54 protein-coding genes and 1 pseudogene (2 of these 55 cut by a window edge) are annotated in these 55688 nt (G+C 63.2%); 25 read left to right on the forward strand and 30 right to left on the reverse strand.

The features are described from left to right. From FA04_RS25245 to FA04_RS25255, 3 genes are all read right to left on the reverse strand, one after another. Positions 1-452: the beginning of an enoyl-CoA hydratase/isomerase family protein gene (locus FA04_RS25245; protein WP_034800107.1), read on the reverse strand. Its footprint begins 607 nt before the window's first position; only the first 452 of its 1059 coding nucleotides appear in the window; it begins with the start codon at positions 450-452; its stop codon lies beyond the left edge, outside the window. A 23-nt stretch (positions 453-475) separates the two neighbouring features. Beyond that, entirely contained in the window at positions 476-1618 is a 1143-nt protein-coding gene (locus FA04_RS25250; RefSeq protein ID WP_029742745.1) for an isobutyryl-CoA dehydrogenase, read from the reverse strand. 117 nt (positions 1619-1735) lie between these two features. Continuing rightward, positions 1736-3154 carry a helix-turn-helix domain-containing protein gene (locus FA04_RS25255; protein WP_034800105.1) on the reverse strand — a complete coding sequence of 473 codons (1419 nt, stop codon included), beginning with the start codon at positions 3152-3154 and terminating at the stop codon, positions 1736-1738. 156 nt (positions 3155-3310) lie between these two features. Between FA04_RS25255 and FA04_RS25260 the strand changes: the two genes are divergently transcribed. From FA04_RS25260 to FA04_RS25280, 5 genes are all read left to right on the forward strand, one after another. Beyond that, positions 3311-4843, forward strand: a complete 1533-nt coding sequence (locus FA04_RS25260; RefSeq protein WP_034800104.1) for an acyl-CoA carboxylase subunit beta — start codon at positions 3311-3313, stop codon at positions 4841-4843. 35 nt (positions 4844-4878) lie between these two features. After that, on the forward strand, positions 4879-5145 hold the full coding sequence (locus FA04_RS25265) for a hypothetical protein (protein ID WP_034800118.1): 267 nt from the start codon (positions 4879-4881) through the stop codon (positions 5143-5145). A gap of 30 nt (positions 5146-5175) precedes the next feature. Continuing rightward, the gene (locus FA04_RS25270; protein ID WP_034800103.1) at positions 5176-7179 is read left to right on the forward strand and encodes an acetyl-CoA carboxylase biotin carboxylase subunit; all 2004 of its coding nucleotides are present in this window, start codon (positions 5176-5178) and stop codon (positions 7177-7179) included. Between the two features lie 40 nt (positions 7180-7219). Then, positions 7220-9358 (forward strand): methylmalonyl-CoA mutase, encoded by a 2139-nt coding sequence (gene scpA, locus FA04_RS25275; RefSeq protein WP_034800101.1) that lies wholly within the window; start codon positions 7220-7222, stop codon positions 9356-9358. Positions 9359-9438: 80 nt separating this feature from the next. Then, positions 9439-10701, forward strand: a complete 1263-nt coding sequence (locus FA04_RS25280) for a hypothetical protein (protein ID WP_034800100.1) — start codon at positions 9439-9441, stop codon at positions 10699-10701. Here FA04_RS25280 and FA04_RS25285 read toward each other — a convergent pair. From FA04_RS25285 to FA04_RS25295, 3 genes are read right to left on the reverse strand one after another with little or no spacing between them, the layout of a single operon-like run. Then, positions 10682-11221 carry a hypothetical protein gene (locus FA04_RS25285; protein ID WP_034800098.1) on the reverse strand — a complete coding sequence of 180 codons (540 nt, stop codon included), beginning with the start codon at positions 11219-11221 and terminating at the stop codon, positions 10682-10684. The genes FA04_RS25280 and FA04_RS25285 overlap by 20 nt on opposite strands. Before the next feature lie 11 nt (positions 11222-11232). Next, positions 11233-11826, reverse strand: a complete 594-nt coding sequence (locus FA04_RS25290) for a hypothetical protein (RefSeq protein WP_051659534.1) — start codon at positions 11824-11826, stop codon at positions 11233-11235. After that, positions 11823-12422, reverse strand: coding sequence for a hypothetical protein (locus FA04_RS25295; protein WP_034800096.1), 600 nt, complete (start codon positions 12420-12422; stop codon positions 11823-11825). Before FA04_RS25295 ends, FA04_RS25290 begins: the two co-directional genes overlap by 4 nt. Before the next feature lie 287 nt (positions 12423-12709). Here FA04_RS25295 and FA04_RS25300 point away from each other — a divergent pair, with 287 nt between their 5' ends. Further along, complete coding sequence (locus FA04_RS25300) at positions 12710-13300, forward strand: VOC family protein (protein WP_034800095.1); 591 nt, start codon at positions 12710-12712, stop codon at positions 13298-13300. Positions 13301-13391: 91 nt separating this feature from the next. After that, positions 13392-14084 carry a glutathione S-transferase family protein gene (locus tag FA04_RS25305; protein WP_029742732.1) on the forward strand — a complete coding sequence of 231 codons (693 nt, stop codon included), beginning with the start codon at positions 13392-13394 and terminating at the stop codon, positions 14082-14084. Positions 14085-14104: 20 nt separating this feature from the next. On the opposite strand, the gene FA04_RS25310 is transcribed toward FA04_RS25305, so the two are convergent. From FA04_RS25310 to phnF, 3 genes are all read right to left on the reverse strand, one after another. Next, positions 14105-14731 carry a hypothetical protein gene (locus FA04_RS25310; RefSeq protein WP_029742731.1) on the reverse strand — a complete coding sequence of 209 codons (627 nt, stop codon included), beginning with the start codon at positions 14729-14731 and terminating at the stop codon, positions 14105-14107. A 33-nt stretch (positions 14732-14764) separates the two neighbouring features. Then, positions 14765-16159: a selenium-binding family protein gene (locus FA04_RS25315; protein ID WP_034800094.1), complete on the reverse strand. Its 1395-nt coding sequence runs from the start codon at positions 16157-16159 to the stop codon at positions 14765-14767. A 169-nt stretch (positions 16160-16328) separates the two neighbouring features. Then, entirely contained in the window at positions 16329-17078 is a 750-nt protein-coding gene (gene phnF / locus FA04_RS25320) for a phosphonate metabolism transcriptional regulator PhnF (protein ID WP_029742729.1), read from the reverse strand. Between the two features lie 90 nt (positions 17079-17168). Between phnF and phnG the strand changes: the two genes are divergently transcribed. Genes phnG through FA04_RS25335 form a run of 3 tightly spaced genes read left to right on the forward strand, consistent with a single transcriptional unit; the run spans position 17169 to position 19357 of the window. Next, positions 17169-17636: a phosphonate C-P lyase system protein PhnG gene (gene phnG / locus FA04_RS25325; protein ID WP_034800093.1), complete on the forward strand. Its 468-nt coding sequence runs from the start codon at positions 17169-17171 to the stop codon at positions 17634-17636. Continuing rightward, positions 17636-18244, forward strand: coding sequence for a phosphonate C-P lyase system protein PhnH (gene phnH, locus FA04_RS25330; protein ID WP_034800092.1), 609 nt, complete (start codon positions 17636-17638; stop codon positions 18242-18244). The genes phnG and phnH overlap by 1 nt, the downstream gene beginning before the upstream one ends. Before the next feature lie 3 nt (positions 18245-18247). Then, positions 18248-19357 carry a carbon-phosphorus lyase complex subunit gene (locus FA04_RS25335; protein ID WP_034800091.1) on the forward strand — a complete coding sequence of 370 codons (1110 nt, stop codon included), beginning with the start codon at positions 18248-18250 and terminating at the stop codon, positions 19355-19357. Between the two features lie 26 nt (positions 19358-19383). On the opposite strand, the gene FA04_RS25340 is transcribed toward FA04_RS25335, so the two are convergent. Next, positions 19384-19578 (reverse strand): hypothetical protein, encoded by a 195-nt coding sequence (locus tag FA04_RS25340; protein ID WP_034800090.1) that lies wholly within the window; start codon positions 19576-19578, stop codon positions 19384-19386. A 44-nt stretch (positions 19579-19622) separates the two neighbouring features. Between FA04_RS25340 and FA04_RS25345 the strand changes: the two genes are divergently transcribed. Genes FA04_RS25345 through FA04_RS25360 form a run of 4 tightly spaced genes read left to right on the forward strand, consistent with a single transcriptional unit; the run spans position 19623 to position 22596 of the window. Then, the gene (locus tag FA04_RS25345) at positions 19623-20501 is read left to right on the forward strand and encodes an alpha-D-ribose 1-methylphosphonate 5-phosphate C-P-lyase PhnJ (protein ID WP_034800089.1); all 879 of its coding nucleotides are present in this window, start codon (positions 19623-19625) and stop codon (positions 20499-20501) included. Further along, positions 20498-21274, forward strand: a complete 777-nt coding sequence (gene phnK / locus FA04_RS25350) for a phosphonate C-P lyase system protein PhnK (protein WP_034800088.1) — start codon at positions 20498-20500, stop codon at positions 21272-21274. The genes FA04_RS25345 and phnK overlap by 4 nt, the downstream gene beginning before the upstream one ends. A 3-nt stretch (positions 21275-21277) precedes the next feature. Next, positions 21278-21985 carry a phosphonate C-P lyase system protein PhnL gene (phnL, locus tag FA04_RS25355; protein ID WP_034800087.1) on the forward strand — a complete coding sequence of 236 codons (708 nt, stop codon included), beginning with the start codon at positions 21278-21280 and terminating at the stop codon, positions 21983-21985. Next, a complete protein-coding gene (locus FA04_RS25360) occupies positions 21982-22596 on the forward strand; it encodes a DapH/DapD/GlmU-related protein (protein ID WP_034800086.1) in 615 nt (204 codons plus the stop codon). The genes phnL and FA04_RS25360 overlap by 4 nt, the downstream gene beginning before the upstream one ends. 54 nt (positions 22597-22650) lie before the next feature. Here FA04_RS25360 and FA04_RS25365 read toward each other — a convergent pair whose 3' ends face one another. The 8 genes from FA04_RS25365 to FA04_RS25400 all read right to left on the reverse strand — a co-directional run bounded on the left by FA04_RS25365 (position 22651) and on the right by FA04_RS25400 (position 31399). Continuing rightward, positions 22651-23295 carry a DUF922 domain-containing Zn-dependent protease gene (locus FA04_RS25365; protein WP_051659533.1) on the reverse strand — a complete coding sequence of 215 codons (645 nt, stop codon included), beginning with the start codon at positions 23293-23295 and terminating at the stop codon, positions 22651-22653. A gap of 140 nt (positions 23296-23435) precedes the next feature. Beyond that, on the reverse strand, positions 23436-23960 hold the full coding sequence (locus FA04_RS25370; protein WP_034800084.1) for a DUF992 domain-containing protein: 525 nt from the start codon (positions 23958-23960) through the stop codon (positions 23436-23438). Positions 23961-24296: 336 nt separating this feature from the next. Next, a complete protein-coding gene (locus FA04_RS25375) occupies positions 24297-26015 on the reverse strand; it encodes a dihydroxyacetone kinase family protein (RefSeq protein WP_034800083.1) in 1719 nt (572 codons plus the stop codon). A gap of 13 nt (positions 26016-26028) precedes the next feature. Then, positions 26029-26967 (reverse strand): sugar phosphate isomerase/epimerase family protein, encoded by a 939-nt coding sequence (locus FA04_RS25380; RefSeq protein WP_034800082.1) that lies wholly within the window; start codon positions 26965-26967, stop codon positions 26029-26031. 88 nt (positions 26968-27055) lie between these two features. Beyond that, positions 27056-28594: a tripartite tricarboxylate transporter permease gene (locus FA04_RS25385; RefSeq protein ID WP_034800081.1), complete on the reverse strand. Its 1539-nt coding sequence runs from the start codon at positions 28592-28594 to the stop codon at positions 27056-27058. Between the two features lie 137 nt (positions 28595-28731). Further along, positions 28732-29232, reverse strand: a complete 501-nt coding sequence (locus tag FA04_RS25390) for a tripartite tricarboxylate transporter TctB family protein (RefSeq protein WP_034800080.1) — start codon at positions 29230-29232, stop codon at positions 28732-28734. 61 nt (positions 29233-29293) lie between these two features. Then, the gene (locus FA04_RS25395) at positions 29294-30280 is read right to left on the reverse strand and encodes a Bug family tripartite tricarboxylate transporter substrate binding protein (RefSeq protein ID WP_034800079.1); all 987 of its coding nucleotides are present in this window, start codon (positions 30278-30280) and stop codon (positions 29294-29296) included. A 75-nt stretch (positions 30281-30355) separates the two neighbouring features. Beyond that, positions 30356-31399 carry a 4-hydroxythreonine-4-phosphate dehydrogenase PdxA gene (locus tag FA04_RS25400; RefSeq protein WP_034800077.1) on the reverse strand — a complete coding sequence of 348 codons (1044 nt, stop codon included), beginning with the start codon at positions 31397-31399 and terminating at the stop codon, positions 30356-30358. 204 nt (positions 31400-31603) lie between these two features. Here FA04_RS25400 and FA04_RS25405 point away from each other — a divergent pair, with 204 nt between their 5' ends. The 3 genes from FA04_RS25405 (at position 31604) to FA04_RS25415 (ending at position 38420) form a co-directional block, all read left to right on the forward strand. Continuing rightward, entirely contained in the window at positions 31604-32290 is a 687-nt protein-coding gene (locus FA04_RS25405; RefSeq protein ID WP_034800075.1) for a GntR family transcriptional regulator, read from the forward strand. Between the two features lie 467 nt (positions 32291-32757). Then, positions 32758-36414: a FecR domain-containing protein gene (locus tag FA04_RS25410; RefSeq protein ID WP_034800073.1), complete on the forward strand. Its 3657-nt coding sequence runs from the start codon at positions 32758-32760 to the stop codon at positions 36412-36414. Further along, positions 36414-38420, forward strand: coding sequence for a CHASE2 domain-containing protein (locus FA04_RS25415; RefSeq protein WP_082936565.1), 2007 nt, complete (start codon positions 36414-36416; stop codon positions 38418-38420). Before FA04_RS25410 ends, FA04_RS25415 begins: the two co-directional genes overlap by 1 nt. Before the next feature lie 22 nt (positions 38421-38442). Here the strand turns inward: FA04_RS25415 and FA04_RS25420 are convergent, their stop codons facing one another. From FA04_RS25420 to FA04_RS25445, 6 genes are all read right to left on the reverse strand, one after another. Next, positions 38443-39159 (reverse strand): ABC transporter ATP-binding protein, encoded by a 717-nt coding sequence (locus tag FA04_RS25420; protein WP_034800072.1) that lies wholly within the window; start codon positions 39157-39159, stop codon positions 38443-38445. Then, positions 39140-39904 (reverse strand): ABC transporter ATP-binding protein, encoded by a 765-nt coding sequence (locus tag FA04_RS25425; RefSeq protein WP_034800071.1) that lies wholly within the window; start codon positions 39902-39904, stop codon positions 39140-39142. Before FA04_RS25425 ends, FA04_RS25420 begins: the two co-directional genes overlap by 20 nt. After that, positions 39904-40908: a branched-chain amino acid ABC transporter permease gene (locus FA04_RS25430; protein WP_089046005.1), complete on the reverse strand. Its 1005-nt coding sequence runs from the start codon at positions 40906-40908 to the stop codon at positions 39904-39906. Before FA04_RS25430 ends, FA04_RS25425 begins: the two co-directional genes overlap by 1 nt. After that, positions 40905-41771, reverse strand: a complete 867-nt coding sequence (locus FA04_RS25435) for a branched-chain amino acid ABC transporter permease (protein WP_034800070.1) — start codon at positions 41769-41771, stop codon at positions 40905-40907. Before FA04_RS25435 ends, FA04_RS25430 begins: the two co-directional genes overlap by 4 nt. Before the next feature lie 175 nt (positions 41772-41946). Further along, a complete protein-coding gene (locus tag FA04_RS25440; protein ID WP_034800069.1) occupies positions 41947-43119 on the reverse strand; it encodes an ABC transporter substrate-binding protein in 1173 nt (390 codons plus the stop codon). 305 nt (positions 43120-43424) lie between these two features. Continuing rightward, positions 43425-45269 (reverse strand): phospholipase D-like domain-containing protein, encoded by a 1845-nt coding sequence (locus FA04_RS25445; RefSeq protein ID WP_051659532.1) that lies wholly within the window; start codon positions 45267-45269, stop codon positions 43425-43427. A 245-nt stretch (positions 45270-45514) separates the two neighbouring features. Here FA04_RS25445 and FA04_RS25450 point away from each other — a divergent pair, with 245 nt between their 5' ends. From FA04_RS25450 to FA04_RS25470, 5 genes are all read left to right on the forward strand, one after another. Further along, positions 45515-46318: a DUF899 domain-containing protein gene (locus tag FA04_RS25450; RefSeq protein ID WP_034800067.1), complete on the forward strand. Its 804-nt coding sequence runs from the start codon at positions 45515-45517 to the stop codon at positions 46316-46318. After that, on the forward strand, positions 46315-46578 hold the full coding sequence (locus tag FA04_RS25455) for a hypothetical protein (RefSeq protein WP_034800066.1): 264 nt from the start codon (positions 46315-46317) through the stop codon (positions 46576-46578). The genes FA04_RS25450 and FA04_RS25455 overlap by 4 nt, the downstream gene beginning before the upstream one ends. 306 nt (positions 46579-46884) lie before the next feature. Continuing rightward, positions 46885-47241 carry a hypothetical protein gene (locus FA04_RS25460; RefSeq protein WP_143034323.1) on the forward strand — a complete coding sequence of 119 codons (357 nt, stop codon included), beginning with the start codon at positions 46885-46887 and terminating at the stop codon, positions 47239-47241. Positions 47242-47396: 155 nt separating this feature from the next. Next, complete coding sequence (locus FA04_RS25465; protein ID WP_051659531.1) at positions 47397-47717, forward strand: FliM/FliN family flagellar motor switch protein; 321 nt, start codon at positions 47397-47399, stop codon at positions 47715-47717. Positions 47718-47821: 104 nt separating this feature from the next. Continuing rightward, positions 47822-48589, forward strand: a complete 768-nt coding sequence (locus FA04_RS25470) for a 3-hydroxyacyl-CoA dehydrogenase (protein WP_034800064.1) — start codon at positions 47822-47824, stop codon at positions 48587-48589. A gap of 61 nt (positions 48590-48650) precedes the next feature. On the opposite strand, the gene FA04_RS25475 is transcribed toward FA04_RS25470, so the two are convergent. After that, positions 48651-49262: a helix-turn-helix transcriptional regulator gene (locus FA04_RS25475; RefSeq protein WP_034800063.1), complete on the reverse strand. Its 612-nt coding sequence runs from the start codon at positions 49260-49262 to the stop codon at positions 48651-48653. Between the two features lie 164 nt (positions 49263-49426). On the opposite strand from FA04_RS25475, the pseudogene FA04_RS25480 reads away from it, so the two are divergent. The 3 genes and pseudogenes from FA04_RS25480 to FA04_RS25490 all read left to right on the forward strand — a co-directional run bounded on the left by FA04_RS25480 (position 49427) and on the right by FA04_RS25490 (position 51136). Beyond that, a pseudogene (locus FA04_RS25480) lies at positions 49427-50034 on the forward strand (superoxide dismutase). Positions 50035-50238: 204 nt separating this feature from the next. Continuing rightward, positions 50239-50778: a flavin reductase family protein gene (locus FA04_RS25485; RefSeq protein ID WP_234798810.1), complete on the forward strand. Its 540-nt coding sequence runs from the start codon at positions 50239-50241 to the stop codon at positions 50776-50778. A gap of 25 nt (positions 50779-50803) precedes the next feature. Beyond that, positions 50804-51136: a tetratricopeptide repeat protein gene (locus FA04_RS25490; RefSeq protein ID WP_034800062.1), complete on the forward strand. Its 333-nt coding sequence runs from the start codon at positions 50804-50806 to the stop codon at positions 51134-51136. A gap of 64 nt (positions 51137-51200) precedes the next feature. Here the strand turns inward: FA04_RS25490 and FA04_RS25495 are convergent, their stop codons facing one another. The 5 genes from FA04_RS25495 to FA04_RS25515 form a co-directional block, all read right to left on the reverse strand. Next, complete coding sequence (locus FA04_RS25495; protein ID WP_034800061.1) at positions 51201-52481, reverse strand: TRAP transporter large permease; 1281 nt, start codon at positions 52479-52481, stop codon at positions 51201-51203. Then, positions 52482-53003, reverse strand: a complete 522-nt coding sequence (locus FA04_RS25500; RefSeq protein WP_034800060.1) for a TRAP transporter small permease — start codon at positions 53001-53003, stop codon at positions 52482-52484. A 79-nt stretch (positions 53004-53082) separates the two neighbouring features. Next, positions 53083-54060: a TRAP transporter substrate-binding protein gene (locus FA04_RS25505; protein WP_034800059.1), complete on the reverse strand. Its 978-nt coding sequence runs from the start codon at positions 54058-54060 to the stop codon at positions 53083-53085. Between the two features lie 118 nt (positions 54061-54178). Next, positions 54179-55051 carry an amidohydrolase family protein gene (locus FA04_RS25510; RefSeq protein ID WP_234798783.1) on the reverse strand — a complete coding sequence of 291 codons (873 nt, stop codon included), beginning with the start codon at positions 55049-55051 and terminating at the stop codon, positions 54179-54181. Further along, on the reverse strand, positions 55048-55688 hold the 3' portion of the coding sequence (locus tag FA04_RS25515) for a mandelate racemase/muconate lactonizing enzyme family protein (protein ID WP_064817042.1). 502 nt of this gene lie beyond the right edge of the window; 641 of the gene's 1143 nt are visible here — the last part of the coding sequence; its start codon lies beyond the right edge, outside the window; it ends in the stop codon at positions 55048-55050. Before FA04_RS25515 ends, FA04_RS25510 begins: the two co-directional genes overlap by 4 nt.

A 55688-nucleotide genomic window follows, 5' to 3' on the forward strand; every position in this document is an offset into this window, starting at 1 on the left:
CCGACATCCGGGAAGTAGCCGATGCCGGTTTCGGGCATTGCAAGCCTGGTGCGCTCGGTAACGATCCTATGGCTGCCGTGGGCGGAGATTCCGACGCCACCGCCCATGACGATGCCGTCCATGATGGCGATATAGGGCCTACGGTAGCCGGAGATGCGGCTGTTGACGACGAACTCCTCGCGCCAGAACTGGGCGCCCTCCTCCGGGCGCTCGCGGCCGCTCTCATAGATCATTCGGATATCACCGCCGGCGCAAAGCCCGCGCTCGCCCTCGCCGGTGACAAGCACGGCAGCGACCGCCGGATCGTTCTCGAATTCGGTCAGGGCCGCCGCGATTAACCGGATCATCGGCACGTTGAGGCTGTTCAGCGCGCGCGTGCGGTTCAACCGGATCCGGCCGACCGCGCCCTGGCGCTCGACGATCACTTCCGGTGCTGGCGTCTGCATTTCCATGAGCGGTCTTTCCCGTTTCTGGCCTATTTCCGGCCGATAAGCGAACGCGCCACGATGAGGCGCATGATCTCGTTGGTGCCTTCCAGGATCTGGTGCACCCGAAGGTCCCTGACAATCTTCTCGACACCATAATCGGCGAGATAGCCATAGCCGCCATGAAGCTGCAGCGCGTCGTTGGCGACGGCGAAGCAGCGGTCGGTGACGAAGCGCTTGGCCATGGCGCAGAGCTTCGTCGCTTCCGGGTCGCCCGCATCGAGCGCCGAAGCGGCACGCCAAAGGAAAGTGCGGGCGATTTCGAGATCGGTCGCCATGTCGGCGAGACGGAACTGTAGCGCCTGGAATTCGCCGATCGCCTTGCCAAAGGCGCGCCGCTCCTGAACGTAGGCCAGCGCCCTTTCGAAGGCCGATTGAGCACCGCCGAGCGACGCGGCGGCGATGTTCAAGCGACCGCCATCGAGCCCGCCCATGGCGATCTTGAAGCCGTCGCCTTCGCCGCCGAGGCGATTTTCAGCGGGTACGCGCACGCCGTCGAGCATGACGGCGCGGGTCGGCTGCACGTGCCAGCCCATCTTCTTCTCGTTGGCGCCGAAGGTCAGGCCCGGCGCATCCTTCTCGACGATGAAGGTCGAGATCCCCTTGGGGCCGTCTTCGCCGGTGCGCGCCATGATCACATAGAGGCCGGATTCACCGGCGCCGGAGATGAACTGTTTCTGGCCGGTCAGCACATAGCTGTCGCCTTCCTTGACCGCCTTTGTCTTCAGCGCCGCCGCATCCGAACCGGAACCGGGCTCGGTCAGGCAGTAGCTCGCGAGCACGTCCATGGTCAAAAGCTTGGGCAGCAGCCGCTGGCGCTGCTCGTCGGTGCCATAACGGTCGATCATGCCGGCGCACATATTGTGGATCGACATGAAGGAGGCGACGGCGGGGCAGCCGGTCGCCAACGCCTCGATGATGATCGCAGCGTCTAGCCGGGTCAGGCCCGTGCCGCCGACATCGTCACGGACGTAGATGCCGGCCATGCCGAGTGCGGCGGCGCCGCGCAACGTGTCGACCGGAAAATGCTTCTGCTGATCCCAGTCGATCGCGTGAGGGGCAATCTCGTCGCGGGCGAAATCGAGCGCCATCTGACGAATGGCCTCCTGTTCCTCCGACAGGCGAAAATCCATATGCATGTCCTCCCTGACCGCATAGTCGAGCAATTAGGGCCTAGTTACACCAAACCTCCGGCAGGCCCATATGCAACTTCTCACAGGGTCTGTTCAAAAATGGACAGACAAGCCCAATCAGCTCTCACTTAGACGATACGGCAGAGCGCCGCGTAAGTCATGATCCACAATCAGGCGACGCTTCAATGGCGGTACGGCCCGGCTGGCGCATTTCGTGCGCTCGCAGATGCGACAGGAAATACCGATCGGGTCGAAGGCGGCGCGGTTGCCGAGATCCATGTCGTCGGCATAGACGAAAGCATCGGCGTAGGAGATCTCGCAGCCGAGCGCCAGCGCATAACGCGGCTGCGCGGCGCGGAAACCACCGCCACCCTTGGTGATCTGGGTGGCGAGACAGAGGTAGCGCACGCCGTCAGGCGTTTCGGCGAGTTGCCGGATGATCCTACCCGGAGTCTCGAAGGCCTGGTGCACGTTCCAGAGCGGACAGGCGGCACCGAAGCGGGCGAATTGCAGCTTCGCGGCGCTATGGCGCTTGGTGATGTTGCCGGCGCGATCGATGCGGGCAAAGAAGATCGGAATGCCCTTCTGCCCCGGTCGCTGCAGGGTCGAAAGGCGGTGACAGACCTGCTCCAATGAGGCGCCGAAACGGGCGGCGAGCAGCTCGATATCGTGCCGCAAGTCGCGGGCGGCTTTTGAGAACGCCTGATAGGGCAAGATGAGCGCACCGGCGAAATAGTTCTGCAGGCCGATGCGACAGATCTCATAGGCCTCTTCCGTGCGGAAACCGGCGCTGCCGGCCACCCGGTCGATCTCCTCGCGGGCATGAAGCTGGGCGATCTGCAGGGCGATCTGAAAGTCGCGCGTCGCTGGCGGCGCGTAAGGATTGAGCGTCAGGATACGGGCACGCGGATCGAAGCGACGGATCGCCTCGTCGCCGGCAGCACCGCGCACAACACGGACGCCATGTCGTTGCTCCAGATAGCTTGCAAGCGCTGCATGATTGTCGCCTTCGCCGAGCCCGAGTTCGCTCGCCAGCCGCTCCGCGAGTATATCAATCTCGTGGATGTAGTTGTCGACGAAATGGAAGAAGTCGCGCACTTCCTCATAGGGCGTCGTTTCGACGAAGGGACCGCCGCGGCCGATGGTGTCGTCGATGCTCGCAAGCTGTTCGCTGTTGCGGCGGTAGGCCTGGTGGCAGGTGATCAGTGCATGCGCCAGGCCTGGCGCGTTCTGGGCAACGAGCTTCAGCTCCTGCAGGCTCGCCGAATAGGTCTCGAACAGGGGGTCGCTGAGCGCTTCGGAGAGCGCCGAAAGCAGGCGATCGCCCTCCCCGGTCGAAAGCTCGGCGATGTCGATCTGGAATTTTTCGGCGAGCGCCAAAAGCACCGCCGCCGAAACCGGCCGCTGGTTGTTTTCGATCTGGTTGAGATAGCTGGTGGAAATACCGATGCGTTCAGCGAACTGACCTTGCGTCGCCTTGTTCGCTTCCCGCAATTCCCTGACCTTACGGCCGATGTAGAGCTTGCCGATCGCCATGTTTGCAACTTTGCAATTACGTTTCACAAAATACTCTATTTCACATTTGCACATGAAGAGACGTTTTTCCATGCCGTCTTCGACGCTATTGCGAAGCTCGAAGCGCCTCTGCACAATCGTTGAAAAAGCCGGGCATCAAAAAATCGGGAGGGCACCATGCGCGCCATACTAGAACAGGTCGAAGCCCGCAGGGCGGAAGCAAGAGCCGGCGGCGGCCAGCGGCGGATCGATGCCCAGCACGGCAAAGGCAAGCTGACGGCGCGCGAACGCATCGTGGTGCTGCTCGATGAAGGCTCCTTCGAAGAATACGACATGTACGTCACGCACCGCTGCGTCGACTTCGGCATGGAAGGCCAGAAGGTCGCGGGCGACGGCGTCGTCACCGGCTGGGGCACAATCAATGGCCGCCAGGTCTATGTCTTCTCCCAGGACTTTACGGTGCTCGGCGGTTCGCTGTCGGAAACGCATGCGCAGAAGATCTGCAAGATCATGGATATGGCTGTACGCAACGGCGCGCCGGTCATCGGCCTCAACGACTCGGGCGGCGCCCGCATCCAGGAAGGCGTGGCCTCCCTTGCCGGCTATGCCGAGGTCTTCCGCCGCAATGCCGAAGCCTCGGGCGTCATCCCGCAGATCTCGGTCATCATGGGGCCCTGCGCTGGCGGCGCCGTCTATTCGCCGGCCATGACCGACTTCATCTTCATGGTGCGTGACTCCTCCTACATGTTCGTGACCGGGCCCGACGTCGTAAAGACCGTGACCAACGAGATCGTCACGGCCGAAGAACTCGGCGGTGCGGGCACGCACACGAAAAAGTCCTCCGTCGCCGACGCAGCCTACGAGAACGACATCGAAACGCTTGAGCACGTGCGCCTGCTCTTCGATTTCCTGCCGCTCAACAACCGAGAGAAGCCGCCGGTCCGTCCCTTCCACGACGACCCGGCGCGGCTCGAAATGCGTTTGGACAGCCTGATCCCCGATAGCGCCACCAAGCCCTACGACATGAAGGAACTGATCCTTGCGCTCGCCGACGAAGGTGATTTCTTCGAGCTGCAGCAGAGCTTTGCCCGCAACATCATCACCGGCTTCATCCGCATGGAGGGCCAGACAGTCGGCGTCGTCGCCAACCAGCCGATGGTGCTTGCCGGCTGCCTCGATATCGACAGCTCGCGCAAGGCCGCGCGTTTCGTACGCTTCTGCGACGCCTTCTCGATCCCGATCCTGACGTTGGTCGACGTGCCCGGCTTCCTGCCTGGCACGGCGCAGGAGTATGGCGGCGTCATCAAGCACGGCGCCAAGCTGCTCTTCGCCTATAGCCAAGCGACCGTGCCAATGGTGACGCTGATCACCCGCAAGGCCTATGGGGGCGCCTACGACGTCATGGCCTCCAAGCACATCGGCGCCGACGTCAACTATGCCTGGCCGACCGCCGAGATCGCCGTGATGGGCGCCAAGGGCGCAACCGAGATCCTCTACCGCTCGGAACTCGGCGATGCCGAGAAGATTGCGGCGCGCACCAAAGAATACGAGGAGCGCTTCGCCAATCCGTTCGTCGCCGCCGAGCGTGGCTTCATCGACGAAGTGATCATGCCGCATTCGTCGCGTCGCCGCATCGCTCGTGCCTTCGCATCCTTGCGCAACAAGCAGGTCGATGTCCGCTGGCGCAAGCACGACACGATCCCGCTCTGATGGAGGCGACGATGGAACGGGAGCCGGAACGCGTAATGACACCGGAAGAGGCCCGACGCGACCACTGGCAGATGCTGCGCTACATGACCGTCAACGCGCTGATCGGCGTTGCGATCGGGGCCATAACGGCCGGCGTGCTGATCTGGCTCAATATCGGCGCGGTCGGCACGCACATCATACGCTCGACGAGCCCGGTACTCGCAACCCTCATGGTCGTGGTGCCTTTCGCGTTGCTCTTTGGAGGTGCTGCCGCAGCATCCTCGATCGCGCTTCTGCCCTATCGCCGCAAGTTCAAACGCTGACGCGCAGTCCGGATTTGAAAGAGAAACAAGATGTTCAAGAAAATCCTCATCGCCAACCGTGGTGAAATCGCCTGCCGCGTCATAAAGACTGCGAAGAAGCTCGGCATCGCAACGGTCGCGGTCTATTCCGACGCCGATCGCGACGCGATGCATGTGCGCATGGCGGATGAGGCGGTGCATATCGGCCCCTCGCCCTCGGCGCAGTCCTATATCGTCATCGACAAAATTATCGATGCGATCCGCAAGACCGGCGCCGATGCCGTTCATCCGGGCTATGGCTTCCTTTCGGAAAATGCCGCCTTTGCGCAAGCCCTGGAAAAGGAAGGCGTTGCGTTCATCGGCCCGCCGGTTGGAGCCATCCAGGCGATGGGCGACAAGATCACCTCGAAGAAGCTCGCGGCCGAAGCGGGTGTCTCCACGGTTCCGGGCCATATGGGTCTGATCGAGGATGCCGACGAGGCGGTTCGGATCGCCGGTTCGATCGGCTATCCCGTCATGATCAAGGCTTCGGCCGGTGGCGGCGGCAAGGGCATGCGCATCGCCTGGAACGACCAGGAGGCACGCGAAGGCTTCCAGTCGTCGAAGAACGAAGCGAAGAACGCCTTTGGCGATGACCGCATCTTCATTGAGAAATTCGTGACCGAGCCACGCCATATCGAAATCCAGGTACTCGGCGACAAACACGGCAATACGCTTTACCTGGGCGAACGCGAATGCTCGATCCAGCGACGCAACCAGAAGGTCATCGAAGAAGCCCCCTCGCCCTTCCTCGACGCCGAGACCCGCAAGGCCATGGGCGAACAGGCGGTCGCGCTCGCCAAGGCCGTCGGCTATCATTCGGCCGGTACCGTCGAGTTCATCGTCGACGGCAAGCGCAATTTCTACTTCCTCGAAATGAACACCCGCCTGCAGGTGGAGCATCCGGTGACCGAGCTCATCACCGGGCTCGATCTCGTCGAGCAGATGATCCGTGTTGCGAGCGGCGAAAAACTAGCCTTCGGCCAGGACGACGTAAAGCTCAATGGCTGGGCGATCGAAAGCCGGCTCTATGCGGAAGACCCCTACCGCAATTTCCTGCCGTCGATCGGTCGGCTGACGCGCTATCGTCCCCCGGTCGAGGGCAGACGCGAAGATGGCACGGTGACACGCAACGATACCGGCGTCTTCGAGGGCGGCGAGATCTCGATGTATTACGACCCGATGATCGCCAAGCTCTGCACCTGGGGGCCGGATCGCAAGACGGCAGTCGATGCCATGGCCGATGCGCTCGATCAGTTCGAGGTGGAAGGCATCGGTCACAACCTGCCGTTCCTTGCAGCCGTCATGCAGCAGCAGCGGTTCCGAGAGGGCCGGCTGACCACGGCCTATATCGCCGAGGAATTCGCCGACGGCTTCCACGGCGTTGCGGCCGACGAGCAGTCGCTTCGCAAGATCGCAGCCGTCGCCGTATCGATCAACCAGGTGCTGCAGGAGCGCGCCAGCCAGATCTCCGGCACGATCGGCAATCACCGTCGCATCGTCGGTCACGACTGGGTGGTCAGCCTCGGCGATCACAACTTTGCAGTCACCGCCGGCGCGTCTGCCGATGGTGCCTATGTCAGATTTGCCGACGGCGCCTCGGTTACGATCGCCGGTGACTGGGCTCCCGGCCGCACCCTTGCCACCTTCAATATCGACAATGAGCCCTTGAGCGTCAAAGTCGATCGGGTTGGAACCGCCATCCGGCTCCGCTGGCGCGGCATCGACACCATTGCCCACGTCAGAAGCCCGCGGGTTGCGGAGCTGGCGCGGCTGATGCCGAAAAAGCTGCCACCGGACACGTCGCGCATGCTGCTCTGCCCCATGCCGGGTGTCATCACCTCGGTCACGGTCAAGGCCGGCGACACCGTGGAGGCCGGGCAGGCTCTTGCCGTGGTCGAAGCGATGAAGATGGAAAACATTCTGCGCGCCGAAAAGAAGGCCGTGGTCAAGCGCGTGGCGGTCGCCGCCGGCGCCAGCCTCGCGGTCGACGAACTGATCATGGAATTCGAATGATGGCGACGGCTGTCGACGCCATCATCCAGGAGAACATCCGATGACCGAAAAGACCACCAAGGACTGGGAAACGCTCGCCGAGCGTGAACTGAAGGCAGCGCCGGAAAGCCTCACCTGGCAGACGCCCGAGGGCATTGCGGTGAAGCCGCTCTATACGGCCGGCGACCTCGACGGCATCGATCATTTGGATTCGCTGCCGGGCTTCGAGCCTTTCGTGCGTGGTCCGCGCGCGACCATGTATGCCGGGCGTCCCTGGACGATCCGCCAATATGCCGGATTTTCCACGGCCGAAGCTTCGAACGCCTTCTATCGGAAGAATCTCGCGGCCGGACAAAAGGGCCTTTCCGTCGCCTTCGACCTTGCGACCCATCGGGGCTACGACAGCGATCATCCGCGCGTCGAAGGCGATGTCGGCAAGGCAGGGGTTGCGATCGACTCGGTCGAGGACATGAAAATCCTGTTCGACGGCATCCCGCTCGACGAGATGTCGGTCTCGATGACCATGAACGGCGCGGTCATTCCGATCCTCGCCTCCTTCATCGTCGCCGGCGAGGAACAGGGCGTTTCGCGCGACAAGCTCTCGGGGACCATCCAGAACGACATCCTCAAGGAGTTCATGGTCCGCAACACCTACATCTACCCGCCGGAACCCTCGATGCGCATCGTCGCGGATATCATCGAGTATACGGCGAAGGAGATGCCGAAGTTCAATTCGATCTCGATTTCCGGCTACCACATGCAGGAAGCCGGCGCGACGCTGGTGCAGGAGCTTGCCTTCACGCTCGCCGACGGGCGCGAATATGTGCGGGCTGCCCTTGCCAAGGGGCTGAACGTCGACGAGTTCGCCGGGAGGCTTTCGTTCTTCTTCGCCATCGGCATGAATTTCTTTATGGAAGCGGCGAAGCTTCGGGCGGCGCGGCTGCTCTGGACCCGGATCATGAAGGAGTTCGAGCCGAAGAAGCCGTCTTCGCTGATGCTGCGTACCCATTGCCAGACCTCGGGCGTCTCGCTGCAGGAGCAGGATCCCTATAACAACATCATCCGCACCGCTTTCGAGGCGATGTCGGCCGCCCTTGGCGGCACGCAATCGCTGCACACCAACTCCTTCGACGAGGCGATCGCACTGCCGACGGAGTTTTCAGCGCGCATCGCCCGCAACACGCAGCTGATCCTGCAGCACGAGACCGGTGTCACCAAGGTCGTCGATCCGCTTGCCGGCTCTTACTATGTCGAGAGCCTGACCAATGAACTCGCGGAAAAGGCCTGGGCGCTGATCGAAGAGGTCGAGGCGATGGGCGGCATGACCCGTGCGGTCAACGCCGGCCTGCCGAAGCGACTGATCGAAGAGGCCGCGACCCGCCGCCAGGCCGCGGTCGACAAGGGCGAGGAAATCATCGTCGGCGTCAACAAGTACCGGCTCGACAACGAGGAGCCGATCGACATCCTGGAAATTGACAACAGCGCCGTGCGCGCCGCGCAGATCCGTCGCATCGAGGAGACGAAGCGGCGGCGCGACAGCGCAAAGGTGAAAGAGACCCTGGCCGCGGTTTCAAAGGTCGCCTCGACCGGCGAAGGCAACCTCTTGGCGGCCGCCGTCGAAGCGGCGCGGTCGCGCGCGACCGTCGGCGAAATCTCCGATGCGATGCGCGGCGCCTTTGGTGACCATGCCGCAACGCCCAAGGTCGTCAGCAAGATCTATGGCAAGGCCTATGAGGGCGAGCCTGAACTCGAGGTGCTCTCCGGCCGCCTCGACGAGGTTTCGGCGAAACTCGGCCGCAAGCCGAAAATCATGGTCGCCAAGCTCGGCCAGGACGGCCACGACCGGGGCGCCAAGGTGATCGCGTCGGCCTTTGGCGACATCGGCTTCGACGTGCTTGCCGGCCCGTTGTTCCAGACACCGGAGGAAGCGGCCGACATGGCGCTTGCGAACAAGGTCAATGTCATTGGCGTCTCTTCGCTCGCAGCCGGCCATAAGACGCTGATGCCGCAATTGGCCGAAGCGCTGAAAAAGCGTGGCGGCGAGGATGTCATCGTCATCTGTGGGGGTGTCATCCCTCGCCAGGACTATGACTATCTCATGGAGAACGGCGTGTCGGCGGTCTTCGGCCCCGGCACCAACGTGCTCGATGCGGCACGCGCGGTGCTCGACCTGATCGAGGGCAAGCGCCGCAACATCTGACGCCGGGCGACGCGGAGGACATTGTCTCTCCGCCCGCCCGAGCGGTTGTCGTTACCGGCCGACGCAACTATGGTGTCGGCATGACGTCGATCGCCGAAGTGTTCGGACCCTTTGCCCTGATGGCGCGCCTTCTCGCCCGCTTCTGGCCGCAGCTCCTGCTGATCGGCGCCTGCGGCGCCATTGTGCACGATCTCCTGATGCGGGCAGCCGTCTGGATCGGGATGCAGCATCCGCTCGGCGGCATGGTCACGCTCTCCCTCGTCGTGTTGGCGAAGCTCGTCGTTATCGTGCTGATGTTCATGGTCCTTCGCCCGGGCTTGCCGGCGCTCGAAGCGCTCCGGCAGCAACCGGCTGCGGCGCCTGTCGAGAGCAAGGTGCCGAAGGCCGAGCGCAGGCTGCTCGCCGTCACCGCCGCCGCCCTGCTACCGTTCTTTGCCTACTACGCCGCCTGGGGTTTTCTCGGCGATACCGTGCGCGAATATTCGCGATCAGCGCTTGCTGCCGTCGCTTTCGGCGAAAAAGCCAACTTCTTTGATATTCTGGGGTCGCGCGGCGTTCTCGTGTCGATCGCGCTCTGCTGGCTTGTACGCTGGGGCGCAAAACGCATGAGCAAGCTGAGCGAAGCGCCCGTCTGGCGTCTTCTGATTGTAGCCGCAGATGCAAGCTGGATCTTCATCGGTCTCTACGGCCTGTCGGTCTGGAAGGACCAGGTGATCACCTGGCTAGGCGCCGGCAAGCTTCTGAGCATGAACGGCTTCGCCTTCGCCGGCATTGCGCATGCCGCCGAGACCTTCGTGCCGGTGGAATTGAGAAAACCTGACTGGGATAGCCAGGCCACAGGCCTGTTCTTCTATGCGCTCCTTCCGGTCGTCTGGCTGGTCATGGCGGCCATCATCAACGGCTACGAGCTTTCGAGCGCAACACCGCGCACCCGGCCGACATCGCCAAAGCCGCGCCGCGCCCGCACGCTGCGCAAATGGGTCGCCGATTTTCTCGACCACTTCATCAGCGATTATCGCTCCCGCTATGCGCCGATCTGGACCTGCCTGAAGCTGACGCTCGGCTCGGGGCTGGCGGCACTTTTCGCCTTTATCATCGCCTACAATGCCATTGCCTGGCTCGGCGCCTGGACCTGGTACGCGGCAACACGGACGCTGGACGTGGCAGATCTTGCGAGCTGGCGGCTCGTTTTCGATGCCGTGAGCCTTTTCATCGGCAGCCCCAGCGATCTCAACGGCGGCATCGTGCTCGATGCCCTGCGCATCACCCTGCTGGCGGCGATGCTCGAACACGCCGTTTCCCGTCAGGCCGAGAAAGTCGAGATCAACTACGCGTCCACTTGAACACCAGCGTCTCGTCACTGGCGCCGGGAAATTCGATCCGCAGCGAAAGGTCCCGCGCCTCCGCCGGAACGATGAAGCTCTCGGCCATGCGGACGGGGCTGCCGGCCTTGGCATCCGTAAAGGCCAGGACACTGCAGCGCGGACGCTCGGCCACCTCCGGATACATCTCTCGCACGATCGGCTCGGTCAGGGTGACCGGTTCGAAGCGGCGCCCTTTGTCGTCGATCAGTCGAACGCGGCAGGCGCCCTTCGACAAAGCGGCGAGATCGGTCGGCGATGCCTCGAATTCGGTAAGAATGACGCGTGCGTCGTCGGTGCGCGGCAGGCGTCGCATATCCATAAGCTTCCATTGCCCGCCGGCGAAGGCCTGCGCCGCTTCATCCGCAACGACGACTTCCGGGCTACCGCCGGCGAGCCATTGGCTCTCACCAAGGCTTTCCCATGCGCGGGCGACGAAGGCGAGCGGCAGCGCGACGATCAACGCGAGCAGGCAGGTCCAGAAGGTGCGTTTCTCGCTCATGACTACCTCCCTCAGTGCGCGGCCAGTGTCCAGGGCGCCCTGCTGCCGCTGCGCGCAATGGTGACAGACGGCTTGATCTCGGCCGGCTTCTTGTCGCCGAGCGCAATCGACAGCTCCTCGGCGAGCGGCGACACACGACTGCGTGCAACGAGCAGCGTGCCCTGGTCGACGGCCGCCTCGGGAAGCTCGAAGGCAAGAAGCACCGGCCTTGGCAGGCCGGGTTCGAGCCGCTCCGTCGGCAGATAGCCCGGCACGGTCGAGAACCGCTGGCTCAACGCGTAGCGCACACCATTGCTCGCCAGCCATTCCGCAGACATCAACGTCATCGTTTCCGTCTTGGAAACGGCCGCGCCCTCGATGACCAGCCAGATGCCGGATGTGGAGAAGTCCTTGACCCGTCCAAAACTTTCGACCTTGAGCTGTCGTGCCAGATGCACATTGGCTGCGCCGAAAGCGAAGTCGCGCGTCTCCACCCGCTCGCCGACAGCACCGCGAATGGCGATCGGCGCGGTGATGTCGCCGTAGCCGGGGGTACTGTTTCGCATCCCATAGAGCGCGGCGATTGCAAGGCCGCAAAGCAGCAGCGTACGGAAAGCCGACATCATTGCTCCGTCGTCTCCACAGCTTGCGTCACCGGCAACTCGACGACCGCGGCCTCGCCGTCATCGAACCAATTCGGCGCGCCGTAGAGATTGTCACGTGGCTTGTAGATCTGTTTGCCGATCGCCAGCGAAAGCGTTTGCGGTTCCGGGCGGTCCGCCGGCCACTCCCAGGCCGCGACCAGTTTTTCCGGCATGTTCGGATTGATCGCACTGGCGATCCACTTGTCCCTCGCAAGGTAATAGGTGGGCTTGGGCTGCAGCGGAGCGACGTCATCCTTGATCGTGATCAGGTTCATGAAGACGTTGCTGCTGGCCACGGACCGGTTGTCGAGTTCGAGATCCACAAGGAGGAACCTCTTCGGCTCGAACGGTTTGGTGCCGGTTGGCGGCAGAGACGACATATGGGCGCCATTGATGGTCACCCGCCAACGGCCCGTGTCGACGACCTGGTCTTTACCTATGACCGGAACAGGAACCGGATTGGCTGCATCATAAACCGCCGAAGCAAAGGAAATCGCAGCCGCCGCCATGCCGCCGATACCGGTGACAAGCATGATCAGCAGGCGCTGCCTGATCTTCGACCGCCGCATGACCGGCATCTGTCCTCCATCCACCCTGCGGATACTGCAACCGGAAGATAGGAAAGTTTGCCGAGGAAATCAAAACACGCGTGTCGGAAACGGTTTCTTCGGCAGGCACAACCTCAGAACGAAGGTCGGGTGGGCTAAAAGCTGTGCATTGCCCAGCCACAACACGTTTGCCGCCCGCCAACCCACCCGTGATTGGCGCTTGCCTTCTGCCCGCGACGGGCGACAATTGCATGCGGTGGAAAGCGGTGCCAGGAGCCATTCGGCCCACATTCTCCGCCGAACCCAGGAGGCCGGCTATGCGCAAACTGCAATCGCAAGGCGTTCACCACATCACGCTTGTCGGGGCGGACCGTCAGACGTCGATCGATTTCTGGGAGGGGCTGCTCGGCATGCCCTTCATTTTCGAGCAACCGAACCTCGACCGGGCGAGCGAAAGCCACCTCTATTTCGATCCGGGCGACGGCCGCCTGATCACCGTCTTCACCGACGAGAACCGCACGCCGGATCCCGAGCGCACCCCGACCGACATGGGCTGTGTGCATCACATCGCCTTTGCTGTTTCGCGCGCGACATTCAACCAGGCGGTGGAGCGGCTCGACGAGCGAAAGATCCGCCACAGTGGCGTCAAGGATCGCGGCTTCATGGATTCGATCTACTTCGAAGATCCGCTTGGGCTGCTGGTTGAACTTGCCTCCTATCGCTTCGAGCCGCCGGCCGGTCACAGCCATGCCGAAGTCCTGATGGAAGCGCATAGGATCAGGACTGAACGCGGCGACTATAACATCGCCGAGGTCCATCTCGCCGATGCGATCGAAGCCCTGAACGAACGCTCTCGGCCGACGCTGTCGCTCGATCGCCAACCGAAGAACCCATACGGACCGCGATAGGGTCGCACTTGGTGAGATCTGTAGCCAAGTGGCGGTGTCTGCCGCGGGCGAGCCGCCGCCAGTTCAACGACGATCAACCGGGAGGAATGCCATGTCCGCAATCCAGCTCAACGTGATCAAGCCCAGCGTCAACAACATGACCGCGCGCGTGTTCCTGCGCGCAGCCAAGCTCGATTTCAGTGAAAACGATGTCTACGGCCAGACGCGCTCGCCCGAATATCTGGCACGAGCGCCGTCGCATCTGACACCGATGATCGAGACCGCGGACCTGCCCAGGGGCGCGCTTTGGGAAAGCTGCGCGATCATGCAGTACCTTTGCAACAAACATGGGCTTGATGACTTCTACCCGAGGGAACCCGAAGCACGCGCGATGATCGACAGCGCCATGTTCTACCTGATCGGCACCTTCTATCCCTACCTTGCCCGCGCAACCTATCCGGCGCTGAACTTTCCGCTCTACGCGGGCGAAGTCGGCTGCAGCGATGCCGATGCGGCGACGAAGGAGATCGCCCGGAAGGCAGCGGTTGCAGCCCTTGCCGAACCGCTCGACGTATTCCGCGCTTTCTACATTGGCGACAAGCCGTTCATCGGTGGCGCCAAGCCCTCGATCGCCGATATCCGGCTCGCAGCAACGCTCGAGTTCCTGGCCGCGATCGACTATGACCTGCCGGACTGGGCAAAGACCTACATGGCAAGCATCGAAAGAACGCTCGGGGCCGCCTATGCCGAGCCCGCCGCCGATGTCCGCGGCTATATCGCTTATGTAAAATCGCAGCGGCAATAGCCTGGCGGCTGCGATGCAGATCATTGAATGAGGAGTGCGACGCCGGTTGCTCCGAGGGCGAGCGTCCAGAGGCGATCGAAATTGATCCAGGCGGAACGCAGGACCGCAAGGTCGAACCAGGTGAAGACGGCGAGCGCCAGCACCGCGGTCACCGTCAGCATTGCGATGCTATGCACTGCAACGGCGGCGAGCGAGACCGGCAGCGAACTTGCCATCGCCAGTTCGCCGGCGTGACCTGCAAGACAGAGACTGAGCACCGCCGGCACCAGCATGAGGCCGGCCCCATGGCTCGTCGCCATCAGGAATGACCAGACCGCAAGTCCCGCCATGCCGGTCCGCATTCCGATCCGGACGCGGTGGCGATGGCCATGAATGGCGGTGTAGCCGGCGGCCCCCAGAATGAGCACGGCGGCCGCGATCCTGAATGTGTTCGGATCCAGCACCGAGCCGAATGCTGCGACCACCGCCAGCACGGTCGCGACCGAGATCGCGTGACCAACCGCAATGGGTGCGAGGGACAGCCAGACGACCCGGCTGCTCTGGCGATGAAGTCCGAGCGCAACCGCAAACAACCAGCCCATTGCCGGGTTGAGGCCGTGAAAGGCACCGAGGCCGGCGAGCGAGAGCCATGGCCAGACCGTCGTCATTCGCCGTGACCCGGCTGCACCGCGGCTCCCTCCTCACGGATAACAATAGGAATCGGACGAGCAGTCGCCGCCTTCGAGACGAACCTGATGGGGTCGATGACCCTTTGGCCAGTCGACGAAGAAGTTTTCGTCGAAGGCGATCCCGCCACCATCGGCGACATCGAGCTTGACCATCCAACCGTCGATGCCTTCGGGATAGAACTGCGGGTCGATGGCGCCATAGAGCGAGTTGGTGAAATAGACCCGCTTGCCGTCGCGGCTGATTTCCACCATCTGCGGCCCACCGTTGAGCGCACCGTTCTTCGCCTTCGGATGGCTCGCACGCGAAACGATGCCGCCGATCCTGACCCGCCCCGTTTCCTTCGGTGCGAAGGGGTCGGACACGTCGTACTGGATCATGTCGCCGGTGCCCCAGCAGGAAACGTAAAGGAAGCGATCGTCCATCGACAGGTCGATGTCGGTGACGAGCGGCGCGACCGCACTGAAGCCTTTCAGCACCGGTGGCAACAGATCCGGATCGGCCGGTTCTGCCGGGATCTCGATCACCTTCTTCACGGCCCATCGGTCGCCGTCGCGATACCAGGTCCAGATCGACGCCGAGAGGTCCTTGAGGCTGATGACGCAGCCGACGAAACCGTAGGCCTTGGTCGGATCGTGGGCCGGGCGCAGTTCGAAAACGAGCTGGTGTTCCTCGCCGAAGTCGATCTCCTGCACGTGCTTGCGTTTGTGCAGGTCCCAGAAGTGCAAGCGGCGGCCGTATTTCGAGCCAAGCAGCACCTCCGGCACCAGCCCGTTCTCGAAAGTATCGGGCGTGCCCCATTCGCTGGTGATCATCGTGTCGTGGCCGAGGTGCCACCAGAAATCATAGGCGAGCTTCTGCGGCCCACGGTCCATTTCCCACTGTCCGAGCACATCGAAGCTCTGATGGTCGAGCAGGAAAATGCCGCCGGGCGCCTTGCCGTCTCGATCCGCAAGCGCGTTGACGTAAATGCCTTCAGGTCCGCAATGGGTTGTGTGCAACCGCGAATAATTCGCCTTCTCGGCGATTTCCGCGGGCTCGATCACCCGCACGATCTTCGGATTGCGGGGGTCCGGCTTGGTGTCGATGATATGGAGACGGGAGGAGCGCAGGCCCGGCACCACCAGGTAGCGACGCTCGACATGTGGATGCGGTGCGTTGGGGCACAGGCACGAGGAGCAGGCGTTCCAGCCGAAATGGTGCAACTCGTCCCCGACATTCGGCATCTCGACCTGCCCGACGATCTGCGAATAGCTTTGCGACGCCGGATCCACATCGACGACGGCGATCGCGTCCGGCCTTCTTCTGTCCGGATCGAAAGCCGCCACGTAGGCGAGCGTCTCCTTTGGAGCCTTGGCCGCCATGCGCGGTGATGGATAGAAGGAAGGATCGGGTCGCCACGTCGCCATTGCCATTCTCCCCCTTAGAGAATTCCCGAATGCGCGGTGCTGATGCAGGCTCCGGTCATGCGGCAAAAACGCGTCGGAAATACGGCCTTTGCCTTATTTCCGGACAGGGATCGGAACGCTTCTGGTTGAGCGAGACGTCATTGCGACCGGCAGGGGCGGCCTGACGGCCTCAAGTCTCGATCCGCAGCTTCATCCGGTCAGCGGCAAAGCGGCTACGGGAATATTCGATCGGCTTGCCGTCGAGATCGGCGTTGATCGACTGGGCTTCGAGCACGATTGCGCCCGGCGAGAGCTTCAGCATCGCAAGCTCGTCGGCGTCAGCGTGCCGGGCGACGATCTCCGTTGAGGCGCGTACATAATCATCCAGACCGTGGGCTGCGAAGGCCTTGGTGACGGAGTGCAGCTGTTCGAATTCTTCGGCCATGCGCGGGAAGCGATGCGCCGGATAGTAGCTCGAGGATACCGAGAGCGGTCGACCATCGCCGCTGCTGACGGTTCTGAGTTCGATCACTGGATCACCGGGCCTGATGGCAAGCGCGCTCGCCACTTCGCCCCTTGCCGGCAATTCCGTGTGGCCGAGCAGCCGCGAGCCAATTTCCTTCACCTGGTGGCCAAGACCTTGCGAGAAGCGCGTGCGCTTTGAAATCGGATAACTCACCCGCTCCTTGCGCTCGATCATCGTGCCGCGCCCCTGGACGGGACGCACCAGCCCTTCTTCGGCCAGCGCCGCCAGCGCGCTTCTGACCGTGTGCCGGTTGACGCCGAACTCGCCCGCAAGCACCGTTTCCGGCGGCACCATGCCGGTCGCGTCATAGTCGCCATTGCTGATCGCCAGGCGGATCCGGTCGGCAATCTGCCGCCAGAGAGCGACGCCGGTCTGGCGCTCCACCACTTTTCGCGCTGCCGTGTCTTTTCGCATTGGCATGTCACAAGCCTGTCATTTGCCGACGTTATGAAAAAGTATAAGATGTATAGTTGTCTAGATCAATAGACATTTGAGGTGAAAATGATGGACGCGAAAGTGAAGCAGGAAAGCCCGCCGGACCCGGCGCGCAAGGAGGCCATGCGGTTGCTCGCCCAGGCAACGCTCGCCGAACTCAAGGACGCCTGGAAAGCGCTCGCAGACCAGCCCGAGGTTTACCCGGTCCGAGGCCCCGAGACCGGCCTCGTCATGGTGCGCGGCCGCATCGGCGGCGGCGGCGATCCCTTCAATCTCGGCGAGGCTACGGTGTCGCGCGCCACCGTCCGCCTTTCCACCGGCGAAATCGGCCACGGGCAGTTGCTCGGAACCGACAAGGAACGCGCCCGGCTTGCCGCCATCTTCGACGCCCTTGCCCAGCGTGACGGCGACAGGGCTAAGGTCGAGGCCCTACTTGGAAGCGTGGCCGACCGGCTTGCCCAGGAAGAACGCCGCAAGGCGGAAGAAACCGCGGCCACCCGCGTGGACTTTTTCACCATGGTTCGGGGAGACGACTGATGGCCAGCCAATCGCAGATTTACGCCGGCGCCTTTGCCGATCCAGTCTTTGCCGCTCAGTCCGTCTTCCGCGACCTGATGGACGGCTTTGCCCGTCCGGGTACGATCAAGCGCCTCGAAGCGACGAGCACGCCTCCGGCTCCGCTCGCTACGGCCGCAGGCGCCGTAGCGCTGACTCTGTGCGACCATGACACGCCCGTCTGGCTGACGCCGGCACTTTCCAAATCGGCCGTTCCGCAGTGGATCGCTTTCCACACCGGTGCTCCGCTCACCACCAGCAAGACCGACGCGCGCTTCGCCTTCATCGAAAAGGGCGCCGCCTTCCCCGGCTTCGACCAGTTCTCGCTTGGCACGCAGGACTATCCGGATCGCTCGACGACACTCGTCATCGAAGTCGAAGCGCTGAGCGGCGGCCCTGCGCTGACCGCCAAAGGCCCCGGCATCAAGGACGTGACGGAGATTGCGGTGAAGGGGCTGCCGGACGTCTTCCTCGAATTCTGGACCGCCAATCGCGCGATCTTTCCGCGCGGCGTCGATCTCGTGCTGACGGCCGGCGACAAGCTCATCTGCCTGCCGCGCACCACCCGTCTTTCGCTCAAGGAGGCGTGAGCCATGTATGTAGCCGTCAAGGGCGGGGAAGCCGCCATTGCCAATGCCCACCGCCTTCTCGCCGATCGCCGCCGTGGCGACCGTAGCCTTCCCTCCATCACCATCGACCAGGTGGTCGAGCAGCTCGGCCTTGCGGTCGATAGAGTGATGGCGGAAGCCTCGCTCTATGACCGTGCGCTCGCAGCCCTTGCCGTCCGCCAGGCGCGCGGCGACATGATCGAGGCGATCTTCATCCTGCGCGCCTATCGCACGACGTTGCCGCGCTTCGGCTACTCCGAGCCGGTCGATACCGCCGACATGAAGGTCGAGCGCCGCGTGTCGGCGACCTACAAGGATCTGCCCGGCGGACAGCTTCTGGGCCCGACCTTCGATTACACCCACCGCCTGCTCGACCCATCACTGATCGCCGACGAAGCGGTCGAAGAACCGGCAGTCAAGGAGCCCGGTGAGCATGTGATGCGCGTCTCCGACATTCTCGACGGCGAAGGCCTGATCGAGGGTGATGGCCAGATGCCCGAGGGCCATGTCATGGGCGACCTTACCCGCGAGCCGATGGAGTTTCCGATGGCCCGGGACCTGCGACTGCAGGCGCTTGCCCGCGGCGACGAAGGCTTCCTCTTGGCGCTCGCCTACTCCACCCAGCGCGGCTACGGCCGCACCCACCCATTCGTCGGCGAAGTCCGCATCGGAGAAGTGGAAGTCGAACTCGATCTGCCGGAACTCGGCTTTGCCGTCTCACTCGGCGCGATCCGCGTCACTGAATGCCAGATGGTCAACCAGTTCATGGGCTCGGCCAAGCAGCCGCCGCAATTCACCCGCGGCTACGGCCTCGTCTTTGGCCAGAGTGAACGCAAAGCGATGTCGATGTCGCTGGTCGACCGGGCACTGCGCACTGACGAGTTCAGCGAGGACATCGTCGCACCCGCCCAGGATCAGGAATTTGTCATCTCGCATGCAGATAACGTTCAGGCTACCGGCTTCGTCGAGCACCTGAAGCTGCCGCACTATGTCGACTTCCAGGCCGAACTCGATCTCGTGCGCCGCATGCGCCGCGATTACGAGGCCGCGAATTCAGGTGAAGCACCGAAGGTACAACGGGAGGCGGCCGAATGATCGGGCATACCGCCAGCCCTAGCGGTTCAATCGCCGCCGCCATCCCCGCCACCACAATCGCCGCCGTCACCGGCATAGACACCACCGGCGTCGCCACCTCCGTCGTTCTTGCGCGCCCTGCTCTCCGTCTCGCGCTGCGGCCGGCGGGCAATGCCGAACAGGCCGGCAACCGCCGAACACAGCACGAAGATCCCAATCACCCAGACGAAAATCTCGCTCAAATCCTGGCCTCATCAGCGGTCGACACACTCAAGGGTAATCAGCGATGAACGACCTTGCTACCTATAATTTCGCCTATCTGGACGAACAAACCAAGCGCATGATCCGCCGCGCGATCCTGAAGGCGATCGCCATTCCCGGCTACCAGGTTCCATTTGCGTCGCGCGAAATGCCGATGCCCTACGGCTGGGGCACCGGCGGCGTCCAGGTCACCGCCTCGATCCTCGGTCCGCAGGACGTCTTGAAGGTCATCGACCAGGGCGCCGACGACACAACCAACGCGGTTTCCATCCGCGCCTTTTTCCAGAAGGTCGCCGACGTTGCCGTCACCACCCGGACGAAAGACGCGACGATCATCCAGACGCGCCACCGCATTCCGGAGGAAAAACTCTCGGAGGGACAGACGCTCGTCTACCAGGTGCCGATCCCGGAACCCTTGCGCTTCCTCGAGCCGCGCGAGACCGAGACGCGGAAGATGCATGCGCTCGAGGAATACGGGCTGATGCATGTGAAGCTCTACGAGGACATCGCCCGCAACGGCCATATCGCCACGACCTACGCCTATCCGGTCAAGGTCGAGGGACGTTACGTGATGGACCCGTCGCCGACGCCTAAGTTCGACAATCCGAAGATGCATATGTCGGAAGCGCTGCAGCTCTTCGGCGCCGGTCGCGAAAAGCGGATCTACGCTGTCCCGCCCTATACCGAAGTCGTCAGCCTCGATTTCGACGACCATCCCTTCGAGATCCAGAGCTTCGACAAGCCCTGCGCGCTCTGCGGCGCCGAGGACGTCTATCTCGACGAGGTGATCCTCGACGACAAGGGCGGACGCATGTTCGTCTGCTCCGATACCGATCATTGCGAAGACCGCCGCGCCTGCGGCCATGCAGGTCACATGCTTGCCCGAAAGGAAGCCGCAGAATGAGTACGCTCCCGCTTTTGAAAGTGAACGACGTCTCGAAGTTCTACGGAAGCCGCATCGGCTGCCGCAACGTTTCCTTCGAGCTCTATGCGGGCGAAGTGCTCGCCATCGTCGGCGAATCCGGCTCGGGCAAGACGACACTTCTGTCGTGCCTCTCGACCCGTCTGATGCCGACCTCCGGTATCGTCGAGTACCACATGCGCGACGGTCAGTACCGTGACCTCGCCCGCATGGGCGAAGCCGAGCGCCGCTTCCTGATGCGTACCGACTGGGGCTTCGTGCACCAGAACCCGGCCGACGGCCTGCGCATGACCGTGTCTGCCGGCGCCAATGTCGGCGAGCGGTTGATGGCCGTCGGCGATCGCCACTACGGCAACATCCGCGCCACCGCCAGAGACTGGCTGGAGCGGGTGGAAATCGGCATCGACCGCATCGACGACCAGCCGCGCGCCTTTTCGGGCGGCATGCGTCAGCGCCTCCAGATCGCCCGCAACCTCGTCACTTCCCCGCGCCTCGTCTTCATGGACGAGCCGACCGGCGGCCTCGACGTCTCGGTTCAGGCGCGCCTGCTCGATCTCGTGCGCGGCCTCGTGCATGACCTCGGGCTTGCCGCCATCATCGTCACCCACGATCTCGCCGTCGCCCGCCTTCTTTCACACCGCATGATGGTGATGAAGGACGGAGCCGTCATCGAACAGGGGCTGACCGACCGCGTGCTCGACGATCCGCGCGAGCCCTATACCCAGCTCCTCGTCTCCTCGATCCTGCAGGTGTAAACCATGGCCACGCCCCTTGTTGTTTCCGAAGTCGCAAAAAGCTTCACCATGCATCTGCGTGACGGTATCCGCCGGCCGGTCGTCGCCAACGTCTCCTTCTCGGTGAAGGCTGGCGAATGCGTCGTTCTCGGCGGCCCCTCCGGCGTCGGCAAGAGCTCGATCCTGAAAATGCTCTACGGCAATTACGGCGTCGACGAAGGCCAGATCCTGATGGATCACGACGGCAAGCTGGTCAATCTGGCAACGGCCGAGCCGCGCACGGTGCTCGAAGTCCGGCGCACGACGCTCGGCTATGTCAGCCAGTTCCTGCGGGTGGTGCCGCGCGTCTCCTCCCTCGACATCGTCGCCGAGCCGCTGCAGGCCCGCGGCATGCCGCTCGAAGAGGCCCGCACCCATGCGGCCGAACTGTTGAACAAGCTGAACCTGCCGCGCGAACTCTGGAGCCTGCCACCGGCGACCTTCTCCGGCGGCGAACAGCAGCGCGTCAACATCGCCCGCGGTTTCATCACCGACCACAAGATCCTTCTGCTCGACGAGCCGACCGCGTCGCTCGACGCGAAGAACCGGGCGGTCGTTGTCGAACTGATTGCCGAGAAGAAGGCCAAGGGCACCGCGCTGATCGGCATTTTCCACGACGAGGAAGTGCGCGACGCCGTTGCCGATCGCATTCTCGACGTCTCGGCCTTCTCGCCGCGAAAGGCTGCCGCATGAGCCAGAAGCTCGGGCTCGAGCCCTTTATCCACCCAACGGCGAGCGTCAACAATTCGACGCTCGGCCGCTACACCGAAGTGCAGGAGCGCTCAAGGCTCGACGAGGTCGAGTTCGGCGACTACTCCTACATCATGCAGGACGGCTCGATCTGGTGCGCAACGATCGGCAAGTTCGTCAACATCGCAGCCGCCGTGCGCATCAACGCCACCAACCACCCGACCTGGCGGGCGACGCTGCATCACTTCACCTATCGCGCGCCGAACTATTGGGACGATACCCAACTCGACCACGACCTTTTCGCCTGGCGGCGCTCGAACCGGGTGACGATCGGCCATGATGTGTGGATCGGCCACGGCGCCACCATCCTGCCGGGCGTCACTGTCGGCAACGGTGCTGTTATCGGCGCCGGCGCAGTCGTCTCGAAGGACGTCGAGCCCTACACCATCGTCGGCGGCGTGCCCGCCAAGCTCATCCGCGCCCGTTTCAACGAGGGCGTCGGCGAGCGGATGGACGCGCTCTCGTGGTGGGACTGGGACCACCAGCGCCTGCGCCGCGCGCTCGACGATTTCCGCGAGCTGACGGCCGAAGAGTTTTTGGTGCGTTATGCGTGAGTGATACGGCGCCGGGCAGAGGTTCGGCGCCTTTCCGAGCTGAGAACGAGCCGGTTACGGCCCGTTGACCAACTTCAGAATCAACTGGTGAATATTGCCGCCATCGGTCAACTCGACCTGGTCGAAGTCGCGGCTGCGCTGGCGCTGCGTCTGCGAGAGCGCGCCGAGGCGCTTGGTCATGACGGTCCTGATCTTGCGGCACTTCGGATCGTCGGGAACAGTGAGGCCCAGCGTCGCCTGCTCGATCGCGCGGACCATCTCCTTGATGAAATCGCCGTGCACGAGTTCGTGCTTGCGCACGCCGTCGATGAAGATGTCCCAGTTTTCGCGCGTGCCTGAAGGCAGCGGCCTTGCCGGTTTCGGCAGGGTGTAGGTGATGATCAGTTTCGGCTTTGCCACCGCCAGCACGCAGGCACCGCCTTGCTCTTCATATTTTCGCGTCCAGGTCAGCTTGAAGTTGGTGTGTGCGATCGCCCTGCCGATTCCGGCTTTCGGACCTCGTTCGCCGATCGAGGCGTAGAGCTCGGCACCCGTCTGCCCGGTGATTGTGTAGAGCGCTTCCTTTTCGACCGGCTGCCATTCGGCAGAGGCGAACCGCGGCCCAGACGCAAGGCAAAGGGCAACGACGCCCAGGCAAAGGCTTTTGTTCAATCCAACCCCTCGAAGTTCGCGCTGTCGGCGCACGATTCCTGGCCGCATTCCTTAAACGCGAATCGGCCAATGGCAACAGGCCAAAAAACAAAGGCACCGCGCGCCGTCTCCAGCGTGCGGTGCCTTTGCGTCTTACCCGGTCTTTTGACGCCCCGTTGTGGGAGGGGCAACGGGCCGCCCAAACGACGTTAGTTGACGGCCGTCAGCGTCATCGACGTGCCGGTGGCCGCGAGGTTCAGGCCGATCTGGCCGGTCACGCTGATCGTCTGCAGGTGGATCGAACCGGAGGTGCCGCCGACGAGGATGTTGGCACCGATACCGGCGCCGACGGTCGCTTCCGCCGTTGCCCCCTGGTAGAGACCGCCGAGCGAACCGCGGTGGTAGCCGGCGGTCGGTGCGAACACGGCCCAAATCAGGCGGCTCTGCGTCGTGAAGCCGACATCGACGCCCATCTTGCGGATGGCGCCGGAATAGTGGTCGGAGGCTTCAGCACCCATGGTCGAGCGGAAGACGCAATCGACTTCCTTGGCCGAGCCGAGCACATAGCCGACACCGCCAGCGATGTTGCAATCGAGGTAACCAATCTTGACGCCGTTGCTTGTGTCGGGCTCGGGCTGCGGTTGAACTGTCGCGAGATCGGCTGCGTTTGCGGCGATCGCGCCCGCGAGAACCAGAGACGCTGCGGACACCTTTACGGCAAAACTCTTTTTCATTCTTGTCTCCTTCTCGGAACGTCAGAAATGATTGTCATTTGACCGGCGGCACACGAACTCAAGCACATAGCGCACGCTGCAGGAAACCAAAGCCATAGCCCGCGATCGGGCAATTCCGTGGCAAGCTTTTAGCAGACGATAAAATTGGTCGGGTTTCCCCAACAATGACTGCAGATTGTGTTGAAAAAGCCACGGAATGGCCGGGCCCGGGCAGTCTGCGACGCTCATGCGCGGCAGCGTGTGGCGGCGCCGATTGGCGCGGGGCAATGCAGCGGTTACACGGGGGGAGGTTCCGATCGGGCGACGGCGCCGCCCGATCGGAGGAGATATCGTTTCTTAGGCCTTTGCGGCCTGCGCCAGGACACCGGCGGCAACGCGTGCCGTCAGCGCCAGAGAAACGGCGCCGGCGTCCGGATGACCGATGCTCTTTTCCGCAAGCGGCCGTGCCCGGCCGAGCTTCGGCGTCAGGCTCGAAGTGGCTTCGGCCGCTTCGGTCGCAGCCTTTGCCGCCGCCTGCCATGCCTCGATCAACGGCTTTCCGGCGGCAAACGCGCGCTCCAGGGTCTCGACGAAAGGCACCAATGCATCGACAAGGGTCTTGTCGCCGACACGGGCGCGGCCGAGGCGGGTCACGCCATCGAGTGCACGGCGGGCACCGTCGACAATCGCGGCATCGGTCGGGGCTGCATCATCGTTGAAGGCATTGCTCCAGGCGCGCAACAGCAGGCCCCAGATCGCGCCCGACGTGCCGCCGGCCCGGTCCGCCCAGGCATCGCCCGCCACCGCCAGAACGCTGGCGGCGCCTGCACCCGCTTCAACCGCCGCCTTCGCGGCATCGTTGGCCGCGGCCGAACCGCGGCGCATGCCCTGTCCGTGGTCGCCGTCGCCGGCAAAGGCGTCGATGCGACCGAGTTCGTCTTCCGCCTGCTTCAGCGCCTCGGCCATTTCGCCGATCAGCCGCGCAATGCACGCGCCGCTCTGACGGGAGGTCTCGGAAGCCGCTGCGAAGGAAATGGCGTCCTCGTCATCCTTGAGCGTGTCCGTCGCGGGCTCGGTGGCGATGATCGCCCCCTTGCGCAGGGCCGGCGCATCGCAAGCCGCGCGCCAGTAGGTCTCGAGCTCGTCGTTCAGCCACATCAGCGTCAGCGAGCAGCCCTGCATGTCGAGGCTGGTGACGAATTCGCCGCATTCCGGATCGACGATCTCCAGGCCAGCCGCCTTCAGTTCCTTTTCGATCGCAACCCAAAGCACGAAGAGTTCTTCATACTTGGTCGAGCCGAGGCCGTTCAGAAGCGGTGCGACCTTGCGCACATCCGCCGGCCGCTCGGCGAGCAGTTTGCCGACGAGCAGCTTCGCGAACTCAGTTGCCGAAACCATCTTTTCTTCGCGGATACCCGGCTCGCCGTGGATGCCGAGACCAAGGGCCATCTCGCCCTTTGGAACGGTGAAGAGCGGACCCTTGGCGCCCGGAAGCGTGCAGCCGCCGAAAGCCACACCGAAGGAGACGGTGCGGTCGTTGGCAAGACGGGTGACGCGCTCAACTTCGTCGAGATTGAGGCCCGCTTCCGCAGCGGCTCCAGCAACCTTGAAGACCACGAGGTCGCCGGCGATGCCGCGGCGCTTGGCCGGGGTTTCGGCAGAGGCGCTCGCCACGTCGTCCGTCACCGGCACGATCCGCACGTCGATGCCTTCGGCGCGCAGCCGCTCGGCGGCAACGCCGAAGTTCAAGACGTCGCCGGCATAGTTGCCGAAGCCAAGCAGCACGCCGCCGCCCTGGTCAGCCACCCGGCAGACGCGGGCAACTGCCGCGGTCGAAGGTGAGGCGAAGACGTCACCGGCCACGGCCGCATCCGCCATGCCCGGGCCAACATAGCCGGCAAAGGCCGGGTAGTGGCCGGAGCCGCCGCCGACGACGACGGCGACCTTGCCCTTCGGCACTTTGGTCGAGCGCACGACGCCGCCCTTCACGAGACGGACGTTGCGCGCGTAGATCGAGCTGAATCCGGCAAGCGCGGTCGTCGCAAATTCTTCCGGTGCGTCAAAGATTGTGGTCATCGCGTCTCTTCCCTTAGTCGCGAGGCAGAATGCGCCTCAGATAGTCCCGGTTGGCGGCGCTGACGGAGAGCCCGTCGCCACCGTAATGCTCGCAGAGAAACGGGCTGTCGAAGCCATGCGCCAAGGCCATACGGATCGCCGCCCGATAGTTGATGACGCCGAATTCCAGCGGCGCCGGATGGGTGACCACCAGCCCCGAGGTCTCATCCTCGGTGCGGTAGTAATTCTTGACGTGCCAGTATTTGGCGAAGGGTGCAACCTTGGCCATCATCGGCTGCCAGTGCTCGACCGGGCGGTGAAGGCGCACGAGATTGCCGAGATCGGCATTGATGCCGACGTTCGGCAGGCCGACATCGGTAACGAAGCGCACGGCGCTGTCGGCCGAGCCGATATAGGTGTCCTCGTACATCTCGAGCGCCAGCTCGATGCCGAGTTCCTCGGCATGGCGACCAAGTTCGCGGATGCGCTGAACCGCTTGTCTCCAGACCGCGGGGTCTTCCGGGTTCTTGACGCCGTCGACGGTCCAGAACCAGAGCGCTTTCTTCTGCGCGTCGGTCAAAGGCCCGAAGAAGCCGAAGGAAACGGAGCCGGCGCCGATGGCCGCAGCCGTGTCGATGACCCGATGTCCGTAGGCGAGATATTCGTCGCCATGCTCCGGATCAATGACGCTACGCCGCGAAGTCGAGATCGCCGGCATGGAAAGGCCAAGGTCACGCGTCAGCTTGACGAAGTCATCGCGCCGCGCGGCCGGGAGGTCGGCCAGCCGGATCCAGCTGTCGGTCGGGTCGAGCTCGGTGAAGCCGGCGTCGACGACATCGGCGAGTGTCTCGGCCCATTGCTCGACCGACTGATCCTGCACGGAGCTGCCGTCTGCTAGCACGTTCGGATACTGGATCATCGCGGCCGCGATCGGCCAGGTTTCACGGGTCCATTTGCGCGATGGGTTCGCCATGGTTTTCCTCACTTATTTTGCGACGCAGCCTATAAGCAGACCGCGCCGCGCTTTTCCGATGCGCTTGTTTTGAGGTGCGGCGGCTCCGTCAAGCCGCCGCGCTGCCGTCGCCATGCGGCGTGGCCGCATCTTGCTTGCGCTTGCGGACCAGGCCGACCAGCCCGAAGACAAGCGGCGACAGCAGAAGGGCAAGAGCAAGCGCCATCAGAGAGGAAACCAGCGGGTTTGACCAGAAGATGTTCAGGGTACCGCCGGAAAGAAGCATCGACTGGCGGAAGGCGTCCTCAGCCTTGTCGCCGAGCACCATGGCCAGAACCAGTGGCGCAAGCGGGTAGTCGAGCTTCTTGAAGACGTAGCCGAGTACGCCAAAGCCGATGACCATGAAGATGTCGGAGACCGAGTTTGCCACCTGATAGGCGCCGGAGAAGATGACGGCGACGATGATCGGGCCGATGATCGCAAAAGGCACGCGCAGGATCGAGGCGTAGAGCGGCACGGTGGCGATCACCAGGAAGACGGCGACGACGTTGCCGAGATACATGGACGCGATCAGGCCCCAGACGAAGTCCGGCCGCTCGGTAAAAAGCATCGGGCCGGGGGTCAGGCCCCAGATCATCAGGCCGCCCATCATGACAGCCGCCGTTGCCGAGCCGGGAACGCCGAGCGCCAGCATCGGCAGCAGCGCCGAGGTACCGGCCGAGTGGTCGGCGGTCTCGGGTGCGACGACGCCGCGCGGGTCGCCCTTGCCGAACTTCGACTTGTCGCGGGCCGAGCGACGGGCAACGCCGTAGCTCATGAAGGAAGCCGCGGTCGGGCCAGCGGGCGTGATGCCCATCCAGATGCCGATGATCGTCGAGCGCAGGATCGTGAACCAGTAGCGCGGGATCTCGACCAGCGTGCGACCGATCTCGACGAGCTTGACGCGCGCCTTAATGCCTTCGAAGCGCAGGCCCTCTTCCGTCGTCAGCAGCAGTTCACCGATGCCGAAGAGCCCCATGACCGCGATCAGGAAGCTGACGCCCTTGATCAGCGTCGGGATATCGAAGGTCAGGCGCAGGTCGCCGGAGATCGTGTCCATGCCGACGGAAGCAAGCGCGAAGCCGAGCATCATCGAGACGAGCGTCTTGAAGGGCGATTGCGCGCCCATCGAGATGAAACTTGCAAACGCAAGGAAGTAGACCGCGAAGTATTCCGGCGACGAGAACCGCAGTGCGAAGTTCGCGACCCAGCCGGAAAGCAGTGTGATCATCACGACGCCGGCCAGCGCGCCGATGCCGGCGGATACGAAGGCGAGCGTCAGCGCTCGGCTCGCCTGCCCGGCTTTCGCCATCGGATAGCCGTCGAACGTGGTCGCCACCGACGAGGGTTCGCCGGGAATGTTGAACAGGATCGATGTGGTCGATCCGCCGAAGAGCGCCCCCCAGTACATGCAGGAGAGCAGGATGATGGCGGAGATCGGGTCCATCGAGAAAGTCAGTGGCAAGAGCAGCGAAACGCCGTTCGGCGCGCCAAGGCCGGGCAGCACCCCGACCAGAATGCCGAGCGTGACGCCGATCATCATCAGCAGGATATGGTTCCAGCTGAGGATGTGGCCGAAGCCATCGATCAGAAGACCGATATTTTCCATGTCATTCCTCCCGGGGCTTAAAGCACGTCACGATCCTTGAGGCTCGCTCCCCGCGCTTTAAGTCTTTAATTTTTTTGCTTGTCGTTAGCGCAAGACCGCTGTGCGCGCTTACGCGACATGCCCTTGAGCGGTCGGGATCAATAGATCCCGAACCAGGCCTCGATCGGTCCCTTGAGCAGGGGAACCTTGAAACCGAACTCGAATACGATGAAGAAAAACAGCGAAACGGCGATGCCCGACGGCAGCGCGATCCACCATTTGTAGCGCCCCTGGAAGAGCATGGTTCCGGCGATATAGAGCGCCGTCCCGACATAAAGGCCGAGCCAGGCGGATACGCCGGCAAAGACAACCAGCGGCAGCAGGAACGATGCCACCACCTTGGCGCGGTGACCGTCGATGAAGATCTCACCGGACCCGCGATGTTTCACGAAGGCGTGGATCGCATTGGCGACGCTTCCGAGAAGGATCAGAAGCCCGACATAGAAGGGAAAATAGCCGGCTTCGGGACCGAATTCCGTCCAGCCCGCGCCGATATCGAGAGATCCGTAGCAGACCGCAGCACCGAAGGCGCCGGTCAGTGCGGCAACACCAAGCTCAACCGCGAAGCGGGAGACCCCATTCGCACCGTTCTCGCTCATGATCGTGACCTTTCAAAGCGAATGACGGGCGCCGGATGGCACCCGTCCCGATCGTCGCCTGTTAGTTGGCGAGCCAACCTTCGCGCTTCAGCACTTCGCCGACAGCAGCGCCATCCATTTCGATGGCGGCCTTGAAGTCGTCGCCGGCGATGTAGGCGGGCGACTGCGACGTGTCGGCCAGGTACTTCGCCCATTCCGGCGTTTCCGAAACCTTGCGCATCAGGTCCGCATAGAACTTGACCACATCCTGGTCAACGCCGGCCGGCAGCCAGACGGTGCGCGGCATGGAGTAGTTGTCGATGGCGATGCCCGAATCCTTGCAAGTGGGGATGTCGCTCCAGGCCTTGTCGCCGGCAACCTTGGTTTCGTTCGAAAGCTTGACGCTCTTGAAGACGCAAAGCGGCTTGACCATGCCGGCCTGCCACTGGCCAAGGTTTTCGCTCGGGTTGTTGACGTTGGCATCGAGGTGCTCGCCGGCGAGCTGAACGGCCGCTTCGCCGCCGCTCTTGAACGGGATGTAGTTGATCGTTGAGCCGGTCGTCTCGTTGATCATCGAGGTCAGGATCTGGTCGACGTCCTTCGACTGGCTGCCGCCGATCTTGAGGCCGCCTTCCTTCGCCTTGGCGGCAAAGTCGGCAGCGGTGTTGTAGGAGGCCTTGCCGTTGACCCAGAGAACGAACTCGTCGGAAGCAAGCGCCGCAACCGGCGTCAGGTCTTCAGCCTTGTAGGGAACCTTGGCGCGGACCGGCAGCAGGTAGGCGTTGTTGGTGCCGAATGCCAGCTTGTAGGCGTCGCCCTTGTTGGTCGCCGTGTAGACGAAGCCTTCGGCGCCGCCGGCGCTGCCCTTGTTGGTGACGACGACCGGAGCCTTCATCAGCTCGTACTTGCCGATGATCGCCTGGATCGTGCGGGCGAAGATGTCGGTGCCGCCGCCGGGGCCGGCGGTGACGACGAATTCAACCGGACGATCGGGCTCGAAAGCGGCGGCCGGAGCAGCAACGCCGAAAACGGCTGCCATGATGCATGCGATGGAGACGGTATTCTTCATGCGGGTCCTCCCGTTTTTGTGGTTCTGCGGCGCAAGACCTCCTCCTGCGCCGTTATTGCTTGAAAGCGTGCGAAATCAGGCAGCAGCCTTGAGAGCCGCCTTTTTCTTCGCCATGCGCACTGCCAGAAGCAGCGCTTCGCGGCTGGCGCCGACGTCGGCAATACCCTTGCCGGCGATGTCGTAGGCCGTGCCGTGGGCCGGCGTGCAGAGCGGGAACGGCAGGCCGCCCATCATCGTCACGCCCTTGTCGAAGCCGATCAGCTTCATCGCGATCTGGCCCTGGTCGTGGTACATGGTCATGACGGCGTTGTAGCCTTCCTTCAGGGCGCGGCCGAAGACTGTGTCCGCCGGGAACGGGCCGTCGACGTTGAAGCCGCGCGCCTTGGCCTTTTCGACGGCCGGCTCGATGATGTCGATCTCTTCCATGCCGAAGCTGCCGCCGTCTCCGGCGTGCGGGTTGAGCCCGGCAACAGCAATCTTCGCCTCGCTGTAACCGGCTTCCTTGAGGCAGCTCTGGGTCAGCTCGAGCTCGGCAAGGATCGCCTCGACTGACAGGTTGTCGGCCACTTCCTTGATCGGAATGTGCGAGGTGACGCGGGCGTTCCAGACCTTCTCGAGAACGTTGAATTCCCGGACCTTGCCCGTGAAGTTGAGAACGTCGGAGACGAAACGGATCTCGTCGTCGTAGCCCGGATAGGCAAAGCGCATCGCCTTCTTGTTGAAGGGCGTGAAGCAGACTGCTTCCGCCTTGCCGGCATGCGCCAGCTCGAGCGCTACGCGAAAGTTGCGGGTCGCAAAGGTGCCGCCCGCAAGCGTCGCCTCGCCGCGAACGACGTCGGCCGGATCGAGATGGCCAAGGTCGACGAACACGTGGCACTCGGTCCCGACAGCGTCGAGGTCCTCCAGGGTCGAGGATGCAAGGTCGAGCGTGACGCCGGCAATGCGGGCGCCTTCATCGAGGATACGACGATCGCCGATCGTGATGATGTGGGCAGCCTCACGAATATCGGAAAGCGCCAGCAGCTTTGCCGTGAGCTCCGGGCTGATGCCGGCCGGATCGCCCATAGCGAGCGCGATGACAGGACGCGCGCCGTTAGCGGCTACACCGTTGGTCGTCATGAGAGATGTCCTCCACTTCATTCTTTCGAGAGCCGTCATACGTTATTCAAAATTCTGCATCAAGTCTTTTGTATTCTGTATGCAGCATTTTCTGTTGACGATATCGGGGGCCGTCTCCATGCTTTAATGAGACAGCGCTGATTCAATTGGCGCGAACGGGAACAGACGGCCGACACTTCAGTCGCCAGATGCAGAAGCGAAACGATGAACGAAATTACCTCTCTGGAGAAACGCCCCGAGGGCGGCCCCGGCCCGATCCGACGCACTGCGCTGCACGACACGCTGGTCACGCATCTGCGCGACATGATCATCGAGGGTGATCTCTCGCCCGGCACGCGTCTGCATGAAGGTCAACTCGGCGAGCAGCTCGGCGTTTCGCGCACGCCGCTGCGCGAAGCCATTAAGTATCTGGCGAGCGAAGGACTGGTGGAGCTCGTTCCGAGCCGCGGCGCCGTCGTCAAGCGTTTCAGCGCCAAGGACGTGCGTGACATGCTGACGGTCTTGCAGACGCTGGAAGAGCTTGCCGGCAAGCTCGCCTGTGAAGCCGCCAGCGACGCCGGCATCGCCGAAGTGCGCGCGCTCCACGACGAAATGGTCTCGCGCTACAAGGCCGGTGACCGGCTGCAGTATTACAAGCTCAATCAGCAGATCCATTCGGCCATCGCCCAACTGGCGGCAAACGCCGCCTTGGCGGATATGCATGCGATCTTGCAGACGCGGCTGAAGCGCATTCGCTTCATCGGCCACGAGGGGCCCGAAAAATGGGCAGCGGCCGTTGCCGAGCATGAGGAGATGATCGTCGCGCTCGAAGCCCGCGACAAGGCAAGGCTTTCCGAAGTTCTCGGTCGGCACCTCATGAATGCCTGGGAACGGGTGCGCGCCGCGGTGTAGGCGACGCTCCAGCTTCGGCGCAAGTGAGCCCCGCGGGCGCACCTTCTGTCAGAACTTCGAACAGGCGTTCGCAACGGCCTCGGCATCTCCCGCGGCCACCTGCTTTTTCCCCGCGCGAATTGCGTCGCGCGGTACCGGGGTTTGCGGTCAGCGCCTTTCCCGAGACATCCAGGCTCGAGAGCTTGGAGAGCAAGCCCTGCGTCCCCAGCAGACGCGCCAGCCACCGAGGGAAGCCGACGGCAGTTCGACGGCAGGTTCAGGGACGACACACTCGCGTGCAACAGTGAAGAATCCGTCCGCCACCAAGCAACGGCAGGCGATGGCAGCGTCGCTGTCCGCCTGGTGTTACAGATTTGCCTCCCGAACAATCTGCATTGCTTGGAAAGCAATTAAGGATATTCGATTTCAATTGACTTTAACCTGATCGAAATTCACTGAATCTACGTGGGGCGGAGACAGGAACGAAGATGGGGCAGCAACGGCTTCGGGGACTGCTTGCGACAGTGGCAATCCTCTGTCCAGGCGCAAGCATGGCAGAGCCGGTTCAAAGAACACCGCCCGTCGCCGGATCGGTGATTGCCCGCAAATCCGGTGAGGAAGTGCGCTTCGTCGACGTTTCGAGCTGGCGTTTCGTCGATCTCGCACAGGACCTTTTGTCCGGCGATATCCTGCGCACTAATGCGACCGGGGCGCTGGCGGTGCTTTTCTCCGACCACACCCAGATCCGGCTCGGCCGCAACACGGCGTTGCGCGTCAAACGCATGGGCACAGGCAGCGATACCAATCTCGAACTGCAGTCAGGCACGATCTGGGCACGGGCGGAGCGTGGCGGCCAGGGCCTGACGATCGACACGCCGGCGGCAACGGCTGCCATTCGTGGCACCGACTGGACACTGACGGTCGCCGGCGACACGACCTCGCTGACCGTGCTTGAAGGCGTGGTCGAACTCAGCAACGAACTTGGCAGCGTCACCGTGAAACAGGGCGAAGGCGCCGTTGCCGCCATCGGGAAAGCGCCGACCAAGATCGTGATCGTGACGCCGAAGGACCGCGAACAGATGCTCTTCCATCTGTCTTTACGCGACGCCTTCGCGCTCATGCCGTCAACCCCGCTTAAGGTGCGCGACATGCGCAATGAGCGCGAACGGATCGAAGCCCGGCCGGAAGCGTCGCGCTCGGCCGAAGACTGGCTGACACTCGCCGAAATCCAGCTGCGGTTCGACGGGCGAGCCCAGGCCACAGCCGCCCTTCAACAGGCCCGACGCCTCGGCCTCAATCGATCTCAAGCCGCGCGCGCCTATCTCGTCGAAGCGCTGATTGCCGGTTCTGAAAACCGCTACGGCGATGCGGCACAGCTGTTCGAGAAGGCAGCCCCCGGGCTCGACGCCGACCGCCGCTCCGTCGCGGCCTTTGGCGGCTATTTCGCACGCGCTCTCGCCGACCCGGACCGGATCGAGCAGCCGCCATCTCAGGCGACAGGTGCCTATGGTGCCTTCGCTGCGGCCTGGACCGCGGGCTTTCGCACCGATATCCGCGCAGCGATCGAAACGATCAAGAAGGCGGAAAGGCGATATCCGGACGATCCGTTCCTTCCAGCCGCCCGCGCGCAATTTGCAATGCTGCTCGACGATCGAGACGAAACGCGCGCCGGTATCGAAAAGGCGCTTGCGAACGATCCCGACGACCCGACCGCACTGGAATCGCGCGCCAAGTACCGCTTGCTCATTGAAAACGATCGAATAGGCGCGCTGGCGGATCTCGAGCGCGCTTTGGAAATCACGCCGGGCGACCCGTCGCTGTGGAACTGGGTGGGCCTGGCAAAAAGCGAGCGGGGCGACAATCGCGGCGCCGAGAGAGCATTCCAGAAGGCCGTGGAACTCGATCCGGCCGATCCGCTTTACCACGCCAACCTGGCCTATCAGTACCTCGATGAAATGCGGCTTGCGGAAGCAAAGCGCGAGATCGATACGGCACTCGCGATCGATCCTTCCTTCGACCTCGTGCTCGTCGCCCGCGGTCGGTACCATTTGCAGAACGGCAACCTGGACAAGGCGATCGACGACCTCTTGGCCGGTTCGACGGCCAACCCCGCCTATTCCAACGCGCAATTGCTGCTCTCGGCGGCGCATTATGAAAAGGGAGACCGCCTTCCGGCGGCACAGGCCCTCGACAATGCCGACCGGCTCGACCCGAACGACCCCGTCGTCGCGACCGTGCGGACCGCGATTGCGATCGACGAATACGATTCCGATGCGGCGATCCGCTATGCGCAGGAGCTTATGCGGCGGACGCGGGCGCGCGGCGGCGAAAGTGCTCCGCTCGGCGCCAACCAGGATGCCGGATCGACGCTCAACGACGCCTTCCGCCTGCAAGGCCTGAACGCCTGGGGGCAATATTACGGCGATGTGGTCTTTGATCCGTTCACGGGATCGAGCTATGTCGACCAGGCGATCCGCGGCAGCGTCAATCCGCTGTTCAACACCTATGATTTCGATGGCAGCCCCGTCGTCAACACCGCCAATCCGCAGAGCTTCTCCGCCTTCTTCCAGGGGCTGCTGATCGAGCCGCACATGCTGGCAAGCCGCGAGCGCACGGCCAATCTCGTCCAACGGCCGTTCTTCGAGGCCGCGGTCGCAGGCGGCATCATCGCCGACAGCGACCATGAGGGCGGGATCGGCGAAGCGGAACTGCGCGGGCTGACGTTCTCGCCCTTCCCGATCAGCGTCTACGGCAATCTGCATTGGGAAAAGCCGCGCGATACGATCGATATCGGCAATGGCCTGGCGATCGAGCGTGAAGCACGCCTGCTTGGCGGCAATGGCTATGTGACGGCCTCCCCGACGCCGGATGACAGGGTCGTGGCCTATGCCAACTACGGCGATCTTGATGATAGACGCAGTATTTTCGATATCCCGGATCCCCGCGCGGCCCCTCTGAAGCTCGACGGGCTGAGCGACGACGATTCCTCGCGGCTACTCTCGGGCGTGGCGTGGAGCCATACCTTCGGATACCGCAATATCGCCAATGCCGCGTTCTTCTTCTCCGATCAGAATACCACGGAAAACGAGCGGATCCGGCTCACGGACCCGCGCTTTCCGGACCTTGCCACCAGCCGGAGCGAGGACAAGCAAAGAACCTATATCGCCGCCATCAATCACCTTTACGGTGACGGCGATTTCACCTGGCGCTACGGCGTCGAAGGCGGCGTGGTAAAGTCATCGAGCGCGTTCGACATTTTTGACCCGCTGGGCGTCAGCACCGGCAGCAGCAATGCGCCCGTCATCGCGTCCGGTTCGACGTCCGCCACACAGACGGTCGCCAAGGCTTACATCGACACGATCTACGAAATCACGCCGGACCTGAAGACGGAAGGCGCCCTCTTTGCCCGCTATATCGAAGGCGTCAACGACGGCGATGTCAGGCTCGAACCGAAAATCGGCATCGCCTGGGCGCCGGCCGAAGGGCATTGGCTGCGGGCGGCAGCCATGCGCGATGGCCTCAACTTCGACGTCGCCACCCTTGCGCCGATCGGCATCGTCGGGCTGCAGCCGAACCAGCTGCGCTTCGGCGCCGAAGGCTATGCCGATACGCTGGCACTGCGTTGGGACGCGGAGTGGAACAGCTGGTTCTTCACCGCGCTCGACTACCAGCACCAGGAGGTGCGGCAACTCGCGCTCGACATTCCGCTTTCGACCACCAGCCTTGCGTATGCCAAGGTCGGGCTCGACCGGGTTGCGGCAACGGCGAACTTTGCCATCGGCCACGGCTTCGGCCTCTCCCTGACCGCGGCCCACACGGAAGCCGACGTTAAGGAACACACCGGCAGCCAGCCCGGCGAACTGCTGTTCGTGCCGGAAAACACCGGCCAAGCGGCGCTGACTTGGGTCAGCACGGCGAACGTCAAGACGACCGTTGCCGCCAACTATGTCGGTTCACGACCCGGCGGGTTAAAGACGCTCGACGACTTCTGGACGCTCGACGCCGCCTTGCAATGGGAACCGTTCGACAAGCAGATCGAGGTGGATCTGGCAGCCTTCAATCTGCTCGATGAAGATTTCGAGCTGGGCAATGGCCTGCCGGGTTGGGGACGAACGTTCAAAGGCACGATCAAAGTGCGGTTCTGATGGAGGAGCGCGTCGCCGTGCAGGCATCGAGCGGTCGGTCCGGACAATGGGACAGCCCCCGCTTCCTGCAACGGCGGTTGAAACTTCTTGCGCTTGCGGTTTTCGTCGCCATCGCGCTGTCGCTGGCGACCTTGACCAATGCCTGGCGGCTGAACGAGTTGCGCAGCTTCGACTACCTGTCGACCATCGACGGCCCGCCGCTGCCCGAGGACAGCCCGATCATCGTCGCGATCGACGAACCGTCGATGGCCGAAATCGGGCGCCAATGGCCCTGGCCGCGCGCCCTGCATGCGCGCCTCATCGAGGCGCTGCGCAAGGCCGGCGCACGCGCCATCGGCATCGACGTGATTTTCGCTGAACCTTCGGCCGATGCCGCCAACGACGAGGCGCTGGAAAAGGCGCTCGGCGCGGACGTGGTTCTTGCCGGAGACCAGACGCTGGTGGAGGCGCCGCAGGCCGACCAGTTCGTGCGCACCGAGCCGCTCGCCCGCTTCATCGCAAAGGGCGCCTGGACCGGGATCGCCTCCGTCAGCCTCAGCGGCGACGGAACGTTGCGCGCCGTTCCCGACTATCCGGACGGATTTGCCGCCGTGCTCGCGGCAATCGCCGGCGCAAAATCGCACGCACCGCCAAAGGACGCGCTGATCCAGGTCTTCGGACCGGCGCGGACCTATCCCACCGTCTCCTATTACCAGGCGCTCGATCCCGACAATTTCCTGCCAGAAGGCATGTTCGAGGACCGTGTCGTGCTCGTCGGTCTCAGCCTGCAAAATGCGCCATCGATCGCCGATGGCGGGGCCGATGCCTTCACGACATCGGATACCGTACATTCGAACAAGCTCGTTTCCGGCGTTGAGATGCAGGCTACCATCTACGACAATCTGGCCCATGAGCTTTTCATTCAGCGCGCTGCAAGACCGTATGTGGTTGCCGCCATTGCGCTGGCCGCGATGCTTGCGGCCTTTTCGGTGCTGCGGACGACCGGCTGGCGCACGCTTGCCTATGGCGCCGTCGCCATCGGCCTGATCATCGCCGCCAGCTATGCCGCGATGCGGCTTGGCCACGTCTTTCTGTCGCCGCTTGGGCCTGGGCTTGCGTTCCTTGCCGTGACTGCCGGCCAGGCCGGGCTCGACTATGCGGAGGAACGCAAGAAGCGCCGCGAAATCACCCGCGCCTTCCAGCAGTACCTCTCCCCTGCCCTTGTCGAGCGCCTGGCGAAAGACCCGTCACACCTGAGGCTCGGCGGTGAGCGGCGAACGCTGTCGATCCTCTTTTGCGACATCCGGGGCTTTACCACCATCGCGGAGGAAATGAAGGAGGACCCGGAGCGTTTGACGGCACTGGTCAACCGGCTGCTGACGCCGCTTTCGGAAGCCGTTCTCGAACAGGGCGGTACCATCGACAAATATATCGGCGACTGCCTGATGGCCTTCTGGAACGCGCCGCTCGACGACCCCGAGCATGCCGTGCATGCAGTCGGGGCGGCGCTCGACATGCTTGCGCGGCTTGAACGGGTGAACCGGGAACTCGAAAGCGAGGCGAAACGGGAACGCCGACCGGCCCAAACCTTGAGGATCGGCATCGGCATCAACACCGGCGAATGCGTCGTCGGCAACATGGGCTCGCACCAGCGGTTCGACTATTCGGCCCTTGGCGACGCCGTCAATCTGGCCTCGCGCCTCGAAGGCGCATCGAAGGACTACGGCATCTCCCTGCTCCTCGGCGAGGAGACCGCGCGTCTCGTCGAAAAGACCTTCCCGATCGCCGAACTCGATCGCATCACCGTCAAGGGCCGCACCGCCGTGTCGCCGGTCTTCACCGTCGCCGTCGGCGCCAGGAAGGACGCGATCGAACGCCACCAGGCCTTCGTACAGGCCAAATATGACGGCACGCTTCGAGCTCATGACGCGGTGTTCGACCAGTTGAAGAGCGCCCTGCCGCCACTCGCGCGCTACTACGAAAGAGAGCGTTCCCGTCTCGATACGTCGCGACGGGAACCGAAGTGAGCCGCCACAACCGACCGCGTGGTCAGTGGAGCCCGCCGACGCCGAGCAGCCGCTCGACGGCATCGTGATCTCCCGCCAGCGCTTCCGGCGTTCCGGTCCAGGCGATCCGGCCGCGTTCGAGCACGATCACCCGGTCGGCAAAGTCGAGCGCGCTCTGAATGCGCTGTTCGACCAAGACAATCGTCATGTCGCCGGTCTTTGCCAGTTCGGCAAACGCCTTCATCAGCTCTTCGCAGATAACGGGGGCCAGGCCCTCCAGCGGTTCGTCGAGCAACAGGATCGACGGACGGCCGAGGATGGAGCGTGCCGTCGACAGCATCTGCTGTTCGCCCCCTGAGAGCTGGCTGCCGAGATTGCGCCGGCGCTCGAAGAGACGCGGGAACATGTCGTAGGCTTCCTGGATCGCACTTTTCGGGCGGTTCTTGAGGCCGACGAACAGGTTTTCCTCCACGGTCAGCGTCGGGAAGACGCAGCGCGCCTGCGGCACGAAGCCGAGCCCCTGCATGGCGCGCGCAGCACTTGGCAGCCCGGTCACGTCCGTCCCGCCCATGCGGATGCGACCGTCGTAGCGCCGTGTCTGGCCGGCCAGTGTCGCAAGCAGCGTCGTCTTGCCCATGCCGTTGCGACCGAGCACTGCAAGCCGGGTACCTGCCGGAACGGCAAAGGATACGTCTTCGAGCACCCGCGTCGGCCCATAGCCGGCGGACAGGTTTTCCACCTCAAGCGGCGTGGCTGGCATTGGCATAGCTCCCCAGATAGGCTTCCCGCACGCGCAGATCCTTCGTCACGTCAGACGGCGAACCGTCGAAGATGATCGCGCCGGCGGCCAGCACGACGACGCGCTTGGCAAAGCGGAAGACGAGATCCATGTCGTGCTCAATCATCAAGACGGCGAGATCGGCTGGCAGGTCGGCCAGTGCCTGCTCGATCCGGCCGGTGTCGCTCTGCGGCACGCCGGCGGCGGGCTCGTCGAGCAGCAGCACCCGCGGCTTCAGCGCCAGCGCAACGGCGATCTCCAGCAAGCGTTGCTGACCGTAGGCGATCTCGCTCACCTTGCGGTGCATCAGTTCCCGAAGCCCGAGCTTGCCGAGAAGGTCTGCCACCTCGGCCATGACGTCCGGCATGCCCAGAAAATTGCCGAACAGACGACCGGCGCGGCCAGTGCGTTGCAGGACAGCGAGCGCAACATGTTCGGAAGGTGTCATATCGGCAAAGAGCCGCGTCACCTGAAACGAGCGAACGAGCCCCCTTCGCACCCGACCGATGGCGTCGATACCGGTCACCACCTCGCCACCGATACGCACCTCGCCGGAATCCGGCTTGAGATTGCCGGTCACGAGATTGACGAACGTCGTCTTGCCGGCGCCGTTCGGCCCAATCAGCGCGACCCGGTCGCCCGGCGCCATGCTGAGGCTGACGTCATTGGTGACCGCGAGCCCGCCGAAGGCGCGCTTCAAGTTGCGGACTTCGAAGATCGGCTGCATCACTGTGCCTCCTTGCGGCGGGCAAAGAACGCAGCCGCGGTGCCATAGATGCCCTTCGGCGCGAAGAGCACGACGGCGATCAACAGCGCGCCCACCATCGTCAGCCAATGGAAGGGATTGGCCGCCGAGACCACGTCCTCGAAAAACATGAAGACGACAGTGCCAGTCAGCGCGCCGAAGAGAGAGCCGGTACCCCCGAGCACCAGCATGACGAGGCTTTCCGCCGACATCGTAAAGGAGAGGCTGTCGAGCCCGACGACCTGGGTGGAGATCGCATTCAGCGCGCCGCCGACGCCGGCAACGGCACCGGAGATGACATACATTTTCGTGAGCGCGAACTTCGGCGACGCCCCCATCGAGCGGATGCGGACAGGGTCTTCCTTGATGCCGCGGCACAACATGCCGAAGGGCGAGCGCACGATCAGTCGCAGCACGACGAAGACGATGGCAAGCAGCGCCACGCCGAAGACATAGGCCGTGCGGCCCCAGAGATCGAACTCGTAGAGTCCGAGAAGTGCCGTCGGCGCAATGCCGGAGAGCCCGTCGCTGCCACCGGTCCAGGAGGAGGCCTTGTTGGCGAACTCGTGGAAGAGATGGATGAGCGCGATCGACAGCACCAGTTGCGGCAGCCCGTGCGCACGCAGGATGACGACCCCGCAGATAAGTCCCGCCACCGCCCCGGCAACAATGCCGAAGGCCAGCATCGCCAGCGGATCGTTGATGCCGTAATGCGCCGAGGCGATGCCCGCGGCATAGGCGCCGGCGCCGAAGAGGGCCGCGTGCCCGAGCGTCGCGACACCGCAATAGCCGGTGACGAGATCGAGCGACAGCACCAACAGAGCGGCTGCGATGATCCGGGTCAGAAGAGCCAGATTGTTGGGAAAGAGGAAGTAGCCGACCACCGCGACCAGCAGGATAACGGCCAGACCTATGAGGTCCCCACCGCCAAACCGTCGGCGCACCGGAGCGGTCGCGATCAAGTCGTTCGTCGTCGTCATGGTCATCCCTTGGCCCTCCCGGCGAGCCCGCGCGGGAACACGCAGATGATCGCGATCACGGCCAGATAGAAGAAGAATTCACCGAATTCCGGCATGAGATAACGGCCGGTCGTATCGATCGCGCCGAGCAGCAGGCAGGCAACGAGCGCGCCCGGGATAGACCCGGCGCCGCCGACGGAGACGACGACCAGGAACGTCACCATGTAACGCAACGCGTAATAGGGTTCGACCGGAAGAAGTTCCGCCCCCACCACGCCGCCGAAGGCGGCAAGTCCGACGGCAACCGCAAAGCTCACCGCATAGACGATTTCCGTGCGCACACCGAGGGCGGCCGCCATTGCCGCGTTGTCAACCGAGGCCCGCAGCTTGACGCCGAAGGCGGTCTTTTCGATCGCGTACCAGAGACCGGCTGCAACCACGAGGCCGCAGACGATCGCAAAGATGCGATGGGTGGCGATTGCCCGGAAGCCGAGGTCGACGGATCCCTGCAATTCGCCAGGCAGCGGCACCGTCTTCAGCGTCGGGCCGAAGACATAGTTGGCGATGCCGATGATGCAGAATGTGATACCAATGGTCATCAGCACCTGGGTCAGTTCCGGTGCGCCGTAGATCCGCCTATAGAGCAGCCGCTCGATCGGCACGGCGATGATGATGGTGCCGAAGACCGCGAGCAGCACGGCAAAGCCGTAGGCAAGACCCAAATCGCGCGCTGCATAGGAGGCGATGTAACCGCCGATCATGGCAAAGGCGCCATGCGCCAGGTTGACCACGCGCATCAGGCCCATGGTGACCGAAAGGCCGATGGAGATGACGAAGAGCACCATGCCATAGGCAAGGGCGTCGATCGCAATGCTGAGGACGGTTTGCATGGGGCTATCCGTTGCCCTTTCTTCCAAATTTGGCTGCGCCGGATTCGGTGCGCACTATGCGCGGAGCGGCAGTCAGGCGCCAGCATTCGCGGCGCCGCAGGCGCGCCGGTCGCTCAAAAGCAACCGGTCAACGCATCATCAGTGTCGGTGGGCGCTCAGCACCCGCCCAAGTCGACTACTTCAGCGCAGCGAGACCGGGGTCGCCCTGCTTCTCGAAGGTCTGGATTTCCTTGTTGTAATAGGTGCCGTCATCGGCCTTGGCGACCTCGCGCAGATAGATGTTCTGGGTGATGTGACGCGATTCCGGATCGATCGTCACCGGACCACGCGGGCTGACCCAAGAGAGGCCTTTCACGGCTTCCACGGCCTTGGCCGCATCCTGTTCGCCGCCGGTCGCCTCGATCATCTTGTAAATCACATGCATGCCGTCATAGGCTCCGACCGAGGGGAACGAGAGTTCGGCCGGGTTGCCGATCGCCTTGCTCGCCGCTTCGACAAAGGCCTTGTTCTCCGGCGAGTCGTGCGAGACGGCGTAGTGGAAGGTCGTCTGAATGCCGAGCGCCGCCTCACCGAGAGCAGGCAAATCGGATTCCTGCGTGAGGTCGCCGGGCGCAAAGAACTTGATGCCGCCGTCCTTCAGGCCGTTTTCCTTGAAGGCCTTGACGAAGCCGAGCGTCGTCGGGCCGGACGGCAGGAAGGCGAAGACGCCTTCCGCGCCCGAATCCTTGATGCGCTGCATGATTGGGGAAAAGTCGTTGGTCGCAAGCGGCATGCGGATCGCTTCGACCACCTGGCCGCCGGCCGCTTCGAAGCCCGTCTTGAAGGCGTTCTCGGCGTCCACGCCCGGGCCGTAGTCGCTGACGACGGAGATCACCTTGGAAACACCCGCGTCCTTGGCAACCTTGGCGATCGGCGTCGAGGTCTGCCAGGTGGTGAACGAGGTGCGCACGACGAGCGGGCTTTTGGTGACGATCGCCGAGGTCGCCGCGTTCATGATGACGAGCGGCACATTCGCCTGGGTGAGCAGCGGCGTGACCGCCATGGCATCCGGGGTGAAGTAGAAGCCGGCGAGGTACTGCACGCCTTCCTTGACCACTAGTTCCTGGGCCAGCGCCTTTGACTGGGCGGGATCGGCCTGCGGCACGTCGCGGTAGATGATCTCGATATCGTCGTCGCCGACCTTGCTGCCGTTCAGCGCCATATAGGCGTCGATGCCAGCCTTGAAGTTCTTGCCCTGCAGCGCGAAGGGGCCGGAGAACGGTCCGACGACACCGATCTTGATCGTGTCGGCATAGGCAGCACTGCTCATTGCCAAAGCCGCAACCGCAGCCAGAATCATCCGCTTCATATTTCCTCCCTGAGATGCCGGCCACTCCCGAGCCCGCATCCTCGTCGCAAACGACTGTCGATTTGATGGTTGTCAGCTTGCCATGCCAAACGGTGATGTAAAAATGAAATATGGGGTGCCAATCATAATTTAGGGGTTATGTTTTGACACAGGCAGCGCGCCTCGGCCAGCCGAGTGCACCGAAATCCCCAGCCCATGACACGCACCTTCCGGTGCCCGCGCCAACCCACTGCGATCAACAGGGGAGCAGCAAACGACACGGTGGCGGCGCAATCGCAGGTTCGGGGCGTATCGCCGCCGCTAACCTAGATCGGCGGCAGATTTTCCGGCTGCGCCATGGCGATGAAGACCTGAACGCGTTTGGCTCGCAGCTTGCCGGGCTTGTACTTCTTCAGCCACTCGCCAGTTTCATCGAGGAACAGACTGGCCGCGGCTCCCTCGGATGTCCCCACGCGCGCCGCCTTGTCCCGGTCGGACTTCTTCTTTGCTGTCGCCTCCCGGACAGAGCGGAAATAATAGTGGTTGAACAGCCGATTGAACTCCGTGAAGTAGATGTCGGCCGCGCGCCGATCGCCACGGATGAGCAGCATGTTCTCGTCGTTGTCGTTGGTCGACGCGTCCGAGAAGTTCGCCGAACCGGTGACGACCATTGGATCCGCGCCAAGGGGATCGGCGAGCAGAAACTTGGAATGCACATAGGCGACGTGATTGTTGAGCCCGAGCGCCCGCGCATTGGTTTCCCGCGCCCACTGATAGACCGGATCGCGCAGATAGGATCCCCAGGCCTGATAGACGTTCTGTCGCGCCGTCAGCGGAATGAACGGCTTCTTCGCCTTGGCCTTAGGCTGGTCGCGCTTTTCCAGGAGGAGGAAGAGCACCGGATGCACGCCGGACTGGGCACTATTGTCGAGAAACGCCTGCTTGAAGCGATCGTTGATCCCGAAGGCGAGCGTCACGCCGCCATAGGACCGCGCCTCGTCCAGCGCCCTCACATACATATCCAGAACGGCGCTTCCGGCACGCGGACTGAAGATCGAGGTCACGCCGCTTGAAACATCCGCGGGCGCATGCGGCACCTCGGCAAGGTCAGAGACCGCCTTGCGAAAGGCTTTTCGCTTTGACCTGCTCGCGGCAGGATTGTCGGTCTTTGCCGCACCAGGGTCGCCGGCAAGCAGTGTCCAGTATGTTTCAAATGCCTTGGCGAGATCGGCGTCGCGGACCCAATGCCCGACATTGGTCTGGCCATGCACGCCGCCCATCGACAGGTTCGTCGAGCCTGTCCAAACCTGCGGCTTTCGGCCCGGATCCTTGGGGAGCAGCACCATGAACTTGTTGTGCTGTATGTCGGCGGGATTGTTCTCCCGCCACCGCGCGATCGCCGCCTTCGGAAGCCCTACGGTGCGGACGATTTCCTTGTTCTCCTCGCGCGGAAAGCTCTCGTGGAACTTGCCCTTCTTGTCGGTATAGGCATTTTCCTTCGCGTCGAGCACGAGCCTCACGGCGACGCCGCGCTCGAAGGCGGCCTTCAGCCTTTCCACGACGGGGCGATATCTGAATTCATAGAAGCAGCCGAGCAGCGTGTCCCCCGCTTCCGCCTCGTCGATGAAACGCAGCAGTGCTTCGTCAAGGTCCCGGCTCAGCCACTGCAGCGCCTCGAGCGTCTTTTCCGGCGTTTCCAGCTTGTCCGGCGGCTTGTTTCCGAAACGGCGTCGGTAGGCCTGGCTGCTCGCGACACCGCGGTTGAAGAAAACGTCGTGCGTCTCCTCACTGAAGAGCGGTTCGGTTTTGATACCGATTCTGATGGCAGGTGCTGACCGGTCGATGTTCTTCGCCATACCTGTCAGCGGATGGAAGTAATAGTCGTAACGCCGACCGGGCTTGGCCGTGAAGTCATCCCAGACGAAACTCTGAACGGGATGGTCGTAGGTCAGAACGACGGTATCCTCATTGGGATGGGAGATCACCGTTTCGAAGACCTTGAAGCCGTACATGTAGTACCGCTCGCCTTCCGTTGGATCATGCCGCTCGACCGCAAAACCGAGAAGCCCCGCGGTGTCGGCGTTGCGATAGTCTATCGCGAACGAAACCGTATTGACCCCCGACACGGCGAAGACCTTGTACCCGCCAACCGCATCCGAAACGAAATGCATGCCGTCCTCCCGCGCGTGGTTGCGACAAGCATACTCGCTCAACTTCGAGGAATTACAACAGCGACAACTACAAAGGAGCTTGATCGGCGAACTCCCGCGCCGCTGCGCAGTGGCAGCGGCTCCGGCTCGAAAACACCGCCACACTTGTTACTCCCGCCGATCCTCTTGCGGTGTCAAGCTGCTCAGGACTGCAAGGCATCGGCCTTGCGTTGAGAAGTTTTGCTGAAACGAGGAGACACAGCACCATGACCCAGACGATCGAGAAACGCGAGAACGGACGCGCGGACGCCCAGTCGACGATGCAGAAGCCGCCGGTGGTTTCGGCACAGGCATGGGAAGCGGCCCGGCAGGAAATGCTGGTAAAGGAAAAGGCGCACACCCGCGCCCGCGATGCGTTGGCTGCCGAGCGTCGGCGGATGCCCTGGACGGCCGTGACCAAGAACTACGTGTTCGAGGGCTCCGACGGCAAGGCGAGCCTGCTTGACCTCTTTGCCGGCCGGCGCCAGTTGATCGTCTACCGCGCCTTCTACGAACCGGGCGTGCATGGCTGGCCCGATCACGGCTGCCGGGGCTGCTCGATGGTCGCCGATCAGGTTGCGCATCTGTCGCACCTTAACGCCCGTGACACGACCCTGGTCTTTGCCTCGCGCGCCCCGCAGGCGGATATTGCCAGGCTGAAGGCACGGATGGGCTGGACCATGCCCTGGTACACCATCACCGACAGCTTCGATGCTGATTTCGACGTGGGCGAGTGGCACGGCCACAATGTCTTCTTCCGCGACGGCGAAGAGCTGTTTCGCACCTACCTCGTCAACAGCCGCGGCGACGAACAGATGGGTAGCACCTGGAACTATCTCGACATCACCCCGCTCGGCCGACAGGAAGTGTGGGAGGATTCGCCGGCCGGATATCCGCAGACCCCGACCTACAAGTGGTGGAACTGGAACGACAGCTACGTCGAAGGCGCTGCCCCCGACAAAAGATGGGTCGAAGTATCGGATGCCGGCGAGGCCGCGATGCGCGCCTCCGACACGAGCGCGAAGCCATGAGCATCGGCGCCCGCTCCGGTGAGCGCGACGGGCGGGCGCCCTCCCTCGCCCGTTTGGTAGCTGCGGGGTTGGCGCTTGCCGCCGCCCCCACCTTCGCCCTGATGGCGGTTCTTTCCAACATGGGAACCGCCGGGGCCGATCCGATGCTGTGTAGCGGCGCCGGACAAACTGTGATCGGCGGGATGACCGCCATGTATCTGCTGATGGGCGCCTTTCACCTTCAGCCCTGGCTGAAACTGATCGACATCAGAAAGGGCTGAGGGATCGGCCTCGCCCCCGGCGCCTGTCAGTTGCGGGCGTCGGGAGCTGAAAAATCATCCGGCGACATGCTATTGTCGCACGGCACGCAAAAGATGTGGAAACGCCGATGGGCATATGTCCCTGAAATCGGCGAGTGGGCATGCTGTCGAGTCGGAGAAGCAAGTGACTTCTCAGCTTGAAGTACGGAACGGTTCCACTAGGTAGATTTGGCAAGATCTCCGGCCCTTGTATCGGCAGGAGAAATCAGTCGCTTTCCACCTGTGGCCGGATCCGTTCGGAAAATACAGCGAATCAGGAAGTTGACCTTGAGTGTTGCCGCCTCTCAACCGAACCCGACACGTTTCAAGAGCCGCCCGTTGCCTTTGGCGGGCGCCCTGCTGCTTTTCGTTACAGCCGCTGCGGCATCGCTCTACTATTTGAGTGGAGCGAAAGAGCCTTCGTCGGAGATCGCAGCGATTGCTCCGGCTGTGACCGGCGCTGAAGTCGACGCCGCGATGATGCAGTCGCCGAATTTCCAGATCCTGTTCAGTGACGGCGATCGCGGGCTGATGGTCTACGAGGGTTACGTCTATGTCGTGCGACTCGGCGACAAATTGCCGAATGGCCGCCGCATGATCGGATTCCAAAAACGGGACGGAAACTGGGCTGCGGTGACGCTTTGACAGCTTTCACCGCCTCCGAATTGTGGATGTTAACGCTTTGTTAACGCTCGCTTGCAAGGCACGGGGAACCCCCATTTAGCCACGGTTGCTACCCAGGGCGAACTGGCGCAACTCTTTGTTAAAGAGTCGTGAATCAGTGCTTTGGATGGTGCAGAATGATTAACAAGAAGCTACAGGATGAGCTGGTCGAGCTCGACGAAAGCCCTGCGTTCGAAGGCCGTTCTGTCATGAGCGAGCGCGCAGTCCAGGGAATTCCTCTCGCGATCGAAGCGGTGATCGGGCGCGCCAAGCTGACGGTGTCGCAGATCTCGAAACTCCATCAGGACGACACGATCCATCTCGATCGCAACTTCGGCGAACCGGTGGAACTCAAGGTCAACGGCATGGTGATCGGCCGCGGCGAAATCGTCTTCGACGAAGCCACCAACGCGATCGGCATCAAGATCATCGAAATCTCCCCGATCGGCGCCCAATAGGCTCCGACGCGTAAGGCCGCCGTCGTCAGCGGAACTTGGCTTCCACAGCCAGCAAGGCTATGTCGATAGTTCAACGACACGATCCGGTACGGGAGGAGCCTCATATGCTGATCGATGGAAAAGTCTTTATCGTTACCGGTGGCGGTTCGGGTCTGGGTGCGGCCGTCGCGCGGCAGCTGCATGGCGAGGGTGCCCGCGTGGTTCTCGCCGACGTCAACGCCGCAGCCGGCCAGCAGATGGCCGAGGAGCTTGGCGGCAACGCGCTCTTCCAGAAGACGGATGTCACCAGCGAGGCCGATGGCGCCGCCGCAGTGGCAGCGGCCCTCGATCGCTTCGGACATCTGCACGGCCTGGTGAACTGCGCCGGCATCGCGCCGGGGGAAAAGGTGCTCGGGCGCGACGGTCCGCACCGGCTTGAAAGCTTTTCGCGCGCGGTCGCGATCAACCTCATCGGCACCTTCAACATGCTGCGGCTCGCCTCAGAGGCGATCCAGCGGGAAGAGCCCGGCGAGGATGGTGAGCGCGGGGTGATCGTCAATACCGCATCGGTCGCCGCCTTCGATGGCCAGATCGGCCAGGCGGCCTATGCCGCTTCCAAGGGCGGCGTCGTCTCGATGACCCTGCCGATTGCGCGCGAACTCGCGCGCCACGGCATTCGCGTCGTCGCCATTGCGCCGGGCATCTTCGAAACACCGATGATGGCCGGCATGCCGCAGGAAGTGCAGGATTCGCTCGGCAAGAGCGTGCCCTTCCCGCAGCGCCTTGGCAAACCGGACGAATTCGCGGCACTCGTGCAGCACATCTGCGAAAACCGCATGCTGAACGGCGAAGTCATCCGCCTCGACGGCGCCCTGCGCATGGGCGCGCGCTGACACGATCGGAGCTGGTGGCGCCCGACGACCGGGCGCGTGCCAGAGCGTTCCTTTGGCACGATCAGGCGGCCCGGTCGGCCGACTTGACCACATAGGCACAACGTCGCGCGCCGGCCAGAATGTGCTCGGCGCGCTCGACCTCGACACCGGGGCCGAGCACCGCCCGAAACACGCTCAATTCTGCCCTGCAGAAGCCCTGGCAGTTGGTCGCGGCGGCACAGATCGGACAATGGTTCTCGACGAACAGCAGCGTGCCGTCGCCCGGATCCTCGCAGGCGGCCATATAGCCTTCCTGTGACCGCAATCGAACGAGCACGTCCACCCGTTCGCGCAGGCTCTCTTTCTCCACCATCGCCGCACGATAGTTCTGGCGCGTCTCGTCCTCACGCGCGGCGATCAGCCGGTCGATCGCGTCCTCGCCAAGCGTCTGCCGGATGGTGCGCAACAACTGGACGGTCAGCTCTGCATGCGTATCGGGAAACTCCGCGTGGCCGGCAGCCGTCAGCCCCCAGAACTGCGACGGACGACCGACGCCTTTTGCCTCGGACCACGACGTGGCCAGCCCCTCCTCGGCGAGACGCACCAACTGCTGGCGCACGGCCTCGCCGGTGATCGCCAGACGTTTGCCGAGCGCTGTCGCGGTCTGCGGTCCGTGTAGCTTGAGTGCAAGCATGATGCGCTCGCCCGGGGTGCGGCCGGCGCTTTGCTCTGGATTTAACAAGGGATCGCTTGACATATTCCCGCGCGCAGATTTACAAAGAATTGTCTTGCTAAATACACTCTCCTCCGTTCGCAGACAAGTGATCCGAGAGTGCCCCGCCCGCAAAGGATTTGACCATGGCCTTCGAACTTCCCGCCCTTCCCTACGCCGCCGCAGCACTTGCCGAAAACGGCATGAGCGCCGAGACGATCGAGTTTCACCACGGCAAGCATCACCAGGCCTATGTCACGGCGCTCAACGGCTTCGTCGAGAAGGACGCCTCGCTTGCAGGCCTGTCGCTGGAAGAGATCATTCGCCTCAGCCACGGCAAGGCGGAACTCGCCCCGGTCTTCAACAATGCCGGCCAGCACTGGAACCACATCCTGTTCTGGAACAACCTTTCGCCGAAGGGCGGTCAGATCCCCGGCGTGCTCGATAAGAAGATCACCGAAGATTTCGGCAGCGTCGCTGCCTTCAAGGATGCCTTCAAGGCAGCCGCCACCGGCCAGTTCGGTTCGGGCTGGGCCTGGCTGGTGCTCGGCCAGGACGGCAAGCTGAAGGTGACGAAGACCGCCAATGGCTCCAACCCGGTTGCCACCAATGAAGGCAAGGCGCTGCTGGCCTCGATGTCTGGGAGCACGCCTATTACATCGACTACCGCAATCGTCGCCCGGACTACGCGTCGAACTTCCTCGACAAGCTTGCCAACTATGAGTTTGCCGAAGCGGAGCTCAAGTCCGCCTGACCGACTGAAGGCGGTGCGGGCTGGAAAGAGTTCGCGAGCCGATCGGTCGAAGAGTTGCAGCAGCCGCTCGCCCCCGCCTGAGCTCAGGCTTCTGCAAATCCCGTGGCGTCTCCCCGCCGCCACGGGCTATTTCATCTCGGAACGAGCCCCATGCGCCAGACACCTCCGCCCTCCCTCGCCATCGACGCCCATGCCGACCTGGCGGTGTCGAAACCGGAGTTCGCCGACACCCTGTCGCATCTCGCCGCCACCGTCTGCGTGGCGAGCGCCGGCAATGGCCCCGACAGTCTCGGCCGGACGGTGACGGCGACCTTCTCGCTCTCTGCCAACCCGCCGTCGATCGTCATTTCGATCAAGGCGGACAGTCCGCTTGCCGCGCTGATCGCCGCCGAGCGAGGGTTTTCGCTCGCCATGCTGGCTGAGGGCCAGGAGCTGATCGCAGATGCCTTTGCCGGCAAGATCGAAGCGTCGAAGCGCTATCTCGTCGGCATATGGGCTGAGTGGCCGAGCGGACGGCCAAGGCTGCTCGGCGCGGCTGCCACGCTCGACTGCCTGCTCAGCGCTTCGATCGAGGTGGGCGACCATATGCTGTTCGTGGGAACAATTGTCGCAACCCAGACGTCTGCTCATGCCGACCCCTTGATCTGGGGCCGCCGCCGCTATCAGTCTCTCGACAGGACGAGATCGCTGACGCTGGCGAGCAATGGGCATGCGCCCCTTACCCCAAGCAAGCCTGCGGCCTGAACCGGCGATCGCGGAGGAGGAAGCCATGCGGCAAGTGCTCGAAAAGCTCTTACAGGACGGAAAGGACGACGCCCTTTTGCGGTTCACGCTCGGCAGCATCTGCCTCCAGGAGGCGGACTTCGATACCGCCTTGGCCCATGTGGAGCGGGCGATCGCCTTCGACCCGGACTATTCGGCAGCATGGAAACTGCGTGGCGCAATCCTCCTCAAGCTGGGCCGCCACCAGGAGGCAATTCAGGTCTGGCGCGAAGGCCGTACGGTCGCCGAGCGGAAGGGCGATCTGCAGGCAGCAAAGGAAATCGGCGTCTTCCTGAAACGCCTGGAGCGGCAGTGTCTCGCCGCCAACGGGAACGAGTAGCCAGCCCTGAAAAAGGCCGCGCCCGGCGGATATACCGAGCCCGGAGATATCGCGAACGATCAGTTCACTTGAAGACCGAAGGCAGCCACAGCGACAGCGCCGGTATGTAGGTGACCGCCATCAGCACTGCGATGCTGGCGCCGAAGAACGGCCAGATCGTGCGCATCGCCTCGCGGATGGATATCCCGCCGACGGCGCAGCCGACGAAGAGTACGGTTCCGACCGGCGGCGTGTTGAGGCCGATGCCGGCATTGAGGATCATCACCACACCGAAATGCACCGGATCGATGCCGAAGGCCTTGACCACGGGCAACAGCACTGGCGTGCAGATGATCACCATCGGCGCCATGTCCATGAAGGTGCCGAGGATCAAAAGGATGATGTTGATGACGAGCAGCACGATGATCGGGTTTTCCGAGATCGCGCCGATCGCACTGATCATCAATGCCTGCACCTGAAGGAACGCCATCAGCCAGCCGAAGGACGCCGCCATGCCGATGACGAGCAGCACCATGGCCGTCGTGCGCACCGCCCCCATCACCGCCTCGACGAAGCCCGTCCAATCCAGCTCGCGATAAACAAGCATGGCGACGAGGAAGGCATAGAGCACGGCAATGCACGAGCTTTCCGTGGCGGTGAAGACGCCGGAGCGCACGCCGCCAAAGATGATGCCGATCAGCACGATGCCGGGGAACGAGGCGAGCAGGTAGTAGAAGACCTTGGCAAAGCCCGGAAACGGTTCGGACGGATAGCCCCGGCGCCTGGCAACGACATAGGCCGTCACCATCAGCGCAAGCGCGAGCAAGAGCCCCGGGATGATGCCGGCGGTAAAGAGATCGGCAACCGAAACATTACCGCCAGCGGCGATCGAATAGAGGATCATGTTGTGCGACGGCGGAACCATCAGCGCGATGATCGCCGCATTGACGGTGACGTTGACGGCATAGTCGCGGTCGTAGCCGCGCTTGGCCATCTGCGGGATCATCAGACCGCCGACCGCCGAGGCGTCAGCCACCGCCGAGCCGGAGATGCCTCCGAAGAGCGTCGAGGCGACGATATTGACCTGGCCGAGGCCGCCGCGCAGGTGGCCGACGAGGCCGGCCGCAAACTGGATCAGCCGGTTGGCGATGCCGCCGCGCACCATCAGGTCACCGGCAAAGATGAAGAACGGGATCGCCATCATGGCAAAGACGTTCATGCCCGAGTTCAGCTGCTGAAACACCACCACCGGCGGCAGGCCGAGATAGAGCACGGTCGCGAACGAAGCGATGCCGAGGCAGAAGGCGATCGGCGTGCCGATGAGCATCAGGAGGGTGAAGACCCCAAAGAGGATAGTGTAAGCCATTCAGGCCATCTCCTGCACGACGACATCGGCTGCGAGTTCGACGCCGAGAAACTGGTCGATAAAGCGCTCGGCTGCAAACAGGGCGATCATGGCGCCACCGACGACGAGCGGGAAAAAGTCGACGCCGCCGGGCCATCCGAGAACCGGAATGGTCGCCGTCCAGGTGCCGGCCGAAAGGAGCAGGCCGTAATAGGCCATCGCTAACCCGAACACGACGATCAGCCCGAGGCTCGCCAGATCCATGGCAAGCTGCACCGACGGCTTCATCACGTGTCGGACGACATCAAGGCCGAGATGCACGCTTTCGCGTACGCCGACGGCGGCGCCGAGCATGATGAACCAGGCCATGAGATGAAGAGCCAAGGGCTCCGACCAACTCGGAGAGTCGTTGAGCACGTAGCGGGCAAAGACCTGCCAGCCGACGATCAGGGTCATGGCGACCATGCCGATGCCGGCGATGTAGAGCGAAGCGCGGCTCAGCGCGCCTAGAAGCGGACGTATCGTCCGCATGAAACGACGCATGTTTCTTCCTCCTCCGCAAAGGCGATCCGGTAAACAGTTGAAAAGGCCGGCCCCGATCCCGGAGCCGGCCTCACCGCTGTCACTTGACCGCCTTTACCCTTTCGAGAAGGTCCTTCAGCTTCGGGTCGCTGACGAACTGGTCGTAGACCGGCCCCATCGCGGCTGAGAACTCCTCCTTGTTGACCTTGATCACGTTGGCACCGGCAGCGCGGACCTTCTCCTCGGAAGCCTTTTCGCGCGCGCTCCAAAGCTCGCGCATCTTGCCGACGCTGTCCTTGGCCGCTTGGCGAAGCAGCGTCTGATCCTCAGGCGAGAGCTTGTCCCAGCTCGTCTTGGAAATGACGAGGATTTCCGGATTGAGCGAATGTTCGGTCAGAGAATAGTTCTTGGCCACCTCGAAATGGCGGGCGGATTCGTAGGATGGCCAGTTGTTTTCGGCACCATCGACGACGCCCGTCTCGAGCGAGGAATAGACTTCGCCCATCGGCATCGGCGTCGGGTTGGCGCCGAAGGCCTGCATCATCGCGATCCAGAGATCGGATTGCTGCACGCGGATCTTCAGGCCTTTCAGGTCAGCCAGTTTCTCGATCGGCTTCTTGGTCGTGTAGAAGGAGCGCGCCCCGCTATCGTAGAAGGCAAGACCGATCAAGCCATGCGGTTCGAAGGCTGCGAGGATTTCGTCGCCGATCGGGCCGTCGACGGTGTTGTGCATGTGTTCCGTCGAGCGGAACAGGAAAGGCATGCCGAGGACCATCGTCTCCTTGACGAGGTTGTTGAAGGGTGCTGCGTTGACGCGGTTCATGTCGATGACGCCGAAGCGGGTCTGTTCGATCGTGTCCTTCTCGCCGCCGAGAACGCCGTTGTTCATGACCTCGATCTTGATGCGACCGTTGGTGCGCTCGGAGAGCAATTGCCCCATGTATTTGACCGCATCGACGGTCGGGTAGCCATCCGGATGGATATCGGCCGAACGCAGGGTGATTTCCTGCGCCTGCGCCGCTGTGCCGGCAAACGCCAGCCCCATGGCGACGCAAAGCATGCTTGCAATTTTCTTCATGTTTTCCTCCTCTAGTCGTGCTTCGGCCTCTCCCAAGACCGGGTTGCTGCCCATCCGGGCCGGCATGCGAAATCTCCATGTTGTGGGTTCCACGGGCGCCTCCCAGCACCCGCGGCAACTACACCGCGGCGAAGGCCGGCAGCTTGAACAGGCGTTCCGGGTTCTCGACGAGAGCCAGATGTCTGGCCCGTTCGTCCGGAAGCCAGCCGAGCACGAGGTCTGCCAGCCGTGCATCGTCGGGATAGTCTTCCGTCTTGCGGATCATGTTGTGCGGCCAGTTCGAGCCCCAGACGATGCGCTCTGGCGCATGCGCGGCGATCTTCCTGGAGACGGCTGCGACATCCTCATAGGGCCACCCGTCGCGCGAACTCTCGTAGACGCCGGCGAACTTGAACCAGACATTGTCGCGATCGATCAGCTTCAAGAGAGCCGCGATCTCCGGTCCATCCGGATCGACGCCGGCAAAGAACTTGCCGTGGTGATCGAGCACCCAGCGTGACCGGATGCGCGCCAGCCGCGGCAGATGGTCGAGCAGCCGGTTGCCGTCGAACTGCACGGCTATCATCCAATCTGCCGCATGTGCCCGCGCATCGACCGCTTCCAACGCATCGAGCCCCACCGCCCCTCCAGGCAGATCCATGATACGGGCACCGACAACGCCCGCGTCGCTGAGCGCGCCGATGTCCGCGTCGGACGTGGTTTCGTCGATGACGGTGACGCCGCGCGCGACATCGCCCATCTCGGCCAGGCAGGCGAGCAGATTGGCGTTATCCTTCTGATGGGCGTTGCCCTGGGTGATGATCACCCGGTCGATGCCGAGCCAGTCCATGACCTGGCGGTAGGCGGCAGCATCCGGCAACGGCTCAACCGGCAAAGGCGGGCCGCCGGGAAGCGATGGATAACCCGGCAGATACATGTGCATCTGCGCGTCGACCGTGCCCGTCGGCAAGCGCGGTTCAGGCGGGCGGCCGGTGAGGGTTCGCTCGATCATTGCGCGCTCTCGGGCATCTTGAACCTGGCGAGCGCGTCACGATCGATCTCGATGCCAAGGCCGGGCGCATCGGGGATGGCAACGACACCGTCGACCGCCTCGATCGGCGCCTTCAGCACCGCCTGCCGGAACGGGTTTTCCGTCCGGTCGAACTCCAGGATCGGTTCGATCGGGTTGACCCGCACCGGATCCGGCGTCATCGCCGCCATGAACTGCAGCGCGGCAGCGATATGCACGCCCGTGCCCCAGACATGCGGCACGATGCCAACGCCGTGCAGCGTCGCAAGGCTCGTGATCTTCGCCATCTCGGAAAAACCGCCGCAGCCGCAGAGATCCGGCTGCAGGATATCGACGGCACGGCTTTCGATCGCCGGCCACATGCCATAGCGGCCATGCCAGGTCTCGCCGCCGGCAACCGGGATCGGCTGGCCGGCCCTGACCGCGCGATAGGCGGAAAGCTGTTCCGGCACGACCGGCTCCTCGAACCAGTCGATGTCGTAGTCGGCCGCCGCCTTGCCAAGCCGGATCGCCTCGGTGACGGTGTAGCCATGGTTGGCGTCGATCATCAGTCGCATCTCGTCGCCGATCGCCTCGCGCACGGCACGAATGACACGCAGGTCTTCCTCGATGCCGAAGC

Source organism: Ensifer adhaerens (genome assembly GCF_000697965.2).
GTDB lineage: Bacteria > Pseudomonadota > Alphaproteobacteria > Rhizobiales > Rhizobiaceae > Ensifer > Ensifer adhaerens.

Excerpts from the sequence above, each read along its gene's own strand:
- FA04_RS25250 (WP_029742745.1), bottom strand. The coding sequence starts at position 1,618 with ATGGATTTTCGCCTGTCGGAGGAACAGGAGGCCATTCGTCAGATGGCG.
- FA04_RS25255 (WP_034800105.1), bottom strand. The coding sequence starts at position 3,154 with ATGGCGATCGGCAAGCTCTACATCGGCCGTAAGGTCAGGGAATTGCGG.
- FA04_RS25260 (WP_034800104.1), top strand. The coding sequence starts at position 3,311 with ATGCGCGCCATACTAGAACAGGTCGAAGCCCGCAGGGCGGAAGCAAGA.
- FA04_RS25265 (WP_034800118.1), top strand. The coding sequence starts at position 4,879 with ATGACACCGGAAGAGGCCCGACGCGACCACTGGCAGATGCTGCGCTAC.
- FA04_RS25270 (WP_034800103.1), top strand. The coding sequence starts at position 5,176 with ATGTTCAAGAAAATCCTCATCGCCAACCGTGGTGAAATCGCCTGCCGC.
- scpA (WP_034800101.1), top strand. The coding sequence starts at position 7,220 with ATGACCGAAAAGACCACCAAGGACTGGGAAACGCTCGCCGAGCGTGAA.
- FA04_RS25280 (WP_034800100.1), top strand. The coding sequence starts at position 9,439 with ATGACGTCGATCGCCGAAGTGTTCGGACCCTTTGCCCTGATGGCGCGC.
- FA04_RS25285 (WP_034800098.1), bottom strand. The coding sequence starts at position 11,221 with ATGAGCGAGAAACGCACCTTCTGGACCTGCCTGCTCGCGTTGATCGTC.
- FA04_RS25290 (WP_051659534.1), bottom strand. The coding sequence starts at position 11,826 with ATGATGTCGGCTTTCCGTACGCTGCTGCTTTGCGGCCTTGCAATCGCC.
- FA04_RS25295 (WP_034800096.1), bottom strand. The coding sequence starts at position 12,422 with ATGCCGGTCATGCGGCGGTCGAAGATCAGGCAGCGCCTGCTGATCATG.
- FA04_RS25300 (WP_034800095.1), top strand. The coding sequence starts at position 12,710 with ATGCGCAAACTGCAATCGCAAGGCGTTCACCACATCACGCTTGTCGGG.
- FA04_RS25305 (WP_029742732.1), top strand. The coding sequence starts at position 13,392 with ATGTCCGCAATCCAGCTCAACGTGATCAAGCCCAGCGTCAACAACATG.
- FA04_RS25310 (WP_029742731.1), bottom strand. The coding sequence starts at position 14,731 with ATGACGACGGTCTGGCCATGGCTCTCGCTCGCCGGCCTCGGTGCCTTT.
- FA04_RS25315 (WP_034800094.1), bottom strand. The coding sequence starts at position 16,159 with ATGGCGACGTGGCGACCCGATCCTTCCTTCTATCCATCACCGCGCATG.
- phnF (WP_029742729.1), bottom strand. The coding sequence starts at position 17,078 with ATGCGAAAAGACACGGCAGCGCGAAAAGTGGTGGAGCGCCAGACCGGC.
- phnG (WP_034800093.1), top strand. The coding sequence starts at position 17,169 with ATGGACGCGAAAGTGAAGCAGGAAAGCCCGCCGGACCCGGCGCGCAAG.
- phnH (WP_034800092.1), top strand. The coding sequence starts at position 17,636 with ATGGCCAGCCAATCGCAGATTTACGCCGGCGCCTTTGCCGATCCAGTC.
- FA04_RS25335 (WP_034800091.1), top strand. The coding sequence starts at position 18,248 with ATGTATGTAGCCGTCAAGGGCGGGGAAGCCGCCATTGCCAATGCCCAC.
- FA04_RS25345 (WP_034800089.1), top strand. The coding sequence starts at position 19,623 with ATGAACGACCTTGCTACCTATAATTTCGCCTATCTGGACGAACAAACC.
- phnK (WP_034800088.1), top strand. The coding sequence starts at position 20,498 with ATGAGTACGCTCCCGCTTTTGAAAGTGAACGACGTCTCGAAGTTCTAC.
- phnL (WP_034800087.1), top strand. The coding sequence starts at position 21,278 with ATGGCCACGCCCCTTGTTGTTTCCGAAGTCGCAAAAAGCTTCACCATG.
- FA04_RS25360 (WP_034800086.1), top strand. The coding sequence starts at position 21,982 with ATGAGCCAGAAGCTCGGGCTCGAGCCCTTTATCCACCCAACGGCGAGC.
- FA04_RS25365 (WP_051659533.1), bottom strand. The coding sequence starts at position 23,295 with ATGCGGCCAGGAATCGTGCGCCGACAGCGCGAACTTCGAGGGGTTGGA.
- FA04_RS25370 (WP_034800084.1), bottom strand. The coding sequence starts at position 23,960 with ATGAAAAAGAGTTTTGCCGTAAAGGTGTCCGCAGCGTCTCTGGTTCTC.
- FA04_RS25375 (WP_034800083.1), bottom strand. The coding sequence starts at position 26,015 with ATGACCACAATCTTTGACGCACCGGAAGAATTTGCGACGACCGCGCTT.
- FA04_RS25380 (WP_034800082.1), bottom strand. The coding sequence starts at position 26,967 with ATGGCGAACCCATCGCGCAAATGGACCCGTGAAACCTGGCCGATCGCG.
- FA04_RS25385 (WP_034800081.1), bottom strand. The coding sequence starts at position 28,594 with ATGGAAAATATCGGTCTTCTGATCGATGGCTTCGGCCACATCCTCAGC.
- FA04_RS25390 (WP_034800080.1), bottom strand. The coding sequence starts at position 29,232 with ATGAGCGAGAACGGTGCGAATGGGGTCTCCCGCTTCGCGGTTGAGCTT.
- FA04_RS25395 (WP_034800079.1), bottom strand. The coding sequence starts at position 30,280 with ATGAAGAATACCGTCTCCATCGCATGCATCATGGCAGCCGTTTTCGGC.
- FA04_RS25400 (WP_034800077.1), bottom strand. The coding sequence starts at position 31,399 with ATGACGACCAACGGTGTAGCCGCTAACGGCGCGCGTCCTGTCATCGCG.
- FA04_RS25405 (WP_034800075.1), top strand. The coding sequence starts at position 31,604 with ATGAACGAAATTACCTCTCTGGAGAAACGCCCCGAGGGCGGCCCCGGC.
- FA04_RS25410 (WP_034800073.1), top strand. The coding sequence starts at position 32,758 with ATGGGGCAGCAACGGCTTCGGGGACTGCTTGCGACAGTGGCAATCCTC.
- FA04_RS25415 (WP_082936565.1), top strand. The coding sequence starts at position 36,414 with ATGGAGGAGCGCGTCGCCGTGCAGGCATCGAGCGGTCGGTCCGGACAA.
- FA04_RS25420 (WP_034800072.1), bottom strand. The coding sequence starts at position 39,159 with ATGCCAGCCACGCCGCTTGAGGTGGAAAACCTGTCCGCCGGCTATGGG.
- FA04_RS25425 (WP_034800071.1), bottom strand. The coding sequence starts at position 39,904 with ATGCAGCCGATCTTCGAAGTCCGCAACTTGAAGCGCGCCTTCGGCGGG.
- FA04_RS25430 (WP_089046005.1), bottom strand. The coding sequence starts at position 40,908 with ATGACCATGACGACGACGAACGACTTGATCGCGACCGCTCCGGTGCGC.
- FA04_RS25435 (WP_034800070.1), bottom strand. The coding sequence starts at position 41,771 with ATGCAAACCGTCCTCAGCATTGCGATCGACGCCCTTGCCTATGGCATG.
- FA04_RS25440 (WP_034800069.1), bottom strand. The coding sequence starts at position 43,119 with ATGAAGCGGATGATTCTGGCTGCGGTTGCGGCTTTGGCAATGAGCAGT.
- FA04_RS25445 (WP_051659532.1), bottom strand. The coding sequence starts at position 45,269 with ATGCATTTCGTTTCGGATGCGGTTGGCGGGTACAAGGTCTTCGCCGTG.
- FA04_RS25450 (WP_034800067.1), top strand. The coding sequence starts at position 45,515 with ATGACCCAGACGATCGAGAAACGCGAGAACGGACGCGCGGACGCCCAG.
- FA04_RS25455 (WP_034800066.1), top strand. The coding sequence starts at position 46,315 with ATGAGCATCGGCGCCCGCTCCGGTGAGCGCGACGGGCGGGCGCCCTCC.
- FA04_RS25465 (WP_051659531.1), top strand. The coding sequence starts at position 47,397 with ATGATTAACAAGAAGCTACAGGATGAGCTGGTCGAGCTCGACGAAAGC.
- FA04_RS25470 (WP_034800064.1), top strand. The coding sequence starts at position 47,822 with ATGCTGATCGATGGAAAAGTCTTTATCGTTACCGGTGGCGGTTCGGGT.
- FA04_RS25475 (WP_034800063.1), bottom strand. The coding sequence starts at position 49,262 with ATGCTTGCACTCAAGCTACACGGACCGCAGACCGCGACAGCGCTCGGC.
- FA04_RS25490 (WP_034800062.1), top strand. The coding sequence starts at position 50,804 with ATGCGGCAAGTGCTCGAAAAGCTCTTACAGGACGGAAAGGACGACGCC.
- FA04_RS25495 (WP_034800061.1), bottom strand. The coding sequence starts at position 52,481 with ATGGCTTACACTATCCTCTTTGGGGTCTTCACCCTCCTGATGCTCATC.
- FA04_RS25500 (WP_034800060.1), bottom strand. The coding sequence starts at position 53,003 with ATGCGTCGTTTCATGCGGACGATACGTCCGCTTCTAGGCGCGCTGAGC.
- FA04_RS25505 (WP_034800059.1), bottom strand. The coding sequence starts at position 54,060 with ATGAAGAAAATTGCAAGCATGCTTTGCGTCGCCATGGGGCTGGCGTTT.
- FA04_RS25510 (WP_234798783.1), bottom strand. The coding sequence starts at position 55,051 with ATGATCGAGCGAACCCTCACCGGCCGCCCGCCTGAACCGCGCTTGCCG.